This window comes from Pseudomonas sp. LAMO17WK12:I1 (assembly GCF_900177315.1).
Lineage (GTDB): Bacteria > Pseudomonadota > Gammaproteobacteria > Pseudomonadales > Pseudomonadaceae > Aquipseudomonas > Aquipseudomonas marginalis.
On record NZ_FWZV01000016.1, the window covers coordinates 111,255 to 166,819 of the forward strand.

Here is a 55,565-nt window from a genome sequence, read left to right on the forward strand (position 1 = left end):
CGCTGACTTCAATAAGCGCTGCGGTCATTGCAAAACCCTCCGTGGGTTAAAGCGTCATCAGCATTTCATGCCAGGCCATGCCGCCATGATCCGAGGGCGACGGCTGGACATAGGAGTAGCCCATGCGGGTGTACAACGGCACATGCCGTTCCTTGCACATCAGGTGAATCGTGCGCTTGCCCATCGCGCGCATGCGCTGCACGAACTCGCTCATCAGCACCTTGGAATACCCCTTGCCCTGATGCGCCGGGTCGACCACCACCGACATGATCACTACATTCGGCGCCTCGGCCGAATGCCCCACCAGTTCCTTGAAGGCCTCGTCCGACATCATCACTTCGTGGGCGCAGCCGCCGTTGATAAAACCCACCACCTCGCTATCGGCTTCCAGGATCAAAAAGCCTTGCGGGTATAGCGCAATACGCGTGGCGATCTTTTCCAGGGTCGCGGCTTCGTCGCCCTCGTAGGCGGTGATTTCAATCTCGTAGCAACGGGCGGCGTCGGCGGGGAGGGCGTTGCGTAAGGTGAGGGCGGGCATAGGCGTTTCCTGGGGCGTTGAGCGAAAGTCCACATCATAACGGCCTCGCTGGGACTCTGCGCAGAACACCGATCGAAATTGTGGGAGGGGGCAAGCCCCCTCCCACAGTTTTGTCTGCGCCAGGCTTGGTGGTGGGTGCTGTTTTCGATGTATGTTGGTCAGGGGCACGGCATTCAAGAGGCAGTGTGGAGCCCGCCAAAGCGGGAGCAAGCTCCCTCACCTCCGTTATTCATTCACCCGGGCGGGCAACGGAAATCCATGAAGGAAGGACCCCATGCTGGAAATAAAACGCGCCACCCCCACCGACGCCAACGCCGCTTTTGACATCCGCCGCGCAGCCATCCGCAGCCAATGCATCGGCGCCTACACCGCCGAACAAATGGCGCTCTGGACCCGTGGCAAGGCCGAGGACGGCTACAGCGCGCTGATGGACAAACCGTTCTACCTGGGCTGGTTGAACGGTGAACCGGTGGCCACCGGCATGCTCGACCTGGCCAACAACGAAGTCGGCGCGCTGTTCGTGTTGCCCGCATTCACCGGACGCGGGTATGGCAAGGCGATGCTGGATCACCTTGAGCAGGTCGCGCGGGAACTGGCGATTGAAGAGGTGGTGCTGGACGCGACGTTGAATGCCGCGAGTTTTTATCGCGCGTGCGGCTACGTGGGGGATGAACAGGCGATTTATCACTCGCCGTCGGGGTTGCAGTTGGCGTGTATTCCGATGAAAAAACACCTGCATCAGTGACGCAAATGCACGCGCAAGTTGCCGATAACCTGCGCGACTGAAGGCCCGTGGATCACCGGGGGCATCGGGCTTTCACCAAACTCCCGCCACACAAACAGCGTCAGTTCCGCGCCATCGGTTAGGGTTTTTGCCAGGTCCTGGGAACCCAAATCCTGCAACCGCCGATAACGATCATCCCGCCAGAACGCATCTTCCACCCAGTCATACACCGGGATGAAATGAAAGTGCAGCGGGAACCCCGGCAGATGCCCATAGCGGCTGATATACAACCACTTGGGCTTGAGTTGCGCCTCCATGACCCGCTGGGTTTTCGCCAGCAGTCCACCCAGTTCGGCCAGCGCTGCATCCGACATGTCGGCGAGGGAATCAACAGGCGCCTTGGCACCCAGCATCAGGTAACCCGGCAGCTTCGAAGCCAGGTGATGGTTGAGCAGCCAGTGCTCGGTCTCAAACAGGATATAGGCGGGGTCGATCTGCATCAGCGCGCGTCCTTGGGAGCAGGGTGGGCAGGATAACAAGCACGCTCGCCTGTATCCCACAAAACCATGGGATCTGTGTCTATCGCGCACGTTGTCAGGTGGATAGCCTCAGGCCACGTTAACTGACGACCGAGCAAACCATGGAATTCACCGCTGTCCCGTTTGGCATCACCGACTGGTCCACCCTCGAACCCGAGCTTCACCCCGGCGTCAGCGGCAGTGCCTCATGGCGCACCTGCCACTTCGGCACCACCCGCGTGCGCAGGGTGGATTACAGCCCCGGCTACCTGGCCGATCACTGGTGCCGGCGCGGGCATGTGCTGCTGTGCCTGGAAGGCGAGTTGCACACCGAGCTGGAAGACGGCCGCCGGTTCACGCTGACGGCCGGGATGAGTTACCAGGTGGGCAATGACATGGAGGCGCATCGTTCCTCGACGAGTGTCGGGGCGAAGCTATTTATCGTGGATTGAAGGGGGACCTTTGTGGTGAGGGAACAAGCTCCCTCACCACAGGAACAGGCCCCCCCAATCCGCTGCATCAATGCATCTTGCTATGGTCCATGCCATCCAGCCCACGCGCCGTGGCCTGGACCTCAACGGTCTGCTTTTCGCCCTTGGCGTCCTGCACCGTCAGGGTCAGCGGCACCTGGTCGCCTTCCTTGATCTGGCCGGTCAGGCCCATCAGCATCACGTGGTAGCCGTCCGGGTCGAGCTTGACCGCCTTGCCCGCCGGCAGGGCCACCGCGTCCACCGGGCCCATGCGCATCACGTCGTCCTTCATGCTCATTTCATGGATCTGTACGTCCTTGGCCACCGGCGAGGCCACGCTGAGCAGCTTGCTGTCGCTGTCGGCGGTCACGGTCATGAACGCGCCGCTGGACGGTTGGCCCGGCACCGAGGCGCGCACCCAGGCGTCGGTGACTTGCACCTGGGCGCTGGCGTGGGCGGCGAAACCCAGCAGGGCGAGGCTGAGGGTGAAGCGCTTGAGGTGTTGAACGGCAGTCATTAGCAGACCTCCATGACGGTGAGCAGGTCTTCTGCGCACTCTTTAGCGGTAAGGGATGCCTGCAACCCCAGGCGCAGGTTGCCACGGGTGTCGAAGACAAAACTGGTGGCCGTGTGGGACAGGGTGTAGGTGTCGCCGGCGGGGATCTTTTCATAGAAGATCCCGAACTCCTTGGCGGCCACGGCGATTTCTTCCGGGGTGCCGTACAGCGCTTCGAAGCTGGGGTCGAAGGCCTTGACGTACTTGTCGAGGATCTGCGGCGTGTCGCGTTCCGGGTCCAGGGTGATAAAGATCACCTGCATGATCTCGCCGTCACGGCCCATCAGCTTCTTGGCCTGGGCGGCGCGGGCCAGCGTGGTCGGGCACACGGCCGGGCACTGGGTGAAACCGAAGAACACCACCGGCATCAGGCCACGGTAGGAACTGAGGGTGACGGTGTCGCCCTCGGTGTTCTTGAGCTTGAAGGTGCGGCCCATGATCTTGTCGCTCAAGTCCTTGCCGTACTTGAAGTTCAACTTGGGGCTGTTGTCACAACCGGCCAGCAGGCCCAGGCCCAACAGGCCCATGCCGGTCAGGACCTTGCGGCGGGTGAATAACGTACTCATCAACGGTGCATCCTGTGAAACGCCCGCATTGCGCGAAATCAACTCGGCGGGCTTTGAATAGGAGTAAACGAGGAGGGCGCCAAGTCTACCAACCCTGGCCAGCCTGCGTAATCTGCGACGTTCTGCCACAGGGGCACGCTGGATTTCATCCTTTTGCACCGCTGGTGGTAGAGTCGCCGCCATGAAATCGAGCCGCCCCGACCGTTCCCTGATCGTCTGGACCCTGTACTTCTGCGTGCTGATGAACCTGTTCGTGTGCGGTTTGGGCCATGGCCAGATGACCGGCCAGCAGCTCAATGGCATCGGTGGCGCGTTCTGTGGAGTGGGCGGCCAACAGGCGCCACTTTCCGACAAAGGGCTGGGCGCCCCGTCTTCCAGTAACATCTCGAACTACTTTGCCTGCCCGGTGTGCAACGCCGTGACCGTCGCGCTGGTGTTCCTGATCGGCCTGGCCTGGTTGCTGGGCCTGGGGCAGGCCCCACGCCCGGCCCATGAGCAGCGCAACAAGGCGCCGCCGCGTTATTCCTGGCCTTCGGCCAACCCCCGCGCATCCCCCGCATTCTGACGTGTGCCCTGGGCCTCCTGTGAACAGGGGGCGTTCTATCGTCACGACTGTGAGTGCGCTTTATGAACCATCACTTGCCTGCCGGCGCCAGCCGTCTGGTCAGCCAGGCGTCCCGTCGCCTGCGCGCGGAACCGGCACGCCCGGACTACCCGAGCAATGCCCGCTGCTTTGTGCACCTGGATGCACGCCTGTTGCCGTATTGGCACACCCTGTTCGACATCTGCCCGACGCTGCTAAAGCTCGACCCGCCCGAGGGCCTGAACCTGTTTCGCAGCTTCATGACCTGGGCCTATCGCAACCAGCCGGCCCAGGACTGGACCTGGCACCTGAACCTGTGCCGTTGGCTGCTGGCGTCGCCGTATCGCGGGCAGATTGATGAAGAGCCCATCGAAACCTTCATGGCCGCTGCGGCGGCGCGTTGGATCAGTACGGATGACAGCCAGGCCCAGGGGGTGGTCCTGGCCTGGCAGGGCTTGACGGTGTTCGATTGGAAGGACGTGCGCAGTGCCGCCGCCGAACAACAGGCACTGCCCGCCACGCAATGGGATTTTGCCTGGTGTCCGCTCGCCTCCCCAGGGGTCTTCCAGGGCTGGTTGCCGGTGCCTTGAACGAGCGGGATTGTTACGTAAAGCGCAACAGTGATTGACGGTTTTGGCGGCTGTTTCCCCACGGCCCAAGGCTATACCGTGCGCGCACCCGTTGAATGCAGCACCACCCGACCGACAAACAACAGGGTTGGGCTGTAACGGGGTCGCCTCAATCACTTCACGGAGCCTTCATGAAACACACCACGTGCCTGGCGCTCGCCGTCTCCTTCGGCGCCGCGCAGCAGGCGGCTGCATCGGTTTTTATCGATGACAGCAAAGCCACCCTCGACCTGCGCAATTTCTATTACAACCAGGACACCCGCAACACCAGGGCGCCGTCGGACAGGGAGTGGGGCCAGGCCTTCATGTTCAACTACCAGTCCGGTTTCACCGAGGGCCTGGTGGGCTTCGGCCTGGACCTGCAGGCCATGTATGGCCTGCGCCTGGATGCCTCGGGGCGCGCCGGCAAGGCCGGTGAAGACAACACCCCCGGCAGCGTCTTCCCGTTGTCCGATGGCAAGGCCGCCCATGACTTCAGCAAGACCGGCGCCACCGGCAAGGTGCGCATCTCGCAAACCCAGCTCAAGGTCGGCACCCTGATGCCGAAGATGCCGGTGCTGATGTCCGAAGACGGCCGCTTGTTGCCGCAGACCTTCCGTGGCTATCAGGTCGACTCCAGGGACCTCAAGGACTTCAACCTGATCGCCGGCAAAATGGAGCAGGTGCTCGACCGCAACTCCAGCAACGGCCAGGGCCTGTCGATCGCCGGGGCCAACGACCCGGCCAAGGGCCGGTTCAGCAACCAGTTCTACTACGGCGGGGTGGATTACGCCGTCAGCAGGCAACTGCAAGTGCAGTACTACTACGCGACCCTGGAGAATTTCTACCAGCAGCATTTCGTCGGCCTGGTGCACAACTGGCAGTTGCCGGTGGGGCAGCTCAAGACCGATCTGCGTTACTTCTACAGCACCGCCGACGGCAAGAACGGCAGCGCCGCCGGGCGCGATGAAGGCTATGTGAGTTCCGGGTATTACGCGCCGGGCGTCAACTCGGGCAAGGTCGACAACCGCCTGTGGAGCGCGATGTTGACCTATGGCGTGCACGGGCATTCCGTGGGCCTGGGGTATCAGAAAACCACCGGCGCCAGTGACTTTCCCCACATCAACCAGGGCCAGGGCCGTTCGCTGTACCTGATCACCAACGCCCAGTCGTTGAAGTTCGTCAACGCCGGCGAACAGGCGACGGTGGGTAACTACACCTATGACTTTACCGGCCTGGGCGTTCCGGGCCTGAAGTCGAGCGTGACCTATATCCACGGCAGCAACATCCGCGCGGCGCGTCGCGACAACAGCGAGTGGGAGCGCGATGTGCGTGTCGACTACGTGATCCCCACGGGCACGTTCAAGGGCCTGGGCCTGACCTGGCGCAGCGCCGTGCTGCGCGGCAATGACACCGCCGACAAGGATGAGACGCGGCTGATCGTCAGCTACAGCCTGCCGTTGCTGTAAGCTCGGCAGGAGCAACGCTTGACCGGCATCAAGGCCGCCCCGTGCGCCAGCCCGCACACTGGGCTCCCCACGGCCGGTCCCTCTGCGAGGCTTGCATGCTCTACCTCCTGTTGCTATTGGCCCACCTGTTCGCCGCGCTGATCTTTATCGGCACGGTGTTCTTCGAAGTGCTGATCCTCGGGCACCTGCACCAGCACTTGCCGATGCGGGTGACGGTGCTGGTGGAGCAGGGCGTCGCCCGGCGTGCCCGGGTGTTGATGCCGTGGGTGTTGCTGGTGCTGTTCGGCGCCGGGCTCGGCATGGTCTGGCTGCGCTACCTGCCGGCGTTGTCGGCCCCGCTGGCGTCCGCGTTCGGCACGTTGCTGGGCCTCAAGTTGATCCTGGCCGCCAGTGTGCTGCTGCACTTCCTGGTGACCATGGCGCGGATGCGCCGGGGCAAGGTCAGTGCGCGCTATAGCCATTTCATTCACCTGAGCTTGTTTGTGCACATGGTCGCCATTGTGCTGCTGGCCAAGGGCATGTTTTACCTCAGCTGGTAACGACCTTGATGCATATCAAGGTGCGCGCAGCGGTCGCACCGGACAATGGACCACCGCCGCCCGTTCCGGAGTCCGCCATGCGCACCCATCTTCATCCCACCCGCTTTCGTCAGGACCAGGGCGTGCTGGACCTGGCGTGCCAGACGGACACGCGCCGCTTCCATGCCGGCGTCGGCTCCCTCGACCTGCTGCGCGCCCTGCGCGACAGCCGCCAGCGCCAGCGGCCCCTGGCGCTGAACCTGCACTGGCCGGCAAGCGATGCCGGCGCTGAGTACCTGCAGAGCCTCACCCAGGAAATCCAGCTGATCGGCTGCCAGCTCGGCCCGCGCCAACCAGTCGAGCACTTTCACCTGCGCGGCACCACACCGACGATCGAGCAGGTGTGCACGGTGCTGGAACACCTGCACAGCCGCTTCAACTTTCTCGACCACGACCGTGGCGACTACCGAATCGACCTCGACCCCTGGCACATCGACTGGGCCACCATGGGCCTGTTGCGCGACCAGGGTTTCAACCACGCCAGCATCGGCGTGCCCGACGCCAACCGGGACGGGCCGCTGTCCCAGGCACGCTATCAGGACCCGGCGCCCATCGAGTCGCTGGTGGATGCGGCGCGGACCTTCGGGTTTCGCTCAGTGAACATCGACCTCGGCTACGGCCATGCCTGGCAGACGCCGGCCAGTTTCGAGCAGAAACTGGCCAGCCTGATCGCCCTGGAGCCTGACCGCCTGCAACTGTTCGATTACGCCCAGCCACCGGTGCGCTACCAGGGCCGGCAATCCCAGGCGTTTTGCAGCGCGGCGGATAAACGCGCGATGCGCCGCAGCGGTTTTGAACACCTGGCCGCCGCCGGGTACCACTACATCGGCCTGGGCCAGTTCGCCCGCACCGACGATGACCTCAAACAGGCCCAGGAGCGCGGCCGCCTCAGCCGTAATTGCGAAGGCTTCACCCTGCACGGCTACTGCGATCACATCGGCTTTGGCCTGGGGGCCATCAGCCAGATCGACACGCTGTGTGTCCAGAACACCCTGGATGCCCGTGAGTACTGCGCTCAGCTGAGCAACGGCCAGCTCGCCACCTGTTGTGGCGGGTTTCACGAAACCGCCGACCCGGCGCGTTTGTACGTCACCCAGCCCCTGACCACCCCCGTCAGCGCCAACGACGAGGTGATCGACCATGACGGCGTTTGAGTTCGACCGTGCCCTGGTGCACAAATACGACCGCCCGGGGCCGCGCTACACCTCGTACCCGACCGCGCCGCAGTTCAACAGCGCGTTTGCCCTGGACGACTATCACCAGGCCGTGCGCGCCAGTCACCAACTCGCCGCGCCCAAGGCGTTGTCGGTGTACATCCACATTCCGTTCTGCCAGAGCCTTTGCTACTACTGCGGCTGCCACAAGATCATCACCCGCAAGACCCATCGCGCCGTCGAGTATGTGGCGTACCTCAAGCGCGAGATCCAGATGCAGGGCGCGTTGTTCGAGCGCTCGCGGCGCCTGACCCAGTTGCACCTGGGCGGCGGCACCCCGACGTATCTGGACGATGCGCAACTGGCCGAACTGATGGCCTGCCTGGCGGACAACTTCAGCCTGGATGACAGCGACGCCCATGAGTTCTCCATCGAGGTCGACCCGCGCACCATCAGCCTCGAGCGCATCAACACCCTGCGCCGCCTGGGCTTCAATCGCCTGAGTTTCGGCGTGCAGGACTTCGACCCCGACGTACAGGCCGCCGTGAATCGCGTGCAAAGCGAAGCGCAGATCCTGCAACTGGTGGCGGCGGCCCGCGAGGCACGCTTCAAGTCGGTGAGTGTCGACCTGATCTACGGCCTGCCCCTGCAAACCGTGGCCAGCTTCGACGTGACCCTGAGCAAGCTGATCGCCCTGCGGCCCGACCGCGTGGCCGCCTACAGCTACGCACACTTGCCGAGCCAGATCCGCGCCCAGCGCATGATCCGTCCCGAAGACATGCCACCCCCGGCGCGCAAGCTGGAGCTGCTGGAACTGACCATTCGCCGCCTCACCGAGGCCGGTTACATCTACATCGGCATGGACCACTTCGCCCTGCCCGACGATGAGCTGGCACTGGCCCGCGCCAACGGCAGCCTGCAACGCAACTTCCAGGGCTACTCCACCCATGCCGATTGCGACCTGATCGGCCTGGGCGTATCGGCCATCGGCAAGGTCGGCGACAGCTACAGCCAGAGCGTCAAGGAGCTGTCCCAGTACTACGCGCGCATCGATGCGGGCATGTTGCCGGTGCAGCGCGGTTACCGGCTCAACCCCGATGACGTACTGCGCCGCGAGGTGATCAATGGGTTGATGTGCGACGGCCGCGTCGATGTCGCCCAGGTGGAAGCGGCCCATGGCATTCGGTTCAATGAGTATTTTGCCCAAGCGTTGACGCAGCTGGACGAGCAAGTGGCGGACGGCTTATTACTGGTCCAGGACGACGCGCTGCAACTGCTGCCCAAGGGCCAACTGATGGTGCGCAGCGTGGCCATGGCCTTCGACGCCTACCTGGGCGGCGCCCACAAAGGCCAATTCTCCCGTACCGTCTGACACTCCTCGTTAGCAGTGTGTCAGCCAACACCTCTACCAGCTGTGCCGCCGCCATCGAAGCCTCGCTAAAGCTCGACATCTCCCACAGGGGATCAGCGGTGCCCACGAGATCTACAGCCGGGCCACTTTCTACCTGCCAACCGCGATCAAATGTGGGAGGGGGCTTGCTCCCGATGGCGGTGGGTCAGCCAACACCTCTACCAACTGTGCCGCCGCCATCGAAGCCTCGCTGAAGCTCGACATCTCCCACAGGGGACCGGCGGTGCCCATGCGCTCTACGACCTGGCCGCTTCCTGCCTGTCACCCGTGTTCAATGCGATGTCCCTTCCGCAAACTCCACCTTATTGCCCACGTTGTACTTGCCCGACGGCTTATTCATGGGAATGCGCTTCACCTCCTCGAGCGTCTGGCTGTCATACACAATCAGCGCCCCCTCCGTGGCCCAGATGCTCAGCAACACATACCGCCCATCCCGGGTGAATTCCACATGGGCTGCCGTCTTGCCCGGCACTGGCCTCAGGGTGTGGGCGATCTCGAGGGTCTGCTTGTCGATCAGGTGAATCGCATCATTGTCCGGCCCGAAAAACACGTCGCTCCACACATAGCGCGAGTTCACATGGCTGCGCATGAAAAAGCCCGGCCCGAGGGTGGGGGTCTGTTTGATCAGGCTCCAGGTCTTGAGGTCGATCACCGAGATTTGCCCCTTGCTGATATTCGGCGTGGCAAACACCCATTGTCCGTTGCGTTGCCAATACGTCCCCGAGCCCAGGTGCGGCATACCGGACAGCGGGATATCGGTGACCACGCGGCCGCTGCCCAGGTCGATCACCTGGCCGCCGCCGGCCTTGCGTGAGGTGGCGATCAGTTGGCGGTAATCGGGCGAGAACGAGAAGTCATCGAGCACATCCTGGGCCTGGATGCGCCGGGGCTCGAAACTGGGCCGAGCATCGGCATAGGACAATTCCCAGACCTCGTTCACGTCCTTGAGCGCGACGATAAAGCTGTTGCGCGGTGGCGCGGTGTACACCGCACTGACCCGTGAGCCGGTGTCCAGGGTCTTGACCAGCGACAGGTCGCGCGCATCCAGCAGCACCAGGTTGCCCGGCAGGTAATTGCCCGCCAGCACCCAGCGGCCATCCTTGCTCACCGCCAGGTTGCGGGTGTTGAGGCCCACGCGGATCTCGGCGATCAACTTGAGGTTGTGCAGGTCGTACTGGCTGATCCAGCCGTCCCGCGAGGCGAAGTACACAAAGCGTCCGTCCGGGGAGAATTTCGGCCCGCCGTGCACCGCGAAGTGGGTAGGGAAACGGTCCAGCACGGCAAAGGTGTCGCCGTCGAGAATATCCATGTGATGGTCGCCGGACTCCACCACCACAAACAGGTTGAGCGGGTCGGCGTGATGTTGCGGCGTGCTCGGCAATTGGCGCAGGTCCGCCAGCACGCTGTGGCTGGTGCGGATGTCATGCTCGTTCCACGTCGCCGGTGAGTCAGGCGGCTGTTGCAGAAACTGCGCCAGCCCATCCATCTGCGCGGCGCTCAGTTGCGCACTGAACGCGGCCATCTGGCTGGCGGGCCGGCCTTGTTCGATGACCTTGCGCACTTCATCCGGCTTGATTCGCCCCAGGCTCTCCGGCAGCAGCGCCGGGCCGGTGGCGCCGATGCGATTAAGCCCGTGGCAGCTTTCGCAATACTGGCGGTAGTCCTGCGCGGGCGTAGCGTGTGCGGCCGTCGCCCACAGCAGCGGCACCAGCAGCAGGCGTTTCATACCGCCACCGCTTCACGGGCCGGTGCCAGGCTGGCGGGGAAGTGCAGGGCGGCGTCGGCAAACAGGTTGACGACGTGGCCGATCACCGTCAGCGTCGGTACGCCGGGTTCGCAGTCGGCGGCCAGGGTGGGCAACTGGCGCAGGGTGCCACGGGCCACCTGTTGATCGGCGCGTGCACCGTTGCTGATCAGGGCGGCCGGTGTGTCCCCGGGCAAACCGGCCGCCACCAAATGCTCGGCGATCAGTGCCAGGTTCGACAGGCCCATGTAGAACACCAGGGTCTGGCTCGGCTCGGCCAGGCTGGCCCATGGCAGTTTCAACGCACCGTCGCGTTGCAGGTGGCCGGTGACGAAACGGCACGAATTGACCAGCTCGCGGTGGGTCAGCGGGATACCGGCATAGGCGCTGCAGCCGGAGGCGGCGGTGATGCCCGGCACCACCTGGCACGGGATACCGCGCGCGAGCAGGTACTCCAGCTCCTCGGCGCCGCGCCCGAAGATAAACGGGTCGCCGCCCTTGAGGCGCACCACCCGCTGGCCCTGGTCGGCCAACTCGGCGAGCAGTTCATTGAGTTGATCCTGGGGCAGGCTGTGGCAACCGCTGGCCTTGCCCACGTAATGACGGGCGCAGGTCAACGGGATCAGCGCGAGCAGTTCGGCACTGATCAGCCGGTCGAACACCACCGCGTCGGCCTGCATCAACAGGCTCCAGGCGCGCAGGGTCAGCAGGCGCGGGTCACCGGGGCCGGCGCCCACCAACGCGACTTCGCCGGGGTGCAAGGGGCTGTGCAGACTGGCTGGCAGGCCAGTGGAGAAGTGGGCAGTTGAAGTGTGCATGGGACGTCCTTGGTTCATCATCAGGTAGGCGGCCCCCGGTTGTGTCACCGGGTGGTCGAGCAAGGGATCAGGTTGAGGGGCTGGCGCGCGATCTCGGCGTCGCTGAAATAGCAACCGGGGTCCGGGCCCCACAGGTCGCCATCGGCCCAGGCGCGGGTGCGGGTATTGCCGTTGCAGATCGCCAGCCAGCGGCACTCGGCGCAGCGCCCGCCAATGCTGCGCGGGTGTTCGCGCAGGCGCAGCAGCAACGGGTCGGGCTGCTCCAGCCAGAGTTGGCGGAAGGTGGTGTTGCGCACATTGCCCACCGATTGCTGCCACCAGTAGGTGTCCGGGTGCACCTCGCCGGTGTTGTCGATATTGGCGATGCCGCTGCCCGAGGCATTGCCGCCCCAGGCATGCAGCAGGTGTTCAAGCTGCGGGTAGTGTTCGGGCAGGTGCTGGTGCACCCATTGCAGCAACAGCACGGCGTCGGCGTCGTTGTTGCCGCTGACGAAATCGCTGTCCACGCCGTGTTGAATATCGCTCCAGGCCTGCTGGAAAATCAGCGCCATGGCCTCGCGGCTCATCTGCCGGTGCGCATCCAGTTGGCGGCTGCGTTTGCCGCGCCCGCTGTAGTTGAGGTGCGACAGGTAGAACTTCTGCACGTCATAGGTGCGCATCAGCGCCAGCAACTGCGGCAGCTGCCCATGGTTGTCCTGGGTCAGGGTGGTGCGCAGGCCCACGCGAATCCCGGCTTCGCGGCACAGGCGGATGGCGTGCATGGAGCGCTGGAAACTGCCGTGCAGTTGGCGAAACGCGTCGTGGGTCGCTTCCAGGCCGTCGATGCTGATGCCCACGTAGTCGAAACGGGCGTCGGCGATCTGCTGGATGTTGTGCTCATCGATCAGCGTGCCGTTGGTCGACAGTGCGACGAAAAAACCTTTGTCACGGGCATAGGCACTCAGCACGAAGAGGTCTTTGCGCAGCAGCGGCTCGCCCCCGGACAGGATCAACACGCGCACCCCGGCGTCGTGCAAATCGTCGATCACCCGCAATGCTGCCGGGGTGTCGAGCTCATCGCGAAACACGCTGTCGGCGCTGGTGGCGTAGCAGTGCTTGCAGGTGAGATTGCAGCGCCGCAGCAGGTTCCAGATCACCACCGGCGGCCGCTCACTGCCAGGGGGCGAGGTGCGCGGCGGCGGGCATTGACCGGCGAGGGTGCGCAGGTACTGACTGATTCGCAGCATGGGCTATTCCTTTGAGTGCGCCGGCGTCAGGCGCAGGCCGGTTTTTTTCAGGATGCGGCTGCTCACCAGCATCTCGTCGGCGCGGCAGGCCTCCCCCAGCAAGAAACGCAGGTGCTCGCGGTAGCTGTCGATTTCTTCGCGGCTGCGGCCATGCACCATGGCGAACAGGTTGTAGGGCCAGTCCGGGCGCCGGGGGCGACGGTAGCAATGGCTGACAAACGGCTGGGCGCCGAGCAGTTCTCCCAGGCGCGGCAGGTGCACATCGGCCACGTCCCACACCGTCATGCCGTTATGCCGATAGCCCAGGCGGTAGTGGTTGGGCACCGCGGCGATACGCCGGATCGCGCCTTCGGCCTGCAGGCGCTTGAGCAGGTCGAGGGTCGACTCGACGCTGATGCCCAGTTGCTCGGCGAGCCAGGCCCATGGGTCCTCCACCAGCGGCAGGCCGCTTTGGGTGAGGGCGACCAGTTGCAGGGCCAGGGTGTTGTCAGACCGGGAAATACAGACCGACATGGTAGGTGTGCTCCTTCGGCAGGTTGAGCACCGCCAGCCCGGTCAGGGCCTCGATGCACGACAGGGTATCGGCCAGCTCCTGCGCGGTGGCGCAGGCCAGCACGAACCACATGTTCCAGCGGTGTTCGCGGCGGTAGTTGTGGGCCACCTGGGGCAGGGCGTTGAGCTGCTCGGCGACCGCATCAAAGCGCGCCTCGGGTACGGCGAGCGCCGCGAGGGTGAAAGCGCCGCCGAGACGCTCGATATCGAACATCGGGCCGAAGCGCGTGAGCATTCCGTCTTCGAGCAAGTCGTGCAGGCGGTCGAGCAGTTCGCTCGCAGGGCAATGCAGTTCCTCGGCCACCTGCTGCCAGGGCTGGCGCACCAGCGGCAGGCCGTGTTGCAGGCGGTTGATCAGTTGTCGATCCAGCTCATCCATGGGCCCATACCTGTGACGGCGGCGGCGCGAAACGCCCACCGCATTGCTTGAAGGCGCGGGTGCTGAACAGCAGTTGGTGGGGCAAGTCGCTGAGCAGATGCTGCTCCAGCAACGCCTGGATCTGCGCCTCGACCACCGCGCGCTCGCGCCCGTGCACCATGCAGAACAGGTTGTAGCGCCACTGCGGCAGGCGCCGCGGGCGCTGGTAACACAGGTTTACGCCGGGCGCGCGGCCCAGGCGCGCACCGACTTCATCGACCAGCGCATCCGGCACATCCAGCACCAGCATGGCATTGGCCACATAGCCCAGGGCGCGGTGATTGAGCACCAGGCCGACGCGACGGAACAGGCCCTGGTCGTGCCATTGCTGCATCTGTTGCAGCACCTGATCGTGGTGGGCACCGATCTGCTCGGCGAGCTCGTCGTAGGGCCGTGGCACGATGGGCAGGCCGCGCTCCAGGCACTGGCGCAGGTCGAGCATCTGCTCGTGGTTCAGTGGCGCGATCACGGCTGCTCTCCGAGGGAGAATCCAAGGTCGATGCGATAGGCGGTGAGCATCGGCAGGTCCAGGGGCGTGAGGCCGGTGTCTTGCTCCAGCTCGTCGAGGATCTGCTGCAGGTGCTGGCGGTGGGGCCCGGTGAGCACGAACCACAGGTTGTAACGGTGCTCGCGGGCATAGTTGTGATTGACCTCCGGGTACTGGCTGACCCGTGCGGCCACTTGTTCCAGGCGCTCGATCGGCACCGCCAGGGCGGCCAGGGTGCTGGCGCCGGCGCGGGAGTGTTCGAACACCGGGCCGATGCGCGACAAGGCGCCGGCCAGTTCCAGGCGTTGCAGGCAGGCCATCACCTCGGCCGCGCTGCAGCCCAGCACCTGGGCCATTTCGCGGTAGGGCTCGGCGCACAGCGGCATGCCGTGCTGGAAGCGCTCGATCAATTGCTGGCTGAGCGAATCAAGGTCCATTTCAATACCCCATTTTTTGCGCGCGCAGGCTGAAGAAAATCCCGCTGGGACTCCGGGCCGGCAGGCTTTTCAGCAGGGTCAGGCGGTACGGATCCCACACTTGCAACTGTTCGCCATCGCGCACCGACAGCCACAGTTGCTCGCCACGCCCGGTGAATTCCATGTGCAGCACACCGGGGCCGGGGCGCAGGTCGGCGACCACCTGGTGGGTTTCGGTGTCGAGCACCTGCACCCGGTCGTTGTCCGGGTAGGCGAAGTTGACCCACAACTGGCGCCCGTCGGGCCGCGCAGTGACAAAGATCGGCTGCCCGGCCACCGGGATCGCCGCCGTCTGCCGCCAGGTGCGCGCGTCCATCACCAGCACCTGGTGACGTCCCACCGCCGGCACGAACGCCTGGTCATCGGCGACGGCCCAGCCCTCCAGGTGGGGCATCTTGTACACCGGCAGCTTGGCCTGGTCCCGGCCGTAGTCCTTGAGTACGCGCACCACGCCGCGCTCCGGGTGCCACAGGTCGAGCTGGGCCATGCCGTCCTCACCGAACAGCCCGGCCATGTAGTAGCGGCCGTCGGCGGTGATCAGCGCGTCATAGGGTTGCTCGCCGACGTCCTTGAAGCGGGTGATGCGCGGCGGGTTGCCGTGGCTGAAGTCGGCGCTCCAGATCTCGCCGGTGTCGAACAGGCTGAACACGAAGCGCTGCCCGGGCGCATCCACCAGGCCGACTACCCGCGAGCGCTTGCCATCGGCCATTTCCGTCGCGGGGATGTCGGCAATGAGTGCCAGGTTCTCGGCGTCGAACACCTTGACCCCGCCCGGCACGTAGTTGGACACAGCGATCAGGCGCCCATCCTGGCTGATCGCGCCGCCGATGCTGTTGCCGCCCTGGACGATGCGCCGCTCGATGCGTTGGCGCAGCAGGTCGATCTTGGTCAGCCCGCCATCGCGGGCAAACACGTAGGCATAGCGCTGGTCGCGGGAAAACACCGCCGAGGCGTGGGACAGGTCGCCCAGCCCCTCGATACGGGCCAGTTCGGTCATGCCGGTGCTCTCGATAATCTGCACGCTGCCACTGGCGCGTTCGATCACCAGGCCCAGGTCGCCGCTGCCGCGCAATGCAGGTTGGGCGCAGGCACCCAGCAACAGGCACAGGGATAACAGGGTGGGACGCATCATGGTGGGGGGCTTCCTTGCAATAGGCGGTCGACCAGCCAGGCAATATCGCCGGCACTCAGCAGCGGGCCCCACCCGGGCATGGCGCGGGCGGGGCGGCCGTAGGTCACGGTGGCGATCAGGCTGTCGCGGCTGTGGTGGGCCAGGGCTTGCGGTGTGAGGGCCGGGCCCAGGCCGCCGGTGAGGTGCAGGCCATGGCAGGCCCCGCAATCCTGGGTCAACAGGTGTTCAAGGCGGGCAGCGTCCGGGGTGGCCGCTGCCCGCGCGGGAATCAGCAGGAGCAGCGCCATGGCCGTACCGATCATCGATGCTTGCATGGCGTGCTCCTTGTGCTTATTTCAAGGTCAGGACCCAATCGGCCAACACCTTGGCTTCATCATCGGTGACCTGGTTCGGCGGCATCGGCACCGGTCCCCAGTTGCCCTGGCTGCCGTTCTTGATGTGGCTGGCCAGGGTGGTGGCTGCGTCTTTCACGCCGGCATTCTTGGCGGCGACGTCCTTCAAGGCCGGCCCCACCAGTTTGCTGTCAATCGTGTGGCAGCCCACACAGGGTTTGCTGTTGAACAACCCCGGGCCGTCTTGTGCCAACACCGGTTGCAGGCTGAGCGCAGCGGCGGATGCCAGCAGTGCGAGGAGCATATTTTTCATTCGGTGACCTCGTTTTGATGGGGCTCAATAAATGTCGTGTTGGGTGTTGTAGACGTTGAATTTTCCGGTCGGCGTGATCAGGCGCTTGTCGCGGATCACCTGCTTGAGCTTCAAGGTCTTGTCATCGATCACCACCAGCGCCGACTCTTCGGTCTGGCCGTTCCACACCGAGAACCACACCTCGTCACCGGCCTTGTTGTATTCCGGTTGCACCACCCGCAGCGCGCCTTGCTTGATGCCCGAATACTCGGCAATCGGCAGCACGGTGTAGCCCTTGTCCAACTGGTTGATGTCGAACACCGCCACCGACTGGCTGAGCTTGGCGTCGGGGTTGAGGGTGGTGTCGACATACAGGTGATGGGAGTTGGGGTGGGTCTTGATAAACAGCGAACCGCCGCCCTGGCCCTTGAGGGATTCCACCTGTTTCCAGGCGTATTGCGGGTGCTTGACCGGGTCGGTGCCGATCACCGAAATACCGCCGTCGCCCAAGTGGCTGGTGGCCCATACCGGTCCATATTTTGGGTGATTGAAGTTGGCGCCACGGCCGGGATGCGGGGTCTTGCCGACCTCCACCAACGCGGTGAGCTTGCGCTCCCTGGAGTCGATCACCGCGACCTTGTTGGAGTTGTTCGCGGCGGTCATGAAGTAGCGGTGGGTGCTGTCCCAGCCGCCGTCATGCAGGAACGGCGCGGCGTCGATGGTGGTGATGGTGAGGTTCTTGATGTCCTGGTAATTGACCAGCATCACCTTGCCGGTTTCCTTGATATTGACGATGAACTCCGGCCACTCGTGGGAGGCGATGATCGCCGCCACGCGGGGTTCGGGGTGGTATTCCTGCTTATCGACGGTCATGCCCCGAGTGGACACGATCTGCCTGGGCTCCAGGGTTTCGCCATCCATGAGGGTGAACTGCGGCGGCCAGTAGGAACCGGCAATCGCGTACTTGTCTTCGTAGCCCTTGAACTTCGAAGTCTCCACCGAGCGGGCCTCGATGCCCACCTTGATCTCGGCGACTTTGGTCGGCTCCAGGGGCCACAGGTCGATCATGTCGATCTTGGCATCGCGGCCGATCACCAGCAGGTAGCGGCCAGACGCGGAGATACGCGAGATATGCACGGCGTAACCGGTGTCGATCAGCTTGATGATCTGCTTGGTGTCGCCGTCCACCAGGGCGATCTTGCCGTCGTCGCGCAGGGTGACCGAGAACAGGTTTTGCAGGTTGAGGGTGTTCAGTTGTTTTTTCGGCCGGTCTTCGGGCTTGACCAGCACTTTCCAGGTCTTGAGGGTTTCGGCCATGCCCCATTCCGGCGGGGTGGGCGCGGTGTGCTGGATGAAGGTGGCCATGCTGGTGATCTGCGCCTTGGTCAGCGCATTGGACGTGCCCCAGTTGGGCATGCCGGCCGGGGAACCGTAGGTGATCAGCGCTTCCAGATACGCCTGGCCACGGGCCTGGGTGATGTCCGGGGTCAGCGGCTTGCCGGTGGCGCCTTTGCGCAACACACCGTGGCAGCCGGCGCAGCGTTCGAAGTAAATCTGCTTGGAGGCGTCGAACTCAGCCTGGCTCATATCCGGCGCGCCGGGGCTTTTCACCATCCCGGTCGGCGCGTCGCCATGGGCGTTGATGGGCAATGCGAGGGCCAGGGCGCAGCTCAGGCTGGCAAGACTCAGGACCCAGGGTTTTCTGTTGCGAGTCAGCATTCCATATCTCCTCAGGCAAGACCTTTGCGATGCCCGGCGAAGGCGGGGTAGAGCGCAGGTTCTTAGTGCCAGGCAAGACTATGTTGCAGTCGCGCAAGGCTCGCTTGACGGCGATCAAGTTTGCCGTTGTACGTGCTTGCCAGGTTGTCGCAGGGGCCCTTAGCGTGGGGGCCGAACCCGTTGCGAGTACGCGTGATGACCGAGCCCTTCTACCAACCGCTGGATAACGAACAGCAGCTGTTCGAACACGCCTGGCGCCACCACCTGCCGGTGCTGATCAAAGGCCCCACGGGCTGTGGCAAGACGCGCTTCGTGCAGCACATGGCGCACCGCCTGAACCTGCCTCTGTACACCGTGGCCTGCCACGACGACCTCAGCGCCGCCGACCTGCTCGGCCGCCACCTGATCGGCACCGACGGCACCTGGTGGCAGGACGGCCCACTGACCCGCGCCGTGCGCGAAGGCGGGATCTGCTACCTCGACGAAGTGGTGGAAGCGCGCCAGGACACCGCCGTGGTGCTGCACCCGATTGCCGATGAACGCCGCGAACTGTTCCTGGAACGCACCGGCGAAGTGCTCAAGGCGCCGTCGTCGTTCATGCTGGTGGTGTCGTACAACCCCGGCTACCAGAACCTGCTCAAGGGCATGAAACCCAGCACCCGCCAGCGCTTCGTGGCGATGCGGTTTGGTTACCCGCCGGTGGCCGACGAAGAACGCATCGTCGCCCGCGAGGCCGGTGTGGATGTGGCGCTGGCCGCCCAGGTCGTGCGCCTGGGCCAGGCGCTGCGTCGGCTTGACCAGCATGACCTGGAGGAGGTGGCCTCCACCCGGCTGCTGATCTTCACCGCCCGCCTGATCGGCGCCGGCATGAGCCCACGCGAAGCCTGCCTGGCGTGCCTGGCCGAACCGCTGAGCGACGACCCGCAGACCGTCGCCGCGCTGATGGACGTGGTGGATGTGCACTTTGCCTGAACCGCGCCGGCTGCCAGGCGACCTGGCGATGTGGTTTTTTATCCTCGCCGAGCTGTTGGTGTTCGCGATTCTGATCCTCACGTTTGCCGTGACCCAGGCGCTCAAGCCCGAGCTGTTTGCCGCCGGGCGCGCACAGCTGGATACCTCGACCGGGTTGGCGATGACCTTGAGCCTGCTGACCGCAGGCTTGTTGGCCGCGTTGGCGGTGCAGCAGGTGCGATTGCAGTGCCGGCGACGCGGCGCCGGTTTGTTCGTCGCGGCGTTGTTGGTGGCGCTGGTGTATGTGGGGATCAAGCTTGGCGAGTACGCCCACCTGGGCGCTGCCGGACTGGGCCTGGAGCACGGCACGTTTTTTACCTTGTACTGGATACTCACGGGGTTTCATTTCCTGCATGTGCTGCTGGGGATGGTGATTCTCGGGTGGCTGGCGCTGGGCTGCTGGCGCGGCGGGCTGTCGGTCGGCGGGCTGGAGTCGGGGGTGCTGTATTGGCACATGGTGGATCTGGTGTGGGTGGTGTTGTTTCCGCTGGTCTATGTGATTCGCTGAGGTGTGTATGACGGGTTCCCGGACGCTGATCCTGTGTTGGCTGATGTTGGTGGTGCTGAGCGTTGGCACTGTGCTGACGGGGGCGTCCGGGTTGTGGTGGGCGGTGTTGCTGCTGGCGGTGGTCAAGGGGTGGGTGATTGTGGATGGGTTTATGGCGTTGCGGCGTGGGCCAGTGTTGTGGAGATTTTTGATGCTGGGGTGGGGGGTGGTTGTGGTCGCTTTACTGAGTACATATCCGTTATTTGCGTAGCGGCTGCTTACGAGGCTCGGTATGCCCTCACTCCAGATCAAAAGCCAAGCCGCGGCGGCCTTAGAGCCGACCGGTGTTGGGTCTGGTGTACTCGGTTAAAAATGTGGGAGGGGCGGTGCGACGATTCGACTTGCCCCCGATTGCAGTGGGTCAGTACCAAATCCATCAACTGACACTCCCTCATCGGGGGCAAGCCCCCTCCCACATTTGGATCTCCATCCAGCAGGCAGGCCTCAGCCTGCTTTTGCTCTGCTTTTGCTCTGCTTTTGCTCTGCTTTTGCTCTGGCTTTTGATCTTGATCCTGGGCGCCCCGTCAAACACGCTGGCCGAACGCAGGCTTGAATCCGTGGGTAACCCGGCAGGACGCCGGGTTAGCCGTCCTGGGCCAAGGATGGCCCATGACGGCGGCCCACGGATTCAAGCCGGAGTGAGGGCATGCCGAGCCTAGGCGAGGCACCGAGTGTTGGGGCAAGAGCCCTTTGGTTACTTTGGGGCTCTTTTCCAAAGTGACCCGCTGTAAGAGCGGAACCATAGGCCGCCGTTACCTAAATAACGGATATGTACCCAACCCAACCCCAAAAAAATACCCCACCAAAACCATCAACAATTCTTGATCGCCATCAAGCAGTTTCCACCCCCCACCTCCCTATCATTCCCTGGCCAAGCCATGAGGAAGCGACCATGTCAGAGACCTTCACCAAGGGCATGGCCAGGAATATCTATTTCGGAGGAAGCGTGTTCTTCTTCCTGATTTTCCTGGCCCTGACCTACCACACCGAACAAACCTTTCCCGCCCGCAGCAACGTCGACCAACTTACCGAATCTGTCGTGCGCGGCAAAGGCGTCTGGGAGCGCAACAACTGCGTCGGCTGCCACACCTTGCTGGGCGAGGGCGCTTATTTCGCGCCGGAGCTGGGCAATGTGTTCAAGCGCCGGGGCGGCGAAGAAGGGTTCAAGCCGTTCCTGCATGCCTGGATGAAAATGCAGCCCCTGGGTGTACCGGGGCGACGGGCCATGCCGCAATTCAATCTCAGCGACCAGGAGGTGGACGATATGGCCGAGTTCCTCAAATGGAGCTCGAAGATCAATACCAACAACTGGCCACCGAACAAGGAGGGCTGAGCCATGCGCAGTGCCAATCCATACTTGAAATTCCAATCCCAGGCCGTGGCCAAACCCTACTTTGTGTTCGCCCTGATCCTGTTTCTCGGTCAGGTGCTGTTCGGTTTGATCATGGGCCTGCAATACGTGATCGGCGACTTTCTGTTCCCGTTGATCCCCTTCAACGTGGCGCGGATGGTCCATACCAATCTGCTGATCGTGTGGCTGCTGTTCGGCTTTATGGGCGCGGCCTACTACCTGGTGCCCGAGGAGGCCGAACGCGAGCTGCACAGCCCGAAACTGGCGATCGTCCTGTTCTGGGTGTTCGCCGCCGCCGGGGTGTTGACCATCCTCGGCTACCTGCTGGTACCGTATGCGGCGCTGGCCAAGTTGACCCACAACGAGCTGCTGCCGACCATGGGGCGTGAGTTCCTGGAACAACCGACCATCACCAAAATGGGCATCGTGGTGGTGTGTCTGGGCTTTCTGTACAACATCGGCATGACCCTGCTCAAGGGCCGCAAGACCACCGTCAGCATGGTGATGATGACCGGGCTGATCGGCCTCGCGGTGTTCTTCCTGTTCTCCTTCTACAACCCCGGCAACCTGGCGCGGGACAAGTTCTACTGGTGGTGGGTGGTGCATCTGTGGGTCGAAGGCGTGTGGGAGCTGATCATGGGCTCGATGCTGGCCTTCGTGCTGATCAAGGTCACCGGCGTCGACCGTGAAGTGGTGGAGAAATGGCTGTACGTGATCATCGCCATGGCCTTGATCACCGGGATCATCGGCACCGGTCACCACTTCTTCTGGATCGGCGCGCCCGAGGTGTGGCTGTGGGTCGGTTCGATCTTCTCGGCCCTGGAGCCGCTGCCGTTCCTGGCGATGGTGATGTTCGCCTTCACCATGGTGAAGCAACGTCGGCGCCAGCACCCTAACCGCGCGGCCACGTTGTGGGCCAAGGGCACCACGGTCACGGCGTTCTTCGGCGCGGGCGTGTGGGGTTTCCTGCACACCCTGGCACCGGTCAACTTCTACACCCACGGCACCCAACTCACTGCCGCCCACGGGCACCTGGCGTTCTTCGGTGCCTACGCCATGATCGTGATGACCCTGATCAGCTACGCCATGCCCCGCCTGCGCGGTATCGGTGAAGCGCCGGACGCGCGTTCGCAGACCCTCGAAATCCGGGGCTTCTGGATGATGGTGCTGTCGATGGTGATGATCACGCTGTTCCTCACCGCCGCCGGGGCCGTGCAGGTCTGGCTGCAACGCTGGCAGGTGGATGGGGTGGCCTTGCCGTTCATGGCCACGGTGGAGCATTTGCAGGGACTGTTCTGGGCGCGGTTGGTCAGTGGGGTGGTGTTCCTGCTCGGGCTGGCCTGCTACCTGTGCAGCTTCCGGCAACGCGCCCGGATGGCTGGAGCACCGGTACCGATCGTCTACTGAAGGTAACGCGGTCCAAATGTGGGAGGGGCGGTGCGACGATTCGACTTGCCCCCGATGGCGGCCTGTGGGCCGACCGCTTTTTGGGGGGGAGTACATATCCGTTGCTGCGGTAACGGCTGCTTAGGGTTCCGCTCTTACAGCGGGTCACTTTTGGAAGAGCGCCAAAAGTAACCAAAAACGCTTCGCCCCAACACTCGGCACCTCGCCTAGGCTCGGTGTGCCCGAACGAAGGCTTTGGAGCGTGGGCCGCCGCGATGGGCCATCCATGGCCCAGCGCGGCTAACCCGGCGTCCTGCCGGGTTACCCACGCTCCAAAGCCTGCGTTCGGCCAGCGTGTTTGACGGGGCGATTTTAGATCAAGAGCCAAAGCGCGGCGGCCTTAGAGCCGACCGGAGTTGTGCCTGGTGTACTCGGTAAATGTGGGAGGGGGCTTGCCCCCGATGAGGGAGTGTCAGTTGGTGGATTTGGTACTGACCCACTGCAATCGGGGGCAAGTCGAATCGTCGCACCGCCCCTCCCACATTTTGACTGCAGTGTGCCTGTCAAACATCAAACAGTTGGAGCCCATCCCATGGCCTTTACCCTTGAATTGGAAGAATGGGTCGGCAGTGCCTGGCACCGCTTTATCACCCGCCGCGCCAGTGTCGATTTTCCGCACGCGCGGGTCGATCTGGTCGACCGCCAGCGCAGCCTCGCCGTATTGTTTCGCGCCCTGGGCGGTGCCAGCGGGATCGCCCTCGAAGCCGCCAGCGAACGCGACCTGCTGCTGCGCCGCAACCTGTTGATGCGCATCGCCGGCACCTGCAAGCATGCACCCCTGGCCTCCTGCGATGGCAACCGTCTACGCCTGCCGTCGAGCCTGGCGGTGTACCCCACCGTCGCCTTGAACCGGGAGCTGTACCGCTGGCTGGCGCTGCTGGCCGCCCATGCAGGCCCCATGACCCATTGGGCCCGGGACAACCAGCGCTGGACCTGGCTGCTGCTGCAACGCTACCCGGCGCTGCTGCCCAGCTACCAGCGCCTGGTGGACGCCCATATCACGCTGCGCCCCGACCCGGCCAGCCTGAGCCCCGCTGAAGCCGCCCTGGAAAAAGCCCTGCGCAAGGCCCTGCGCGAGCCCGGCAGCGTGCGCCATCTGCCCCGCAGCGAACGCGCTGCCTGGCCGTTGCCCTTATGGCTGTACCCGCCGTTGCACCTGGACACGCCCCAGGCCCTCGATCTTGAAGACGACGGCGACGACCTCGCCACCCCGTCCGGGGAGCAGCAGGGCGCGCCCAAACGTGCCGGCCGTGTGGATGATCACAGCCGTGATGGCGGCCTGCTGGTGGTGCGCCTGGAAAACCTGTTCAGCTGGACCGAGCACGTCGACCTCGATCGCTGGGCCGACGACAGTGAGGACCCGGACGCCGTCCGCGTCGCCGAAGACCTCGACCAGTTGAGCCTGTCGCGCCAGCGCGTGCGCAAGAGTGGCGGCTTGAAGCTGCACCTCGACCTGCCGCCCGCCGATGTGGATGACATCCCCCTCGGCGAGGGCATCAAGCTGCCCGAGTGGGACTACCGCCAACAATGCCTTCGACCCGGTTTCGTCAATCTGCAGCTGATGCAGCCACGTGCCGATGCACCGCAACCGTTACCGGCCCGATTACTCGGCCCGGCCCAGCGCCTGCGCCGTCAATTCCAGCAGCTGCGCACCGACCGCCAATGGCTGCGCCGGCAACCCCAGGGCGCGGAGCTGGACCTGCAAGCCTGGGTGGATTTCCAGGCGCAACGCCAACACGGCGCCTGCACCGAACGCGGCTTGTACCAGGAGCAACGTCACACCCGACGCGACCTGGCATGCCTGCTGCTGGCGGACCTGTCGATGTCCACCGACGCGCATTTGAACGACGAGCAAAAGGTCATCGACGTGATCCGCGACAGCCTGTTGCTGTTCGGCGAAAGCCTGGACGGGCTGGGGGATGCGTTTGCGTTGTATGGCTTCTCGTCCCTGCGCCGCCATCAGGTGCGCCTGCACCAGCTCAAGACCTTCGAGCAAGTCTATGACGACCGCACGCGTGGCTGTATCCAGGCCCTCAAACCGGGGTACTACACGCGCATGGGCGCCGCGATTCGCCAGGCCACCCAGTTGCTGGGCGCGTGCAAACAGCGGCGCAAGTTGTTATTGCTACTGACGGATGGCAAACCCAATGACCTGGATCTGTATGAGGGCCGCTACGGGGTCGAAGACACCCGCCAGGCGGTGGCCGAGGCGCGGCGCCAGGGCCTGATTCCGTTCTGCATCACCATCGACAGACAGGCCGGGGATTACTTGCCCTACATGTTCGGTGCCCATGGCTACACCCTGATCCGTCAGCCGGAGCAGTTGCCGCTGCGGTTGCCCCAGCTGTACCGGCAACTGACCGAAGGTCAGTAGAAGTCGCGGGGCAACCAGAAGAACATCGCGATGCAAAACAGCGTCAGGCTCAGGCAGAACCACTGGAAACGCCGCAAGCGAAGGGCCTGCACGCCGGCGTCCGAGGCGGGCAGGGCCATGCCGCAATCCGTGCACTGCTGGTGCTTGTCGGCATTGCGCTGCTGGCAATACAGGCAGGTTTTCACTCGAATTGCTCCAGGCGCAGCCGGTCCAGAATGGCGATCTGACGTCCGTCCTGGGTGATGATCTTTTCATCGATCAGGCGCCGGATAATCCGCGAAAAGGTCTCCGGCTGGATCGACAGATGCCCGGCAATCAACTGCTTGGCCATGGGCAGTTCGAAGGTGGCGTCGGTGCTGTGCAGGCGCATCAGTTGGGTCAGCAGGTAGCGCACCACGCGGTGGGTGGCGTTTTTCAGCGACAGGGTCTCGATCTCGTTGACCCGCTGGTGCAGGCGCACGCACAACGTGCCGAGCAGGGCGAAGGTCAGGCGGCTGTTGCTGTGCAGCAGGCGCATGTAGGTGGCGTTGGACAAACGGTACAGCTGGGTGGGGCACACCGCTTCGGCGCAGGCGACGTAGTTGGGGGTGTCCATCAGCATCATGGCCTCGGCGAAGGTCTGGCGCTCGCCGATCACTTCGAAGACCTTCTCCTGGCCGTCGGGGGTCAAACGGTAGACCTTCACCGCACCGGCGATCACAAAGTAAAACGCCTCGGCCGATTCGCCCTGGCGGAACAGCGGCTCGCCTTTGTCGATGCTCAGCAACTGGCTGTTGCCCATCAGCTCGTCGAGTTCTTCGTCGTTCAGCGGTTCGAACAGGTGATGGCTGCGCAGGATCTGGTGGTGCACGCGATGCAGCACCATGCCCGGTTCCTTGAACAGCAGCGGGGCGTTCACACCAGCACCAGCGAGAGCCCGCTGGCGGCGGCCAGCATGGAGCCGAGGATCACAAACCAGGCGAGGGGGACATAGGCGTTTTTCATCATGGCTCCGGGGTGCGGTGTGGATATAGGCGCGAGGGTAATCCCTTGGCCCCGATAGCGACTTGATCTACGACAAGGGCAATACGCAGGTATCGGCGCAAGATTGCCGCAGTCCTGAAGGGAGACCGTGTCATGCAAGTGCTCGATCGGCGCAAGGCCATGTCGATTACCCCGTTGTTTCGCCTGGCCTTCCGGCCATTCTTTCTCGGCGCCTGTGTGTTGGCGGCGCTGGCAATTCCCCTGTGGCTGCTGGCCCTGGGCGGGCACCTCGGCAGTTGGCAACCCGCTGGCGGCTGGCTGGCCTGGCATCGCCATGAGCTGCTGTTCGGCTTCGGCGTGGCGATCATCGCCGGGTTCCTGCTCACGGCAGTGCAGACCTGGACCGGCCGCCCGGGCATCAGCGGCAATGCCCTGGCGCTGCTTGCCGGCGTGTGGCTGGCGGCGCGCCTGGGCTGGTTGTTCAACCTGCACTGGCCGCTGCTGGCGGTGCTGGAACTGACCTTTCCCTTGGCCGTCGCCGCGGTGATGGGCTGGACCCTCTGGCAGGTAAGACAGAAGCGTAATTACCCGATTGTGCTGGTGCTGGCGCTGCTGACCGTGGCCGATGCGCTGTCGCTGTATGGCTTGCTGCGCAATGACCCCGGCCTGCAACGCCAGGCGGTGCTCACCGGCCTGTGGCTGGTGGCGGCGATGATGGGCCTGATCGGCGGACGGGTGATTCCGTTTTTCACCCAGCGCGGTTTGGGCCGGGTCGAAGCGGTCAAACCCTGGGTGTGGCTGGACCTTATATTGCTTGGCGGCTCGCTGCTGATCGCCGTGCTGTATGCCGCAGGGCCCGCGTTGGGCGCCAACCTGTGGATCGGCCTGCTGTTCGCCGCCCTCGGGCTGGGGCACCTGGTGCGCCTGGCCCGCTGGCATGATCGTGGCCTGTGGCGCGTGCCGCTGCTGTGGTCATTGCACCTGGCGTATGCCTGGCTGGCCGTGGCCTGCCTGGGCATGGCGCTGTGGCACTGCGGCGCGCCGCTCAATCCCAGCCTGGCCGTGCATGCATTGACCATCGGCGCCATGGCCGGGCTGATCCTGGCCATGATCGCCCGCGTCAGCCTGGGCCACACCGGCCGCCCGTTGCAGCCGCCCGCAGGGATGACCCTGGCCTTTGGGCTGCTGAACCTGGCGTGTGTGTGCCGGGTGGTGCTGGTCCTGCTGTTGCCGATGGCCGCGTTGTGGCTGGCGGGGGTGTGCTGGACCCTCGGGCTCGGCCTGTACCTGTGGCGGTATGGCCCGATGCTGTGGCAGGCACGGGTCGATGGGCATCCGGGCTAGGAGGACGTCATGCTCTATTCCACCTTGTTGATCGTGCATCTGCTGGCGGCGATTGCGTTTATCGGCACGCTGTTTTTCGAAGTGGTGATCTGGCACAGCGCCCGCGAGGAGCTGGCCTGGTCGGCGCAGTTCACCTCCGACCATGCCATTGCACGGCGTTCGCGCCAGGTACTGCACGGCGTGGTGGTGCTGCTGTACGGCGCCGGCATCGGCCTGGCCTGGCACTATCGCGGGCTGTTGGCGGTGCCCTGGGCCAGCCACTTCGCCGCGCTGCTGAGCCTGAAAATCCTGCTGGCCCTGAGCATCATCGGCCATTACCTGTGGCTGGCGTACCTGCTGAGTCACCAGCGCTTGAGCCCCCGGCGTGCGACGTGGATTCGTCGCAGCATCCTGGGGCATATGGTTGTGATCGTGATCGTGGCCAAGCTGATGTTGCGTTGATCAGGCAGGCGGACTGAGCGCCCTGGTAAACAACAGGTCGTTCTCCAGGCGGATGTGGTCGCGCGGGTGTTGCTGCGGTAATGGAGTGAGATCCAGAGCAGACTGATATCTACCTGATGTACAGAGATCACATGTGGGAGGGGCGGTGCGACGATTCGACTTGCCCCCGATGGCGGCCTGACAGCCGACCAGGATGTTGGATCAGGCCGAGTACATATCCGTTGCTACGGTAACGGCCACCTATGGTTCCGCTCTTACAGCGGCTCACTTTTGGAGGGACCCAAAAGTAAGCAAAAGGTCCTCGCCCCAACACTCGGCACCTCGCCTAGGCTCGGTGTGCCCTCACTCCGGCTTGAATCCGTGGGCCGCCGTCATGGGCCATCCCTGGCCCAGGACGGCTAACCCGGCGTCCTGCCGGGTTACCCACGGATTCAAGCCTGCGTTCGGCCAGCGTGTTTGACGGGGCGCCTGAGATCAAGATCAAAAGCAGAGCCAGAGCAACAGCCAGAGCAACAGCCAGAGCAACAGCAACAGCAACAGCAACAGCAACGCGATCCGTTGTGTAGCCCCCCACACCCCAAGCAATCACATGCGGCGTCATGCCACGGGCGAATGTTGATCGCGGTCAAGGGATAACTTCGTGGTAGTTCCCACACTGTGGCGAACTTTCTGGAGGACTGCGCCATGCCCCTGTCTCTTGCGCAATTGCGCCGCAACTACACCCTTTATGGCCTGCGTGATGACTTGGTGCAGGACGATCCCTTGGTGCTGTTCGGCCAGTGGCTGGATCAGGCGCGTAAAACCGAGGTGCCGCCGGCCGAGGCCAATAGCATGGCCTTGGCTACGGTCGATCATGATGGGCATGCCCACTGTCGCATCCTGCTGCTCAAGGGTTTCAGTGCCGAGGGTTTTTTCTTTTTCGGCCATTACCAGAGTGCCAAGGGCCAGGAGTTGGCGAGCAATCCCCATGCGGCCATGACGTTTTTCTGGCCGGGGCTGGAGCGTCAGGTGCGTATCGAAGGCCCGGTGGTTCGAGCGGATGCGCAGCTGTCGGACGATTATTTCGATGCGCGACCGGCCGCCAGCCAGTTGGGCGCCTGGGCGTCGCCGCAAAGCCAGCCCCTTGGCCATCGCAGCGAGTTGGAAAGCCGCCTGCGTGACGTCACCGAGCGTTTCGCCGGGCAGCAACCACCACGGCCCGAGCATTGGGGCGGTTACCGCCTGCAACCGCAGCGCATCGAGTTCTGGCAGGGCCGGCCCGACCGCCTGCATGACCGTCTCGACTACCGCCTGCACGCGGGCATTTGGCAGCGCACGCGCCTGGCCCCCTGAACGAGATACCTCCTTGGAGGAATAGGCCCTGCGCCCGTTGCGGCGCAGGCTGACGGCAACTTTCTTGACGCCTGGAGCCTTGATCATGGCCCATTTGAAACAACGCACGTTCGTGCCCCTGAACATCGCCGTGCTGACCATCAGTGACACCCGTACCCTCGACACCGACACCTCCGGCCAGACCCTGGTGGACCGCCTCGAAAGTGCCGGGCATGTGCTTATCGACCGTGGCCTGGTGATCGACGACATCTACCAGATTCGTGCGCAGGTGTCCCTGTGGATCGCCGACCCCGAGGTGCAAGTGGTGCTGATGACTGGCGGTACCGGTTTCACCGCCCGCGACAACACGCCCCAGGCGGTGCTGCCGTTGCTGGACAAACATGTCGAAGGCTTCGGTGAGCTGTTCCGCCAGGTGTCCCTGGCCGAAATCGGCACTTCCACCTTGCAGTCCCGCGCCCTGGCCGGCATCAGCAACGGCGTGCTGGTGTGCTGCATGCCGGGCTCGCCGGGCGCATGCCGCACCGGCTGGGACAGGATCCTGGCGGAACAGTTGGACAGCCGCACCGGCCCGTGCAACTTCGTGCCGCACCTCAAGCCCCAGCCTGAGCAAATCCTGCAAGCCTGCGAGTCGCGTTCATGAGTGTCTCGGTGTGTGACAGCGGCCACCTGATGCCGGTGGACGAGGCCATCGCCGCGCTGCTGGCCCAGGCGCCGCCGCCGCCGAGCACCCAGGTGATTGGCCTGGAGCAGGCGCTGGGGCGGGTGGTCGCCGAAGAGCTGTTCTCGCCCCTGGATTTGCCCTGTTTCGACAACAGCGCCATGGACGGCTACGCCCTGCGCGCCGAGGACGTGCCGGCCGAAGGCGGCTACCTGATGCTCGCCGGGCGCATTGCGGCGGGGCAGCACAGCAAGGTGAGGGTGCAGGCCGGGCAGGCCGTGCGCATCTTTACCGGTGCGCCGCTACCGCCCGGCGCCGACACGGTGGTGCCCCAGGAGCGTTGTCGCCTGTACGGCCAGCGCATCTGGTGCCCGCCGGTACGTCTCGGCGAGCATGTGCGCAAGCAGGGTGAAGAGTTGCAGCGTGGGCAGACCCTGATCGCCGTCGGCAAGCGCCTGCGCGCCCAGGACATCGGCTTGCTGGCCTCGGCCGGCATCCCTCGGTTGAAAGTCTATCGCCCGTTGCGGGTGTGCCTGCTCAGCAGCGGCAACGAGCTGCGTGACCCGGGCGAAGCGCTGGTGCCGGGGCAGATCTACAACAGCAACCGCTATGCCCTGGCTGCCTTGTTGCGTGGCTGGGGCGTGGACGTGCACGACTACGGCGTGATGGCGGATGAACTGGCCGCCAGCCGTGATGCGCTGGCCCTGGCCTCGTCTGAATGCGACCTGTTGCTGACCTCGGCGGGGGTGTCGGTGGGTGAGGAGGACCATCTCAAGCAGGCCATCGAGGCGCTCGGCCGCGTGGACTTCTGGCGCCTGGCGATCCAGCCCGGCAAACCCCTGGCATTTGGCGACGTGGCGGGCAAGCCGTGGCTGGGCCTGCCCGGTAACCCGTCGGCGGCGTTGATCACCGCGCTGGTGGTGGTGCGTCCGTTCCTGCTGCGCGCCCAAGGAGTGGAGCGGGTGTTGCCGGTGCCGATCCAGGTGCCGGCCGCATTCGAATGGCTCAAGCCCAACAAGCGCCGCCAGTACCTGCGTGCACGCCTGAGCCCTGGCGAGGACGGGCAATTGTGCGCCGTGCTGCACCCCCAGCAAAGCTCGGCGATGCTCACCGCCGCCTGTTGGGCCGATGGCCTGGTGATCGTCGAGCGTGAGCACCAGGTGCTCAAGGATGAACCGGTGCCGTTTGTGTCTTTCGCTGAATTTCTCTGAGGAGCCCCCATGCAACTGGTCTGCCCGGCAGGCAACCTGCCTGCGCTTAAAGCCGCGGTGCGCCAAGGCGCCGATGCGGTGTATGTCGGTTTTCGCGATGACACCAATGCCCGGCACTTTGCCGGGTTGAACATGGACGACAAACAGTTCGACGGTGCCGTCGCCTTTATTCGCCAGCACCAGCGCAAGCTGTACGTGGCGGTCAACACCTACCCGCAACCGAAGATCTGGGCACGCTGGCAACGCGCCGTCGACCGCGCGGCGGACCACGGCGTGGACGCCCTGATCGCCGCCGACCCCGGCGTGCTCGACTACGCCAGCCGCCAGCATCCGCACATGGCCTTGCACCTGTCGGTACAGGGCTCGGCCACCCACGCGGCGGCGCTGAAGTTCTATGCCGAACGCTATGGCATTCGCCGCGCGGTATTGCCCCGTGTGTTGTCCCTGGCCCAGGTCAAGCAGGTGGCTGCGAGCAGCCCGGTGCCCATCGAAGTGTTCGGTTTCGGCAGCCTGTGCATCATGGCCGAGGGGCGTTGCCACCTGTCTTCCTATATCACCGGCGAGTCGCCGAACCTGTGCGGCGTGTGCTCGCCGGCCAAGGCGGTGCGCTGGAGCGAAGATGCCGAGGGCTTGAGTGCGCGCCTGAGCGACGTGCTGATCGACCGCTACACCGCCGACGAACCCGCCGGCTACCCGACGCTGTGCAAGGGCCGCTTCCTGGTCGGCGGCAAACGCTTCCATGCCCTCGAAGAACCCACCAGCCTCGACACCCTCGACCTGCTGCCGGAGCTCAGCGCCATCGGCGTCGAAGCGGTCAAGATCGAAGGCCGCCAACGCAGCCCGGCGTATGTGGAACAAGTCACCCGGGTCTGGCGCGCCGCGCTCGACGCCCACCGCAGCGCACCGGCCAGCTTTGTGGTCAAGGACCAATGGCGCCAGGTGCTGGCCGGGTTATCCGAAGGCAGCCAGACCACACTCGGCGCCTACCATCGTGCATGGCAGTGAGGATACACAGATGAAACTCAGCCTGGGACCGGTGCTGTTTTATTGGGATAAGGAACACCTGGGGCGCTTCTACTCGGACATGGCCGGCTTGCCCCTGGACGTGATTTACCTGGGCGAAACCGTGTGCGCCAAGCGCCGCGCGTTTTCCCTGGACCGTTGGTTGGGGCTGGGCCGGGAGCTGCAAACCTGCAGCTCGGCGCAGATCGTGTTGTCGAGCTTGACCTTGATCGAAGCCGCCTCCGAACTGTCGAGCCTGCGCCGCCTGTGCGACAACGGCGAGTGGCTGGTGGAGGCCAACGACATGGGCGCGGTGCAGATGCTGATCGAGCGAAAATTGCCCTTTGTCGGCGGCCCGGCGCTCAACCTCTACAACGGTCACGCCCTGGTGCAACTGCTTGACGCCGGCATGCAGCGCTGGTTGCCGCCGGTGGAATGCTCCCAGGGCCTGATCGCCGACGTGCTGGAACAGGTGCGCGAATTGGGCCGGCCGTTGCCCGAAGTGGAGATCTTCGCCTACGGCCATTTGCCTCTGGCGTACTCGGCGCGTTGCTTCACCGCCCGCGCGGAAAACCGCCCCAAGGACGATTGCCAGTTCTGCTGCATCAACTACCCCGACGGCATGCCCCTGACCAGCCAGGAAGGGCAGGCGCTGTTCACCTTGAACGGCATCCAGACCATGTCCGCCGACGTTACCAACCTGCTGGCCGATTACCCCGGCCTGGTGTCCAGCGGCGCCGACCTGTTGCGCCTGAGCCCACGGGCCGAGGGCATGGTCGAGGTGGTACGTGCCTACGACCAGGTACGCCAGGGCGCTACGCCGCCGCTGTATGTCGAAGGCTGCAACGGCTACTGGCACGGCCAGGCGGGCATGTTGCGGGTTGAGGAGGTGGGCCTGTGCTGAGTCGTAAACCATGGCTGCTCAAGGGGGCCGACCGGTTGTTGCCATTGATCCGCCGCGTGCCATTTGGCGTACAGCGCCTGGTCTTGCAGCAAGCCCTCAACCGCTGCCTGGCCGAACCCCTGCGCGACGGCGGGTTTGACCTGCTGCGCGGGCGTTGGCTGTGTTTGCGTATTCCTGACCTGGGGTTGTGCTGGTACCTGACCCTGGGGCGGGATGGGTTGCGGATTGCGCAAAAGGCTGAGGCGCAGGTCAGCATCAGTGGTAATTGGCGGGAGTTTCTGTTGCTGGCCAGCCGCCAGGAAGATCCGGATACGCTGTTCTTTCGCCGCCGGTTGGTGATCGAGGGGGATACGGAATTGGGGCTGGGGTTGAAGAATCTGATCGACAGTTTGGACCCGGATGTGTTGCCGCCCTGGTTGTGGCGGAATCTGGAGCGGGCGGGGCGGGCGTCAGCGGTCCACAGCGGGCACTGATCAGCCGGCCTGATAGCCCATCAACTGTTCTTCGCAGAGGATTCGAATGGTGCGCCGCTGCACCTCGATCAACCCGCCTTCCACCAGCCGGTGCAGGATCCTTGAAAAGGTCTCCGGCTGGATCCCCAGCTTCGACGCCACCAGGCGCTTGGGCACTTGCAGCACCACCTCGCCACTCAGTGCATCGCGCTCCTGGAACAGGAAGTTGATCACCCGACGGCTGGCGCTGGCCAGGGTCAGGGTGTCGATGTCCTTGAGGCGCTGATGCAGGTGGATGCTCATGCTGGCCAGGATCGCCAGGCAGATTTTCGGCTGGTCTTCCAGGGCCCGGCGGTAGTGCTGGCCTTCGATGCTGACCAGCACGCTGTCCTTGAGCGCGGTGGCGCTCACCGGATAGGCCTTGGCCTGGGTGAACAGCAGGGCTTCGGCAAAGGTCTGGCCGGGCTGGATGATTTCCACCAGGTGTTCCTGGCCTTCGCCCGTAACCCGATGCAGCTTGATCTGGCCGCTGACCAGCAGGAAGAAACGCTCGGCCGCGTCGCCCTGGTGCATCAACGGCACATGGCCGGGCAGGCGCTTGAGATTGGCCAGGGTGCAGACGTCCTGGAAGGTTTTTTCCGGGAGCTGGCTGAACAGGTGATGGCGACGCAGGGTGAGCACGATGTGGGGATGGGTGAGCATGGTTGGGCCTCCGCAATGGGGTAGCGTAGGGGGCATGGCGCGGGGTTGATATGCCTCTGTGGGGGTACCTCTTGCGGGGTTTGTGTAAACAATGTGGGAGGGGGCTTGCCCCCGATGAGCAAGGGTATCCACACAACTTTTCAGCCCCTGACAAATCTCCCTGTGGTGAGCGGGCTTTTTGTGGTGAGCGGGCTTGTCCCGCGCTGGGCTGCGTAGCAGCCCCAAAACCAGTGTCTACAGAGTGTCTGATACACCGCATTCTTCTGGACTGGGGCTGCTGCGCAGCCCAGCGCGGGACAAGCCCGCTCACCACAACAGCCCTATCTGCCGCGCGTTCAGCCTCAAACAGCCTCACCCCGCCTGCCGCAAATGCTCCATCGCCCAGACCGCCGCCTCGACCCGCGACCGCAATCCCAGCTTATGCAGCAGATTCTTCACATGCACCTTCACCGTGCCCTCGGTAATCCCCAATTTGTGCCCGATCACCTTGTTGCTGTGTCCACTGGCAATCGTCCTCAGCACCTGGCGCTCGCGCTCGGTCAATTCCACTGCCGCATGGGGCTGCGGCGAGCGCAGGGCCTGGGCCAGGACGCGGGTCAGGCCGGGGCTGATGACCAGCGCGCCATGCAACGCATCGCGGATGTACTGGATCAACAACTCCGGCTCCATGTCCTTGAGCAGATAGCCATTGGCATCCAGGCGCAGCGCATCGCGGATGTCGTCCTCGGCGTCGGACACGGTAAACAGCAGCACCTTGCCGGCATAGTTCATGGCCCGCAGGCGGCGCAGGGTTTCCAGGCCGTTCATGTGCGGCATGTTGTTGTCCAGCAGGACCAGGTCCGGTTGCAGCCCGTCGATCTGGTCCAGGGCTTCCTGGCCGTTACCGGCTTCGCCGACCACTTGCAGGTCGTCTTCCAGTTCAAGCATCTGGCGCATGCCGTGGCGCATCATCGGGTGATCGTCGACCAGCAGGATACGGTGGCGGGTGAGGGTGTTCATGAGGCGGTGCCTTGTAGGGAGTGGCCGAGAAATTCCGGTTGGAAACGCAATTGCACGCGGGTGCCTTGGGGCTCGCGGGGGCTGATGTCGAGGTGGCCATGCAGGCTGCGGGCGCGCTCGTCCATGATGGTCAGGCCGTGGTGTTCGCGGGTGTCGACCTCACCGCAGAAGCCCCGGCCGTCGTCCTCGATGCTCAGGCTCACGGTCTCGCCTTCCTGGCGCAGTTGCAGCCAGGCGTTTTGCGCATGGGCATGGCGCAGGCAATTGGACAGGGCCTCGCGGGTGACCTGCAACAAGTGGATCTGTTCGCTGGCCGACAGTTGGAAGGCCAGGGCGTCCACATGCAGGTGCACCTGGAACTCGCCACGCCGCGAGAACTCCTCGGCGGTGTCCTGCAGCTCCTGCACCAGCCCGGCATCGTGGATTTGCAGGCGGAAGGTGGTGAGCAATTCGCGCAGTTGGCGGTAGGCGTTGTTCAGGCCGTCGCGCAGTTCGGCGGTGACGGTGGCCAGGGTTTCCACCGGTTCGCCACGGCGGATCAGGGTTTGCATGCGGCTGACCTGCAGCTTCATGTAGGACAGCGCCTGGGCCAGGGAATCGTGCAGTTCCCGGGCGATGATGGTGCGTTCGTCGAGCAGCAGCAGGCGGTGGTCCTGTTCGCGCTGGCGCTTGAGCGACAGCGAGGTGCCGATCAGGTTGGCCAGGGCCTGGATCAACTGTTTCTCCCAGTCCTGGGGCGCATGGCCGTCGAGGAAGTGCGCCTTGAGTTCGCCCAGTTCCGAGCCCTGGTTGCTGATGCTGAATACCTGGGGGAGCGCCACTTTCTGTTTTTGGCACGTTGCGCAATCACCGATGGCGCAGACGTTGCGGCTATCCCCTCCATTCAGGGAGAGCATCTGCTGGGCCGGCGCCAGGAAGTGCCCTTGCAGGCACAGCGACAGGCGCAGCCCCGGCAGGCGTTTCTGGAAGCGCCGGATCAGTTCATCCAGGCCCTCGGCGTTCGCCAGGCGCGTGGCCAGGCTGCGGCTGCTCTGGTAAAGCAGCTCCAGGGCAGCGTTGGCTTGTTGCAGGTTGAGGGTTTTCTGCCGCACCTGGCTCTCGAGGGTGCGGTGGGATTGTTCAATGGTTTCGGCCATGGTGTTGAAGCTCAGGGCGAGTTGCCCCAACTCGTCTTCGGAGCGGTGATTGACCCGGGTCTTGAAGTCGCCATCACGAAAGCGCCGGGTCGCGTGCACCAGCTCTTCCAGGGGGTTGACCACGCCGTACTGCAATTCATACAGGCCGATCAGCAGGATGATCAGCGTACTGAACAGAGCCAGGCCCTGGATGCTTTGCTGCCAGCCCTGTTTCTGTTCGCTGTGTTGTTGCAGGAGGCTGACGAATTGGTTCAATTGCTCGACGAACCCCGGTGCGCTGGCCTGGAACAGCATCGCGTCGCCACGGGCCAGCGCCGGGCGCAGATCGGTGTCCCAGCGCTGCTGGATCTGTTGGTAGCTCTGCAGCAGGGCACTGCGCGGGCCGTCTTCAAGCACCGCCTTGAGCGATTGGCTGTCGAGGCGCCCTTGCAGGCTGTGGGTGATGGCGTCGATCTCGTCGGCAGGCGCGCCGGCCGCCAGTTTCCAGCTCAGGTGGTAGGTCTCCATGCGCACCGAGCCGGCGGTGTTGATGGCGGCGGCATCGCCCTGGCTGAACCAGGCGATCAGGCCGGCGCTCAAGGAACTGGCAAGGGCGAGGATGGCGATCAGGATCACCGCCAGCCCGGCGCGAGCGGGCAGGGAGCTGCGCAGCCAGTTAAACATGGCGGCGTAAGCGAAGGGGGTTGGAAGCCTGCATGGCGGCACCTGCAAAGGGAAAAGGGCTGAAAAACCGCAATCCCTGGCGCACTACCTCTAAAGAGTTGCCGGCAAACCCTCCCACGGGAAAACGCCGGCACAAGAGACCAATCCATTGATAAATAAAGACTTTCTCTTGTTGTTAGGACTACCTCCTTAGAGGTATGTGGGGCCAGCATAGCCCCATACCCCCCAGGCGGACGTTGACCTGGGTCAAGTTCCACGGGGGTGTCGCCCCTAACCTGCGCCCATGGAATCACTTTCTGGAGCGCATACCGTGACTCAACCCCGTATAAGACAAGGCCTGGTGCTGGGCATGAGCACCCTGGCCTTCACCGTCTGCTTTATGGTGTGGATGATGTTCGCCGTGCTGGGCGTACCCATCAAAGAGCTGCTGCAACTCAACGAAACCCAGTTCGGCCTGCTGGCCGCCACGCCGGTGTTGACCGGCTCCCTGGTACGCCTGCCCCTGGGCCTGCTGACTGACCGCTTCGGCGGGCGCATCGTGTTCTTCCTGTTGATGCTCGCCTGCGTGCTGCCGCTGTACCTGATCACCTACGCCACCGCCTATTGGCAGTTCCTGGTGCTGGGCCTGTTCGTCGGCCTGGCCGGCGGTTCGTTTTCGGTGGGCATCGCCTACGTGGCCAAGTGGTTCGACAAAGACAACCAGGGCTTTGCCATGGGCGTGTTCGGCGCCGGCAACGCGGGCGCCGCCGTCACCAAGTTCCTGGCCCCGGCGCTGATCGCCCTCGGCACCTGGCACCTGGTGCCCAAGGTGTTCGGCGCGATCCTGTTTATCACCGCGCTGCTGTTCTGGTTCCTCACCAGCGAGAACAAGGCCCACCGCAGTGCCGGCGGCGCCAGCCTGCGCCAGCAGTTGCTGTGCCTGAAAGACCCGGCCGTGTGGCGCTACTGCCAGTACTACTCGATTGTGTTCGGCGGCTATGTGGCCCTGGCGCTGTGGATGACCAAGTACTACGTGCAGGAATACGGCTTCAGCCTGCAAAGCGCCGCGTTGCTGGCCGCGTGTTTCTCCCTGCCCGGCGGCGTGCTGCGTGCGGTGGGCGGCTGGATGTCCGACCGCTGGGGCGCCCAGAGCGTGACCTGGTGGGTGCTGTGGGTGAGCTGGATCTGCCTGTTCCTGCTCAGCTACCCGCAGACCCAATTGCAGGTGCAGACCGTCAACGGTCCCCTGGATTTCCACATCGGCCTCAACGCCACCCTGTTCACCGTGCTGCTGTTCGTGATGGGCATCGCCTTCGCGTTCGGCAAGGCCTCGGTGTTCAAGTACATCGCCAATGACTACCCACAGAACATGGGCGCGGTGTCCGGCATCGTCGGGCTGGCCGGTGGCCTGGGCGGCTTTGTGCTGCCGATCCTGTTTGGCGCCCTGGTGGACCTCACCGGCGTGCGCTCGTCCTGCTTCATGTTGATGTACGGCGTGGTCTGGGTGTCCCTGACCTGGATGTACTTCAGCGAAATGCGCAAGCAACCGCTGTTGGGCAAAACCGCCCAACCTCTCCAAGGAGAATGAACATGTCCATCGCGCAAAAGCCCGGCTCGGGGCCGGTGATCCACGACTGGCGCCCTGAAGACCCGGCGTTCTGGGGCGCCAGCGGCAAGAAGACCGCGACCCGCAACCTGTGGATCTCGATTCCTGCACTGTTGCTGGCCTTCGCCGTGTGGATGGTGTGGAGCACGGTGATCGTGCGCCTGAACGCCATCGGCTTCACCTTCAGCACCGACCAGTTGTTCTGGCTGGCGGCGTTGCCGGGCTTGTCCGGTGCCACTTTGCGGGTGTTCTACTCGTTCATGGTGCCGATCTTCGGCGGCCGCCGCTGGACCGCCCTGAGCACCGCGTCGCTGCTGCTGCCGTCGCTGTGGATGGGCTTTGCGGTGCAAGACCCCAGCACCCCCTACAGCGTGTTTGTACTGATCGCACTGCTGTGCGGTTTCGGCGGCGGCAACTTCGCCTCGAGCATGTCCAACATCAGCTTCTTCTACCCCAAGTCGCAGCAAGGCACGGCCCTGGGCCTGAACGCCGGCCTCGGCAACCTGGGGGTGTCGGTGATGCAGTTCTGCGTGCCGCTGGTGATCACGTTCGGCGTGTTCGGCCTGGTGGGCGGCCAACCGCAGACCTTGGCGGATGGCAGTCAACTCTGGCTGCAGAACGCCGGTTTCATCTGGGTGCCGTTTATCCTCACCGTCACCGTGGCGGCCTGGTTCGGCATGAATGACCTGTCCAGCGCCCGCGCTTCGTTCAGCGAGCAGGCGGTGATCTTCAAGCGCAAGCACAACTGGCTGATGTGCTGGTTGTACCTGGCGACTTTCGGCTCATTCATCGGCTTTTCGGCGGCGTTCCCGCTGCTGATCAAGACCTCGTTCCCCGATGTGGTGGCGCTGAAATTCGCCTTCCTCGGCCCGCTGGTCGGTGCCCTGGTGCGCCCACTCGGCGGCTGGCTGGCGGACAAGCTGGGCGGCGCACGGGTGACCTTGTGGAACTTCGTGCTGATGATCGTGATGGTGTTCGGCGTGCTGCACTTTTTGCCGCAGAACGGGCAGGGCGGCAGCTTCTACGGCTTCCTCGGTATGTTCATGCTGCTGTTCATCACCACCGGCGTCGGCAACGGCTCCACCTTCCGCATGATCCCGGTGATCTTCCGCACCCAGCACGAGAAGGCCAGTGCCGGTAAGTCCGCCGCCGAGCGCGAGCAGGCGATCAAGGATGCCGGTAAGGAATCCGCCGCGGTGCTGGGCTTCAGTTCGGCCATGGGCGCCTTCGGTGCGTTCTTCATTCCCAAGTCCTTCGGCACGTCCATGGCCGCCACTGGCAGCCCGGCGATGGCCTTCTACATGTTTGTCGGTTTCTACCTGAGCTGCATCGTCGTGACCTGGTGGTGGTACGCCCGCAAAGGCTGCGCCACACCCTGCTGATCGACCACGAATTCGCGGGGCAACGCACCCCACGGCACGCCTGATGAGGAAAGCATCATGAGTCACTTACTGGATCAACTGCGGTTCTTCAACCGCAAGCAAAACGAATTCTCCGACGGTCACGGCGAGACCCGCAAGGAGTCCCGCGACTGGGAAAACGTCTACCGTTCGCGCTGGCAGTACGACAAGATCGTGCGCTCCACCCACGGCGTGAACTGCACCGGCTCGTGCTCGTGGAAGATCTACGTGAAGAACGGCCTGATCACCTGGGAAACCCAGCAGACCGACTACCCGCGCACCCGCAACGACCTGCCCAACCATGAGCCGCGCGGCTGCCCACGGGGTGCCAGCTACAGCTGGTACATCTACAGCGCCAACCGCCTCAAGTACCCGAAGATCCGCAAGCCGCTGCTCAAGCTGTGGCGTGAGGCGCGCCATACCCTGTCGCCGGTGGAGGCGTGGGCGAGCATCGTCGAGGACAAGGTCAAGGCCGACTCGTACAAGAGCAAACGCGGCATGGGCGGTTTCATTCGCTCGAACTGGGAGGAGGTCAACGAGATCATCGCCGCCTCCAACGTCTACACCATCAAGCAATACGGCCCGGACCGCATCGTCGGCTTCTCGCCGATCCCGGCCATGTCGATGGTCAGCTACGCGGCGGGTTCGCGTTACCTGTCGCTGCTCGGCGGCGTGTGCCTGAGCTTCTACGATTGGTACTGCGACCTGCCACCGGCCTCGCCGATGGTGTGGGGCGAGCAGACCGACGTGCCGGAATCGGCCGACTGGTACAACTCCAACTACATCATCGCCTGGGGTTCCAACGTCCCGCAGACCCGTACCCCGGACGCGCACTTCTTCACCGAGGTGCGCTACAAGGGCACCAAGACCGTGGCCATCACCCCGGACTATTCGGAAGTGGCCAAGCTCACCGACCTGTGGCTCAACCCCAAGCAGGGCACCGACGCCGCGTTGGCCCAGGCCTTCAACCATGTGATCTTCAAGGAATTTCACCTGGATAAACCGAGCGCCTACTTCACCGACTACGCCAAGCGCTTTACCGACTTGCCGCTGCTGGTGATGCTCAAGCCGATGACCGGGTTCGCGCCCGGCGCCGGCTTCCAGCCCGATCGCTTCCTGCGTGCCTCGGACCTCACCGGCAACCTCGGCCAGGACAACAACCCGGAATGGAAAACCATCGCCCTCGACGAAAGCGGTGAACTGGTGTCGCCACAAGGCTCCATCGGCTACCGCTGGGGCGAGAAGGGCAAGTGGAACATCCTCGCCAAGGAGGGCGGTGAAGGCCGTGCCATCGACCTGAAACTCAGCTTGATCGGCGACGACATCGCCGAAGTGGCCTTCCCGTATTTTGCCGGCGAAGCCCACGAGCACTTCCAGCACGTGGCCGGCGATGCCGTGCAGTTCCGCCGCGTGCCGGTGCACAGCGTGACCCTGGCTGACGGCAGCGTGGCCAAAGTGGCGACGGTGTTCGACCTGTCCGCCGCCAACCTGGCCATCGACCGTGGCCTGGGCGGCCAGAACGTGGCCAGGGACTACGACGACGCCAGCGTGCCGGGCACCCCGGCGTGGCAGGAAGCGATCACCGGTGTCAGCCGCGAGAAAGCCATCCAGATCGCCCGTGAGTTCGCCGACAACGCCGACAAGACCAAGGGCCGTTCGATGATCATCGTCGGCGCGGCGATGAACCACTGGTACCACATGGACATGAACTATCGCGGGCTGATCAATATGCTCATGCTCTGCGGTTGTGTCGGCCAGACCGGCGGCGGCTGGGCCCACTACGTCGGCCAGGAAAAACTGCGCCCGCAATGCGGCTGGCTGCCCCTGGCCTTCGGCCTCGACTGGAACCGCCCGCCACGCCAGATGAACGGCACCAGCTTCTTCTACGGCCACAGCTCGCAATGGCGCCACGAGAAGATGAGCATGCACGACGTGCTCTCGCCGCTGGCCGACAAGTCGCAATTCCCGGAACACGCCCTGGACTACAACATCCGCGCCGAACGCGCCGGCTGGTTGCCCAGTGCCCCACAGCTCAACACCAACCCGCTGCACATTTGCCGTGACGCCGCTGCAGCCGGCATGACGCCGAAGGACTACGTGGTCAAATCCTGGCAGGACGGCAGCCTGCGCTTCGCCTGCGAACAGCCGGACAGCCCGGTGAACTTCCCGCGCAACATGTTTATCTGGCGCTCCAACCTGCTCGGTTCCTCGGGCAAGGGCCATGAGTACATGCTCAAGTACCTGTTGGGCACCAAGAACGGCGTGATGAACGAAGACATCGGCCACAGCACCGAATGCAAGCCCACTGAGGCCGAATGGGTCGAAGACGGCGCCATCGGCAAGCTCGACCTGGTGACCACCCTCGACTTCCGCATGTCCTCCACCTGCGTGTATTCCGACATCGTCTTGCCGACTGCCACCTGGTACGAAAAAGACGACATGAACACCTCGGACATGCACCCGTTCATTCACCCGTTGTCGGCGGCCATCGACCCGGCGTGGGAGTCGCGTTCCGACTGGGAAATCTACAAGGGCATCGCCAAGGCGTTCTCGGCCATGTCGGTCGGCCACCTGGGCGTGGAGCAAGACCTGGTCACCGTCCCGTTGATGCACGACAGCGTCGGCGAACTGGCCCAGCCGTTTGGCGGCACCGACTGGAAAAGCGCCGGTGTGGCGCCGGTGCCGGGCAAGAACGCGCCGAACATGGCGGTGGTGGAGCGCGACTACCCGAACATCTACAAGCAGTTCTCGTCCCTGGGCCCCATGCTGGAAAAACTCGGCAACGGCGGCAAGGGCATCAACTGGAACACCGACGAAGAAGTCGAGTTCCTCGGCGAGCTGAACCATCACGAAAGCGCTGCGGGCATCAGCCACGGCCGGCCGAAAATCGACACGGCCATCGACGCCGCCGAAGTGATCCTGTCCCTGGCCCCGGAAACCAACGGCAAGGTCGCCTTGAAAGCCTGGGCCGCGCTGTCGGAATTCACCGGTATCGACCATAGCCACCTGGCGATCTCCAAGGCCCACGAAGCGATTCGCTTCCGCGACATCCAGGCGCAGCCGCGCAAGATCATCTCCAGCCCGACCTGGTCAGGCCTGGAAGACGAGCATGTGAGCTACAACGCCGGCTACACCAACGTCCATGAAAACATCCCATGGCGCACCATCACCGGCCGCCAGCAGTTCTACCAGGATCACCCGTGGATGCAGGCGTTCGGCGAGCAGCTGATGAGCTACCGGCCACCGGTCAACACCCGCACCATCGAAGGGGTGAAGGGCAAGCGCAGCAATGGCGAGACCGAGATCGTGCTGAACTGGATCACCCCGCACCAGAAGTGGGGCATCCACAGCACCTACAGCGACAACCTGCTGATGCTCACCCTGAGCCGTGGCGGACCGATCGTGTGGCTCTCGGAAATCGACGCCAAGCGCGCGGGCATCGAAGACAACGACTGGATCGAATGCTTCAACGTCAACGGCGCATTGACCGCCCGTGCGGTGGTCAGCCAGCGCGTCAAGGAAGGCATGGTGATGATGTACCACGCCCAGGAACGCATCGTGAACGTGCCGGGTTCGGAAACCACCAAGACCCGCGGCGGCCACCACAACTCGGTGACCCGCGTGGTGCTCAAGCCGACCCACATGATCGGCGGCTATGCCCAGCAGGCCTACGGTTTCAACTACTACGGCACGGTCGGTTGCAACCGCGATGAGTTTGTCGTGGTGCGCAAGATGGCCAAGGTCGACTGGCTCGATGGCTCCAGCGGTGATGATTTGCCGCGCCCATTGCCGACTGACATCGAGGAGAACTGAGATGAAAATTCGCTCACAGATCGGCATGGTCCTCAACCTGGACAAATGCATCGGCTGCCACACCTGTTCCATCACCTGCAAAAACGTGTGGACCAGCCGTGAAGGCATGGAATACGCCTGGTTCAACAACGTCGAGTCCAAGCCCGGTATCGGCTACCCCAAGGAGTGGGAGAACCAGGACAAGTGGAAGGGCGGCTGGGTGCGCAACGCCAATGGCTCGATCAACCCCCGCATCGGCGGCAAGTTCCGCGTGTTGGCGAACATCTTCGCCAACCCCGACCTGCCGAGCCTGGACGACTACTACGAGCCGTTCGACTTCGACTATCAGCACTTGCACACCGCACCATTGGGCGAGCACCAGCCGACCGCACGCCCGCGTTCGCTGGTGTCCGGCAAGCGCATGGAAAAGATCGAGTGGGGCCCGAACTGGGAGGAAATCCTCGGTACCGAATTCGCCAAGCGTCGCAAGGACAAGAACTTCGACCAGATCCAGGCCGACATTTATGGCGAGTACGAAAACACCTTCATGATGTACCTGCCGCGCCTGTGCGAGCACTGCCTCAACCCGGCGTGTGCGGCATCCTGCCCAAGCGGTGCGATCTACAAGCGTGAAGAAGACGGCATCGTGCTGATCGACCAGGAGAAGTGCCGGGGCTGGCGCATGTGCATCAGCGGTTGCCCGTACAAGAAAATCTACTTCAACTGGAAGAGCGGCAAGTCCGAGAAGTGCATCTTCTGCTACCCGCGTATCGAAGCCGGTATGCCGACCGTGTGCGCCGAAACCTGCGTGGGTCGGATTCGCTACCTCGGTGTGCTGCTGTACGACGCCGACCGCATCAGCGAAGTGGCCAGCACCGCCAACGAGCAGGACCTGTACGAGAAGCAACTGGAAATCTTCCTCGACCCGAATGACCCGGCGGTGATTCGCCAGGCCCTGGCCGACGGCGTGCCGCAGTCGGTGATCGACTCGGCCCAGCGTTCGCCGGTGTACAAAATGGCCGTCGACTGGAAGCTGGCGCTGCCGCTGCACCCGGAATACCGCACCTTGCCGATGGTCTGGTACGTGCCGCCGCTGTCACCGATCCAGAACGCCGCCGCGGCCGGCACCGTGGGCATGAACGGGGTGATCCCGGATGTGGACAGCCTGCGTATTCCGCTGCGTTACCTGGCGAACATGCTCACCGCCGGCGATGAAAAACCGGTCAAGCGTGCACTCAAGCGCCTGTTGGCGATGCGCGCCTACAAACGCTCCCAGCAAGTCGATGGCGTACAGGACCTGCAAGTGCTCGAAGACGTCGGCCTGAGCGTTGAACAGGTGGAAGAGATGTACCGCTACCTGGCCATCGCCAACTACGAAGACCGCTTCGTGGTACCGAGCGCCCACCGTGAAGACGCCATGAGCGACGCGTTCGCCGAACGCTCCGGCTGTGGTTTCAGCTTCGGCAGCGGTTGCAGCGGCAGCTCCGACACCAACATGTTCGGCGCCAAGAAAGCCAACCGCCGTGACGTGCTGAAAACCGTCCAGATCTGGGAGGACTGAGCCATGCGCATTCTTAAAGTGATTTCGTTGCTGCTGGACTACCCCACTGAAACCTTGGTGAACGGCCGCGACGAACTGGAACAGGCGATTCTCGAATCCCGGGAAATCAGCCCCAAGCAGCGCGGTGCGTTGTTCGAGCTGCTGGAACTGATCTGCGCCAATGACCTGATGGACGGCCAGGAACACTACGGCGCGCTGTTTGGCCGGGGCCGTTCGCTGTCGCTGTTGTTGTTCGAACACGTGCACGGCGAGTCCCGCGACCGTGGCCAGGCCATGGTCGACATGATGGCCCAGTACGAAGAAGCCGGCTTTGCCATCGGCGTCAAGGAGCTGCCGGACTACATCCCGTTGTACCTGGAGTTCCTGTCCACCCGCGAAGACATCGAGGCCCGGGAGGGCCTGGCGGATGTGGCGCACCTGTTGGCCTTGCTCGCTGCGCGTCTCGACGAGCGTGAGAGCGGCTATGCCAGTTGCTTCCGTGCGCTGTTGCAGATTGCCGGCGCCGAGCCGCACCAGGCCGTGGCCGAACTGCGTGCCCAGGTCGCCGCCGAACCGCGCGACGACTCCCTCGAAGCCCTGGACAAAATCTGGGAAGAGGAAGCGGTGGACTTTATGCAGGCTGAGCAACAGGACCGCTGCAGCTCGATGCCGAGCAGTCCGGGCAAGGCCCGCGAAGAAAGCGCGGTGCCGTTGCACTGGGTGGATTTTCAGCAAGAAGGCCGGGCCGCAGCGCCCGCCGGGGAGGTGGGTAATGTCTAAGTGGAATTTGCTGGTATTCGGGGTGTACCCCTATGTGGCCCTGGCGATCTGCCTGTTGGGCAGTTGGGCACGGTTCGACCTGTCGCAGTACACCTGGAAGGCCGGTTCCAGCCAGATGCTCAACAACCGTGGCATGCGCGTGGCGAGCAACTTTTTCCACATCGGCGTGCTGTTCGTGCTGGCCGGGCATTTTGTCGGCCTGCTGACCCCGGCGTCGGTCTACCACCATGTGATCAGCACTGAGCACAAGCAGTTGCTGGCGATGGTCTCGGGCGGCTTCTTCGGCCTGCTGTGCCTGGTGGGCCTGCTGATGCTGGTCAAGCGTCGCCTGGGCGATCCGCGCGTGCGGGCGACCTCGAGCCCGTCGGACATCCTGATCCTGCTGGTGTTGCTCGCGCAGTTGCTGCTGGGCCTGCTGACCATCGTCGCCTCCACCGGGCATATGGACGGCTCGGTGATGGTGATGCTCGCCGACTGGGCGCAGAACGTGGTGCTGTTGCGGCCGGTGGAAGCGGCCGAGTCGATTGCGCCGGTGTCGCTGATCTACAAGGCCCACGTGGCGCTGGGCTTGACCCTGTTTGTGCTGTTCCCGTTTACCCGCCTGGTGCACATGGTCAGCGCGCCGATCTGGTACCTGGGGCGTCGTTATCAAATCGTGCGGCAGAAGTATTGAGGAGAACGTCATGACTACAGGATGCGGATGTGGTGGCGGTAACGGCGGCAGCGGTGGTTGCGGCTCGTCGGCCAAGGAACCGGTGATGGCCGAGGCTGTGGCCCAGGCCTCTTTCGAGGAGATCAAGGCGCCGGAATTGATCGCCAGCAGTGAACAGGAATGGCCGATCATCAGCGTCAACGGCGTGGCGGTCACGCCCGAGGCCATGGCCCTGGAGTTGCAATACCACCCGGCCGCCAGCCGCGAGGAAGCGGTGTACCTGGCCGCCCGCGCGCTGGTGATCCGCGAGCTGTTGCAACAGCGGATCGCCGAGCTGGGCCTGGCGGTGGAAATCGCCGCCGGCGAGAACGAAGAAGAAGCCGCCACGCGCCTGCTGCTGGAGCGTGAGGTGACGGTGCCCGACTGCGACGAAGCCACCTGCGTGCGCTACTTCGAGAACAACCGTGGGCGCTTTCACAGCGCGCCGTTGCTGGCGGTGCGGCATATCCTGCTCGAGTGCGCGCCGGACGACGCCGAGGCGCGCCACCTGGCGCACACCCAGGCCGAAGTCCTGCTGCTGACGCTGGAAGAACATCCGGGCCAGTTTGCCGAACTGGCGCTCAAGTACTCGGCCTGCCCGTCCAAGGCACAGGGTGGTTCGCTGGGCCAGGTGAGCAAAGGCCAGACCGTGCCGGAGTTGGAGCGCCAGTTGTTCACCCTGGCCCCAGGTTTGGCCGCCAAACCGCTGGAGAGCCGCTACGGCTGGCATGTGATCAGTGTCGACCAGCGTATCGAAGGCCAGCCGTTGCCGTATGAAGCGGTAGCCGTCGCGATTCGCACCCAGTTGCAGCAAGGGGTGTGGCAGAAGGCATTGGTGCAGTACCTGCAAACCCTGATCGGCGCGGCGGACATCCGCGGCATCGCGCTGCAGGGCGCCGACTCACCGTTGGTGCAGTGACATGAGCCTGGTGGATGGGGTGGGCCGTTCGATCGATTACCTGCGTTTGTCGGTGACCGACCGTTGCGATTTTCGCTGTGTGTACTGCATGGCGAAAAACATGACATTCCTGCCGCGCCAGCAGGTGTTGACCCTGGAAGAACTGCAACGCCTGGCCGCGCTGTTCGTGGGGCAGGGCGTGCGCAAGATCCGCCTCACCGGGGGCGAACCGCTGATTCGCCCGGGCATTGTCGGGCTGTGCCGCAACATCGCGGCACTGCCGGGCTTGCGTGAACTGGTGATGACCAGCAATGGCTCGCAGTTGGCGCGACTGGCGCGGCCATTGGTGGAGGCGGGGGTCAAGCGCATGAACATCAGCCTCGACAGCCTGGATGCGCAACGCTTTCGCGCGATTACCCGTAACGGAGACCTGCGCCAGGTGCTGGACGGTATCGAGGCCGCGCGGGATGCGGGGTTCGAGCGGGTCAAGCTCAACTGCGTGGTGATGAAAGGGCGCAACTTCGACGAGGTGCCGGCGTTGGTGCGGTACGCCATCGACCAGGGTGTCGACATCAGTTTTATCGAGGAAATGCCCCTGGGGGACGTGGGGCGATCGCGGGGCGAGACGTTCTGCTCCAGCGATGAAGTACGCGCGGTGATTGCCCGTGAGCATGGGCTGATCGATAGCACCGAGAACAGCGGCGGGCCGGCGCGGTATGTGCGGTTGGCCGGGCATCCTGGGACGCGGGTGGGGTTTATTTCGCCAAATTCCCATAATTTCTGTGGCGGTTGTAATCGGGTACGGATGACGGTGGAAGGGCAGTTGCTGTTATGCCTGGGGCAGGAGGATGCGCTGGATTTTCGCGCGTTGTTACGGCGCTATCCGCTGGAGGATGGGCCGTTGGTCGAGGCGTTGCACAGGGGGTTGAAGGGCAAGCCGTTGCGGCATGATTTCAGTGGGGAGGGGGAGGTGCAGGTGGTGCGGTTTATGAATATGAGTGGGGGGTGAGGGGGGTGAGGGGTGTGTGGGGTGTGTGGGGTGGTGTGGTATTGAGTACATATCCGTTTCTTCGGTAACGGCGGCTTAGGGTTCCGCTCTTACAGCGGCTCACTTTTGGAGGGACCCAAAAGTAACCAAAAGGTCCTCGCCCCAACACTCGGCACCTCGCCTAGGCTCGGTGTGCCCGAACGAAGGCTTTGGAGCGTGGGCCGCCGCGATGGGCCATCCATGGCCCAGCGCGGCTAACCCGGCGTCCTGCCGGGTTACCCACGCTCCAAAGCCTGCGTTCGGCCAGCGTGTTTGACGGGGCGATTTTAGATCAAGAGCCAAAGCGCGGCGGCCTTAGAGCCGACCGGAGTTGGGTCTGGTGTACTCGGTAAATGTGGGAGGGGGCTTGCCCCCGATTGCAGTGGGTCAGTACCAAATCCATCAACTGACACTCCCTCATCGGGGGCTAGCCCCCTCCCACATTTGGATCTCCACATATCAGCTAGAACTCGGTCTGCTTTTGCTCTGCTTTTGCTCTGGCTTTTGATCTTGATCCTAGGCGCCCCGTCAAACACGCTGGCCGAACGCAGGCTTGAATCCGTGGGTAACCCGGCAGGACGCCGGTTAGCCGTCCTGGGCCAGGGATGGCCCATGACGGCGGCCCACGGATTCAAGCCTTCGTTCGGGCACACCGAGCCTAGGCGAGGTGCCGAGTGTTGGGGCAAGAGCCCTTTTGGTTACTTTTGGGGCTCTTTTCCAAAAGTGACCCGCCGTAAGGGCGGAACCCTAAGCCGCCGTTACCTAAATAACGGATATGTACCCAATCAAAAAACCTTGACCCCGATCAAGGGACCCCCACCCCATTCTCCGTAACCTCACTGCATATTGTGTCTGTAAACCTAAAAATATCTACATGTAGTGCCTGGAGCCCGGAAAATGCAAAACACGCTCACCCCGCTGGTCAGCACCCGCCTACACAAACGCGACGGCAGCCTGGTCCCCTTCAACGCCGAAAAAATCCACCACGCCCTGACCGCCGCCGGTACCGCCACCGGCGAGTACCAGGAGGCCGACGTCGACCTGTTACTGGGCGCTGTCCTGGCCCGCCTGAGGGGCATCGAACACCTGGACGTCGAACAAATCCAGGACAGCGTCGAACGCGTGCTGATGGACGCCGGCTACTTCCTCTCCATGCGCGCCTATATCGTCTACCGCGAACAACACGGCCGCCTGCGCCGCGACCGCAAGACCCTGGTGGAAGTCGCCACCTCGATGAACGAATACCTCGACCGCGAAGACTGGCGTGTGCAAGCCAATGCCAACCAGGGCTATTCCCTGGGCGGGCTGGTGTTGAACGTGTCGGGCAAGGTCACCGCCAACTATTGGCTCGACGAGGTCTACAGCCAGCAGATCGGCCGTGCGCACCGTGAGGCGGATCTGCATATCCATGACCTGGACATGCTCGCCGGGTATTGCGCCGGCTGGTCGCTGCGGTCGCTGTTGCACGAAGGCCTCAATGGCGTGCCGGGCCGTGTCGAAGCCGGGCCGCCCAAGCACTTGAGCAGCGCCCTGGGGCAGATGGTCAATTTCCTCGGCACCCTGCAAAACGAATGGGCCGGCGCCCAGGCGTTCAGCTCGTTCGATACCTACCTGGCGCCCTATGTGCGCAAGGATCAACTGAGTTACGCCGAGGTGCGCCAGGCGGTGCAGGAGTTCATCTACAACCTCAACGTGCCGTCGCGCTGGGGCACCCAGACGCCGTTTACCAACCTGACCTTCGACTGGGTGTGCCCGGAAGATCTGCGCGAGCAGGTACCGGTGATCGGCGGTGAGGAAATGCCGTTTGCCTATGGCGACCTGCAAGCGGAAATGGAGCTGATCAACCGCGCCTATATCGAAGTGATGCAGGCCGGCGATGCCAAGGGCCGGGTCTTCACCTTCCCGATTCCCACCTACAACATCACCCACGATTTCCCCTGGGACAGCGAGAACGCCGACCGTCTGTTCGAGATGACCGCGCGCTACGGCCTGCCGTATTTCCAGAACTTCCTCAATTCCGATATGCAACCCAACCAGGTGCGCTCGATGTGCTGCCGCCTGCAACTGGACGTGCGCGAGCTGCTCAAGCGCGGCGGTGGGTTGTTCGGTTCGGCGGAGCAGACCGGCAGCCTCGGCGTGGTGACGATCAACTGCGCACGCCTCGGCTACCTGTTCAAGGGCGACACCTCGGGCCTGTTGCAACGCCTGGACAGCCTGATGGACATGGCCATGGAAAGCCTGGAGGTCAAGCGCAAGGTGATCCAGCACCATATGGACGCCGGCTTGTACCCCTACACCAAGCGTTACCTCGGCACCTTGCGCAATCACTTCTCCACCATCGGCCTCAACGGCATGCACGAGATGCTGCGCAATTTCACCGGCGACGAGCAGGGCATGCACACCGAGGAAGGCCGCGCATTTGCCCTCAAGTTGCTCGACCATGTGCGTGCCACTTTGCTGCGCTTCCAGGAAGACACCGGCCACCTCTACAACCTCGAAGCCACCCCGGCGGAAGGCACCACCTACCGCTTCGCCAAGGAAGACCGCAAGCGCTACCCGGACATCCTGCAGGCCGGCAGCGACGTCGCGCCGTACTACACCAACTCCTCGCAACTGCCGGTGGGCTTTACCCAGGACCCCTTCGAAGCCCTGGAGCTGCAAGACGAACTGCAATGCAAATACACAGGCGGCACCGTGTTGCACCTGTACATGGCCGAGCAGATTTCCTCGGCCCAGGCCTGCAAGCAGCTGGTGCGCAAGGCGTTGGGACGTTTCCGCCTGCCGTACCTGACGATCACCCCGACGTTCTCGATCTGCCCGGTGCACGGTTACCTCGCCGGTGAGCACGAGTTCTGTCCCAAGTGCGATGAAGTGCTGGCACTGGCCGCTGCGCACTGAACCGATCTTCCAACCCGCAAGGAGATTCACCATGCAAACATCCCAGCCACAACGTCAGCGCTGCGAAGTCTGGACCCGGGTGATGGGCTATCACCGGCCCGTGTCGGCGTTCAATCCCGGTAAACAATCCGAGCACAAGGAACGCGTGCATTTCACTGAAACGGCCGCCGTGGCCGGGCGCCAATGAGTCGAGCGCTACGGGTCGGGGGCCTGGTGCCCCTGACCACCCTCGACTACCCCGGCATGCTCGCCTGTGTGCTGTTTTGCCAGGGCTGTGCCTGGCGCTGTCGTTACTGCCACAACCCGGACCTGATCCCGCCGCGCGGTAGCACGGAGGTGGATTGGCGCCGGGTGTTGCTGTTCTTGCAGCGGCGCAAGGACTTGCTCGACGCCGTGGTGTTCAGCGGCGGCGAGCCGACCTTGCAGGAAGGCTTGCCGGCGGCCATGGATGAAGTGCGGGCGATGGGCTTTCGTGTCGGCCTGCACAGCGCCGGGATCAAGCCGGCAGGGTTTGCCAATGCGTTGCGGCATGCCGATTGGGTCGGCTTTGACGTCAAGGCGCTGGCCGAGGATTGCCAGTCGATTACCCAGGTCAGGAACAGCGGTGCCGCCAACTGGCGCAGCCTCGACACCCTGTTGGCCAGCGGCGTCGAGTACGAGTGCCGCACCACGGTGCATTGGCATTTGATCGACCCGCCTCGGTTGCTGTTGCTGGCCCAGCGTTTGCAAGCGAATGGCGTGCAACGCTTTGCGGTGCAAATGGTGCGCACGGCCAGCATGCTCGATGCGCAATTGTCGAGTTCTCCGCCACAGGCTGCCTTGCCGGAGTTATGGAGCCGATTGCGCGAGTTGTTTCCTGCCTTTGTATTGCGAGGGTGATCGGCGCCCTCAAGCGGATTTTTATAGATGCTGCCCATGACGGGCAGGTGTTCATCAGGGACTATCACAATGAAGCAATTAACCACGGCACAACGCATTGTCATCGGCTTCGCGATTGCGCCGCTGGCGCTGGTCGGCTTGGTGTTTTACGCCCTTCACGACCTGGCGACCCTCAAGCAGCAGTCCGAGCAGATCGTGCAGCAGGACTGGCCCAGAATTGCGCCGATCATGGTGATCGCCACCGGGGTGCGCGATAACGGGCGCAACACCCGCGACCTGCTGATCGACCAGGACAACCAACAGGCCCAGGCCTCCATCGGCACCACGCGCGAGCGCATCACCCAGGCGTTCGCCACCCTCGAACCGCTGCTCGACACCGCCGAAGGCAAGGCCGCCTATGCCACCTTGAAAACCCACCGCGAAGCCTACGTGGCGGCCTTCACCCAGGTGCAGGCGCTGATCCGGCAAGGCGCGCGCGAGCAGGGCCTGGCCCAGCTCAAACAGCAGGTGATCCCGGCCGAGCTTGAGGTGTTCAAGAGCCTGGATGCGCTGATGGCCATGCAGGGGCGGTTGTTCGCCGAGCGTCAGCAGGCGGCGCAAACCCTGTATGACGAGGCACGACGCACCATGCTCGGGTTGTTCCTGCTGTGCCTGGCCCTGGTGGTGGTGGCGGCGGTGATCGTCACGCGCAGCGTTACCCGCCCGCTGGGCGGCGAGCCGGATGAAGTGGCGCGGGTGTTGAGTCATATCGCCGAGGGTGACCTGACCCTCGAGGTGCCGTTGGGCAACAGTATCGACGGCAGTGTGATGCGCAATCTGCACCAGATGCAGCAGAGCCTCAACCAGATGGTCCGCCATATCGCCGCGTCGGTGGACGGCGTTGCCAGCTCGTCGGAAGAGTTGAGCGCGGTCAGCGGCCAGACCAGCAGCAGCCTGCAGTTGCAGGGCCAGGAAATCGAACAGGCCGCCACGGCGGTGAATGAAATGACCGCCGCCGTCGACGAGGTGGCACGCAATGCCGTGAGCACCAGCGAAGCCTCGCGCCTGTCGGAGCAGACCGCCCAGCGTGGACAGGCGCAGGTGCAGGAAACCGTGGCGTCGATCAATACCTTGGCCACCGGTGTGGTGGAAACCTCGGAGCGTATCCAGCAGTTGGCCGGCCGTGTGCAAGACATCAGCAGCGTGCTCGAAGTGATCCGCAGCATTGCCGACCAGACCAACCTGCTGGCGTTGAACGCGGCCATCGAAGCGGCCCGCGCCGGGGAAGCCGGACGCGGGTTTGCGGTGGTCGCCGATGAAGTGCGCGCGTTGGCCCATCGCACCCAGGTCTCGACCCAGGAGATCGAGCAGATGATCGGCAATATCCGCCAGGACACCGAACACGCCGTGGCCGCCATGCACAGCAGCAGCGAGCGGGTACAGGCGACCTTGAGCGTGGCGCAACGTTCGGGAGAAGCGCTGGACGAGATCACCCGGTCGATCTCGCAGATCAACGAACGCAATATGATGATTGCCAGCGCCACCGAAGAGCAGGCGCTGGTGGCGCGGGAAGTGGATCGCAACCTGGTGGGCATTCGCAACTTGTCCCAGCAGGTGTTACAGGGCGCGATACACACCGAGACGGCCGGGCACGACCTGGCCGGGATGGCGGGGACGCTGCATCAGACGGTGGCGCGGTTCAAGGTGTAACTTCGGCTGGTGCGGTCAGGGGGCTTGTTTCCGTGGCGGCCTTCGGGCCGACCATGTCGTTGGATTTGATTGAGTACATATCCGTTGCTGCGGTCACGGCCACTTAGGGTTCCGCTCTTACAGCGGGTCACTTTTGGAAGAGCGCCAAAAGTAACCAAAAAACGCTTCGCCCCAACACTCGGCACCTCGCCTAGGCTCGGTGTGCCCTCACTCCGGCTTTGGCCAGCGTGTTTGACGGGGCGATTTGAGATCAAAAGCCAAAGCGCGGCGGCCTTAGAGCCGACCGGAGTTGTGTCTGGTGTACTGGGTTAAAAATGTGGGAGGGGGCTTGCCCCCGATAGCGGTGAGTCAGTCAACCCAAGTATCACTGACCCACCCTCATCGGGGGCAAGCCCCCTCCCACATTTGGATCGGTGTGCATCAGCCAGCCCATCCCCAGAACTGCAACCACCAGCCATAGCCCACCAGGCCGTTGCTCAGCAGTACGCACAACCACCCGAGGCAACGGCGCCGGATTCCAAGCCCCTGGAGCTGTCGCCACCCCAACCACAAGCACCAGCCAATCGCCGCGCTCAACACCAGTGCACGAGCCGGTTGCACCCACGCCAATGCCAACCCTTCATAGCGCAACAACTTCACCGTCGTCGCCGACAGCCCCAGGAACAGCCCTGCACCACCCAGGGGCGTGAGTGTCAGCGCCAGGGGCCGAAACAGTGCGCGATCGCCGGCCACAGACGCGGCCAGGCGCAGCAGCAGCCAGCAGCCACCGCCGAGCAGCAGTGCGCTGCCAGCCAGGTACAGCAGGATGCACAGGCCATCGAGCCAGCTGAAGCTGTCGTTGAGTGGCGGGTAGTGGGTGAGCAGCCACCACGGCGCGTTGTCTTGCAACGGCCACAGCCAGTCGCGGCTCACCAGCCATTCGGCGAGTGTCTGTTTCAGCGCGATAAACCACGGGCTCAAGGTCCATTGGAACGCGCCCATGGCCAGGCCGATCACGCCAAACAGCAGCAGGCGCGCATCCCACGGCGAGCCGGGTTGACGCGGCGCCTGGAGAATCTCCTGGTTGCAGGAGCGGGCGATCAGTTGCACCGCGCCGCGTTGCCCGCTGCAACGGCCACAGGCGTGGCAGTCGCTGGCGCCCTGCAGGCGGCGGATGTCCAGGAGTGGCGCGCAGTTGGGCAGCGGCAGGCGCGGGGCGTGGTTGGCTTTCCAGCGTTGTTCATCCACGGCGAAATGCACCGGCGCCAGGCGGGCGAGCAGGGCGAACACGCCGCTGACCGGACACAGGTAGCGGCACCACACGCGCTTGCCGCGCACGAACAACAGGCCGACCGCCACCGCCGCCAACGTCGAGCCGCCGAGGATCAGCAATGCTGCCTGGGCGTAGTCGTACACGCTGATCAATTGGCCGTAGAGCGTGGTGAGGCAAAAGCCCAGGGTCGGCCAGCCGCCCCAACGCAGCCAGCGCGGTATGCCCAG

Annotated in this window: 56 protein-coding genes (2 of these 56 cut by a window edge); 34 read left to right on the forward strand and 22 right to left on the reverse strand. The window is 63.9% G+C overall.

Annotated elements, in window-relative coordinates; translation table 11 throughout:
* Together B9N88_RS26960 and B9N88_RS26965 are read right to left on the reverse strand one after the other, a co-directional pair.
* Positions 1-28, reverse strand: partial view of a GNAT family N-acetyltransferase gene (locus tag B9N88_RS26960; RefSeq protein WP_027607219.1) — the start only. Its footprint begins 398 nt before the window's first position; the window shows 28 of its 426 coding nt (coding positions 1-28); the start codon lies at positions 26-28; the stop codon falls past the left edge of the window.
* Positions 29-46: 18 nt separating this feature from the next.
* The gene (locus B9N88_RS26965) at positions 47-538 is read right to left on the reverse strand and encodes a GNAT family N-acetyltransferase (RefSeq protein WP_027607218.1); all 492 of its coding nucleotides are present in this window, start codon (positions 536-538) and stop codon (positions 47-49) included.
* A gap of 274 nt (positions 539-812) precedes the next feature.
* On the opposite strand from B9N88_RS26965, the gene B9N88_RS26970 reads away from it, so the two are divergent.
* Positions 813-1,283: a GNAT family N-acetyltransferase gene (locus B9N88_RS26970; RefSeq protein WP_027607217.1), complete on the forward strand. Its 471-nt coding sequence runs from the start codon at positions 813-815 to the stop codon at positions 1,281-1,283.
* Here B9N88_RS26970 and B9N88_RS26975 read toward each other — a convergent pair.
* Entirely contained in the window at positions 1,277-1,762 is a 486-nt protein-coding gene (locus B9N88_RS26975; protein WP_027607216.1) for an HIT family protein, read from the reverse strand. The two genes, B9N88_RS26970 and B9N88_RS26975, sit on opposite strands and share 7 nt — an antisense overlap.
* 140 nt (positions 1,763-1,902) lie before the next feature.
* Here B9N88_RS26975 and B9N88_RS26980 point away from each other — a divergent pair, with 140 nt between their 5' ends.
* Positions 1,903-2,232 carry a DHCW motif cupin fold protein gene (locus tag B9N88_RS26980; protein WP_027607215.1) on the forward strand — a complete coding sequence of 110 codons (330 nt, stop codon included), beginning with the start codon at positions 1,903-1,905 and terminating at the stop codon, positions 2,230-2,232.
* A 67-nt stretch (positions 2,233-2,299) separates the two neighbouring features.
* Here the strand turns inward: B9N88_RS26980 and B9N88_RS26985 are convergent, their stop codons facing one another.
* Complete coding sequence (locus tag B9N88_RS26985; RefSeq protein ID WP_027607214.1) at positions 2,300-2,767, reverse strand: copper chaperone PCu(A)C; 468 nt, start codon at positions 2,765-2,767, stop codon at positions 2,300-2,302.
* Positions 2,767-3,372, reverse strand: a complete 606-nt coding sequence (locus tag B9N88_RS26990; protein WP_027607213.1) for an SCO family protein — start codon at positions 3,370-3,372, stop codon at positions 2,767-2,769. Before B9N88_RS26990 ends, B9N88_RS26985 begins: the two co-directional genes overlap by 1 nt.
* A 181-nt stretch (positions 3,373-3,553) precedes the next feature.
* On the opposite strand from B9N88_RS26990, the gene B9N88_RS26995 reads away from it, so the two are divergent.
* The 6 genes from B9N88_RS26995 to hemN all read left to right on the forward strand — a co-directional run bounded on the left by B9N88_RS26995 (position 3,554) and on the right by hemN (position 9,136).
* Positions 3,554-3,937 carry a DUF2946 domain-containing protein gene (locus tag B9N88_RS26995; protein WP_027607212.1) on the forward strand — a complete coding sequence of 128 codons (384 nt, stop codon included), beginning with the start codon at positions 3,554-3,556 and terminating at the stop codon, positions 3,935-3,937.
* A 62-nt stretch (positions 3,938-3,999) separates the two neighbouring features.
* Positions 4,000-4,545, forward strand: a complete 546-nt coding sequence (locus tag B9N88_RS27000) for a putative natural product biosynthesis protein (RefSeq protein WP_027607211.1) — start codon at positions 4,000-4,002, stop codon at positions 4,543-4,545.
* A 170-nt stretch (positions 4,546-4,715) separates the two neighbouring features.
* Complete coding sequence (locus B9N88_RS27005) at positions 4,716-6,032, forward strand: OprD family outer membrane porin (protein WP_027607210.1); 1,317 nt, start codon at positions 4,716-4,718, stop codon at positions 6,030-6,032.
* 95 nt (positions 6,033-6,127) lie between these two features.
* Positions 6,128-6,571 carry a membrane protein gene (locus B9N88_RS27010; protein ID WP_027607209.1) on the forward strand — a complete coding sequence of 148 codons (444 nt, stop codon included), beginning with the start codon at positions 6,128-6,130 and terminating at the stop codon, positions 6,569-6,571.
* A gap of 77 nt (positions 6,572-6,648) precedes the next feature.
* Complete coding sequence (locus tag B9N88_RS27015) at positions 6,649-7,764, forward strand: oxygen-independent coproporphyrinogen III oxidase (RefSeq protein ID WP_081744468.1); 1,116 nt, start codon at positions 6,649-6,651, stop codon at positions 7,762-7,764.
* A complete protein-coding gene (gene hemN / locus B9N88_RS27020) occupies positions 7,751-9,136 on the forward strand; it encodes an oxygen-independent coproporphyrinogen III oxidase (RefSeq protein ID WP_027607208.1) in 1,386 nt (461 codons plus the stop codon). The genes B9N88_RS27015 and hemN overlap by 14 nt, the downstream gene beginning before the upstream one ends.
* Before the next feature lie 310 nt (positions 9,137-9,446).
* On the opposite strand, the gene B9N88_RS27025 is transcribed toward hemN, so the two are convergent.
* Genes B9N88_RS27025 through B9N88_RS27075 form a run of 11 tightly spaced genes read right to left on the reverse strand, consistent with a single transcriptional unit; the run spans position 9,447 to position 18,266 of the window.
* Entirely contained in the window at positions 9,447-10,901 is a 1,455-nt protein-coding gene (locus B9N88_RS27025; RefSeq protein ID WP_027607207.1) for a nitrite reductase, read from the reverse strand.
* Complete coding sequence (gene cobA / locus B9N88_RS27030; RefSeq protein WP_027607206.1) at positions 10,898-11,737, reverse strand: uroporphyrinogen-III C-methyltransferase; 840 nt, start codon at positions 11,735-11,737, stop codon at positions 10,898-10,900. Before cobA ends, B9N88_RS27025 begins: the two co-directional genes overlap by 4 nt.
* Positions 11,738-11,781: 44 nt before the next feature.
* Positions 11,782-12,963: a heme d1 biosynthesis radical SAM protein NirJ gene (gene nirJ / locus B9N88_RS27035; RefSeq protein ID WP_027607205.1), complete on the reverse strand. Its 1,182-nt coding sequence runs from the start codon at positions 12,961-12,963 to the stop codon at positions 11,782-11,784.
* Positions 12,964-12,966: 3 nt separating this feature from the next.
* A complete protein-coding gene (locus B9N88_RS27040; protein WP_027607204.1) occupies positions 12,967-13,476 on the reverse strand; it encodes a siroheme decarboxylase subunit beta in 510 nt (169 codons plus the stop codon).
* The gene (locus B9N88_RS27045; RefSeq protein WP_027607203.1) at positions 13,451-13,894 is read right to left on the reverse strand and encodes an Lrp/AsnC family transcriptional regulator; all 444 of its coding nucleotides are present in this window, start codon (positions 13,892-13,894) and stop codon (positions 13,451-13,453) included. The genes B9N88_RS27040 and B9N88_RS27045 overlap by 26 nt, the downstream gene beginning before the upstream one ends.
* Positions 13,887-14,402: a siroheme decarboxylase subunit beta gene (locus B9N88_RS27050; RefSeq protein WP_027607202.1), complete on the reverse strand. Its 516-nt coding sequence runs from the start codon at positions 14,400-14,402 to the stop codon at positions 13,887-13,889. The genes B9N88_RS27045 and B9N88_RS27050 overlap by 8 nt, the downstream gene beginning before the upstream one ends.
* Positions 14,399-14,857 (reverse strand): Lrp/AsnC family transcriptional regulator, encoded by a 459-nt coding sequence (locus tag B9N88_RS27055; RefSeq protein ID WP_027607201.1) that lies wholly within the window; start codon positions 14,855-14,857, stop codon positions 14,399-14,401. The genes B9N88_RS27050 and B9N88_RS27055 overlap by 4 nt, the downstream gene beginning before the upstream one ends.
* A gap of 1 nt (position 14,858) precedes the next feature.
* On the reverse strand, positions 14,859-16,028 hold the full coding sequence (locus B9N88_RS27060; protein WP_027607200.1) for a cytochrome D1 domain-containing protein: 1,170 nt from the start codon (positions 16,026-16,028) through the stop codon (positions 14,859-14,861).
* Complete coding sequence (locus B9N88_RS27065) at positions 16,025-16,342, reverse strand: c-type cytochrome (RefSeq protein WP_027607199.1); 318 nt, start codon at positions 16,340-16,342, stop codon at positions 16,025-16,027. The genes B9N88_RS27060 and B9N88_RS27065 overlap by 4 nt, the downstream gene beginning before the upstream one ends.
* 16 nt (positions 16,343-16,358) lie before the next feature.
* Positions 16,359-16,673: a c-type cytochrome gene (locus B9N88_RS27070; protein WP_027607198.1), complete on the reverse strand. Its 315-nt coding sequence runs from the start codon at positions 16,671-16,673 to the stop codon at positions 16,359-16,361.
* Between the two features lie 24 nt (positions 16,674-16,697).
* Positions 16,698-18,266, reverse strand: coding sequence for a cytochrome D1 domain-containing protein (locus tag B9N88_RS27075; RefSeq protein ID WP_223841643.1), 1,569 nt, complete (start codon positions 18,264-18,266; stop codon positions 16,698-16,700).
* Between the two features lie 300 nt (positions 18,267-18,566).
* Here B9N88_RS27075 and B9N88_RS27080 point away from each other — a divergent pair, with 300 nt between their 5' ends.
* The 6 genes from B9N88_RS27080 to B9N88_RS27115 all read left to right on the forward strand — a co-directional run bounded on the left by B9N88_RS27080 (position 18,567) and on the right by B9N88_RS27115 (position 25,100).
* A complete protein-coding gene (locus tag B9N88_RS27080; RefSeq protein ID WP_027607196.1) occupies positions 18,567-19,343 on the forward strand; it encodes a CbbQ/NirQ/NorQ/GpvN family protein in 777 nt (258 codons plus the stop codon).
* Positions 19,327-19,890 carry a cytochrome c oxidase subunit 3 gene (locus tag B9N88_RS27085; protein WP_027607195.1) on the forward strand — a complete coding sequence of 188 codons (564 nt, stop codon included), beginning with the start codon at positions 19,327-19,329 and terminating at the stop codon, positions 19,888-19,890. Before B9N88_RS27080 ends, B9N88_RS27085 begins: the two co-directional genes overlap by 17 nt.
* A gap of 43 nt (positions 19,891-19,933) precedes the next feature.
* Entirely contained in the window at positions 19,934-20,140 is a 207-nt protein-coding gene (locus B9N88_RS27090; protein WP_315899049.1) for a cytochrome C oxidase subunit IV family protein, read from the forward strand.
* A gap of 681 nt (positions 20,141-20,821) precedes the next feature.
* The gene (locus B9N88_RS27100) at positions 20,822-21,262 is read left to right on the forward strand and encodes a c-type cytochrome (RefSeq protein ID WP_027607193.1); all 441 of its coding nucleotides are present in this window, start codon (positions 20,822-20,824) and stop codon (positions 21,260-21,262) included.
* A 3-nt stretch (positions 21,263-21,265) separates the two neighbouring features.
* Positions 21,266-22,687, forward strand: a complete 1,422-nt coding sequence (locus tag B9N88_RS27105; protein WP_027607192.1) for a cbb3-type cytochrome c oxidase subunit I — start codon at positions 21,266-21,268, stop codon at positions 22,685-22,687.
* 571 nt (positions 22,688-23,258) lie between these two features.
* Positions 23,259-25,100 carry a nitric oxide reductase activation protein NorD gene (locus tag B9N88_RS27115; RefSeq protein WP_027607191.1) on the forward strand — a complete coding sequence of 614 codons (1,842 nt, stop codon included), beginning with the start codon at positions 23,259-23,261 and terminating at the stop codon, positions 25,098-25,100.
* Here the strand turns inward: B9N88_RS27115 and B9N88_RS27120 are convergent.
* Both B9N88_RS27120 and B9N88_RS27125 read right to left on the reverse strand, forming a co-directional pair.
* Positions 25,094-25,285, reverse strand: a complete 192-nt coding sequence (locus tag B9N88_RS27120; RefSeq protein ID WP_027607190.1) for a hypothetical protein — start codon at positions 25,283-25,285, stop codon at positions 25,094-25,096. The two genes, B9N88_RS27115 and B9N88_RS27120, sit on opposite strands and share 7 nt — an antisense overlap.
* Positions 25,282-25,965, reverse strand: a complete 684-nt coding sequence (locus B9N88_RS27125; protein ID WP_027607189.1) for a Crp/Fnr family transcriptional regulator — start codon at positions 25,963-25,965, stop codon at positions 25,282-25,284. Before B9N88_RS27125 ends, B9N88_RS27120 begins: the two co-directional genes overlap by 4 nt.
* Positions 25,966-26,216: 251 nt before the next feature.
* On the opposite strand from B9N88_RS27125, the gene B9N88_RS27130 reads away from it, so the two are divergent.
* The 8 genes from B9N88_RS27130 to B9N88_RS27170 all read left to right on the forward strand — a co-directional run bounded on the left by B9N88_RS27130 (position 26,217) and on the right by B9N88_RS27170 (position 33,428).
* On the forward strand, positions 26,217-27,407 hold the full coding sequence (locus B9N88_RS27130; protein ID WP_027607188.1) for an NnrS family protein: 1,191 nt from the start codon (positions 26,217-26,219) through the stop codon (positions 27,405-27,407).
* Between the two features lie 9 nt (positions 27,408-27,416).
* Positions 27,417-27,848: a membrane protein gene (locus tag B9N88_RS27135; protein WP_027607187.1), complete on the forward strand. Its 432-nt coding sequence runs from the start codon at positions 27,417-27,419 to the stop codon at positions 27,846-27,848.
* Between the two features lie 684 nt (positions 27,849-28,532).
* Entirely contained in the window at positions 28,533-29,180 is a 648-nt protein-coding gene (pdxH, locus tag B9N88_RS27145) for a pyridoxamine 5'-phosphate oxidase (protein WP_043293719.1), read from the forward strand.
* 85 nt (positions 29,181-29,265) lie between these two features.
* Positions 29,266-29,820: a molybdenum cofactor biosynthesis protein B gene (moaB, locus tag B9N88_RS27150; protein WP_027607185.1), complete on the forward strand. Its 555-nt coding sequence runs from the start codon at positions 29,266-29,268 to the stop codon at positions 29,818-29,820.
* Entirely contained in the window at positions 29,817-31,049 is a 1,233-nt protein-coding gene (gene glp / locus B9N88_RS27155; protein WP_027607184.1) for a molybdopterin molybdotransferase MoeA, read from the forward strand. The genes moaB and glp overlap by 4 nt, the downstream gene beginning before the upstream one ends.
* 9 nt (positions 31,050-31,058) lie before the next feature.
* Positions 31,059-32,054, forward strand: coding sequence for a ubiquinone anaerobic biosynthesis protein UbiU (locus B9N88_RS27160; RefSeq protein WP_027607183.1), 996 nt, complete (start codon positions 31,059-31,061; stop codon positions 32,052-32,054).
* A 10-nt stretch (positions 32,055-32,064) separates the two neighbouring features.
* Positions 32,065-32,955 (forward strand): U32 family peptidase, encoded by an 891-nt coding sequence (locus B9N88_RS27165; RefSeq protein ID WP_027607182.1) that lies wholly within the window; start codon positions 32,065-32,067, stop codon positions 32,953-32,955.
* Entirely contained in the window at positions 32,949-33,428 is a 480-nt protein-coding gene (locus B9N88_RS27170) for a ubiquinone anaerobic biosynthesis accessory factor UbiT (RefSeq protein ID WP_027607181.1), read from the forward strand. Before B9N88_RS27165 ends, B9N88_RS27170 begins: the two co-directional genes overlap by 7 nt.
* On the opposite strand, the gene B9N88_RS27175 is transcribed toward B9N88_RS27170, so the two are convergent.
* The 3 genes from B9N88_RS27175 to B9N88_RS27185 all read right to left on the reverse strand — a co-directional run bounded on the left by B9N88_RS27175 (position 33,429) and on the right by B9N88_RS27185 (position 36,907).
* Complete coding sequence (locus tag B9N88_RS27175; RefSeq protein WP_027607180.1) at positions 33,429-34,109, reverse strand: Crp/Fnr family transcriptional regulator; 681 nt, start codon at positions 34,107-34,109, stop codon at positions 33,429-33,431.
* 351 nt (positions 34,110-34,460) lie between these two features.
* Positions 34,461-35,108 (reverse strand): two-component system response regulator NarL, encoded by a 648-nt coding sequence (gene narL, locus B9N88_RS27180; RefSeq protein WP_027607179.1) that lies wholly within the window; start codon positions 35,106-35,108, stop codon positions 34,461-34,463.
* The gene (locus B9N88_RS27185; RefSeq protein ID WP_027607178.1) at positions 35,105-36,907 is read right to left on the reverse strand and encodes a HAMP domain-containing protein; all 1,803 of its coding nucleotides are present in this window, start codon (positions 36,905-36,907) and stop codon (positions 35,105-35,107) included. Before B9N88_RS27185 ends, narL begins: the two co-directional genes overlap by 4 nt.
* A 310-nt stretch (positions 36,908-37,217) precedes the next feature.
* Between B9N88_RS27185 and B9N88_RS27190 the strand changes: the two genes are divergently transcribed.
* From B9N88_RS27190 to B9N88_RS27255, 12 genes are all read left to right on the forward strand, one after another.
* Positions 37,218-38,474, forward strand: coding sequence for an MFS transporter (locus tag B9N88_RS27190; RefSeq protein ID WP_043293718.1), 1,257 nt, complete (start codon positions 37,218-37,220; stop codon positions 38,472-38,474).
* 2 nt (positions 38,475-38,476) lie between these two features.
* Positions 38,477-39,874, forward strand: coding sequence for a NarK family nitrate/nitrite MFS transporter (locus B9N88_RS27195; protein WP_043293717.1), 1,398 nt, complete (start codon positions 38,477-38,479; stop codon positions 39,872-39,874).
* A 57-nt stretch (positions 39,875-39,931) separates the two neighbouring features.
* Positions 39,932-43,705 carry a nitrate reductase subunit alpha gene (locus B9N88_RS27200; protein WP_027607175.1) on the forward strand — a complete coding sequence of 1,258 codons (3,774 nt, stop codon included), beginning with the start codon at positions 39,932-39,934 and terminating at the stop codon, positions 43,703-43,705.
* A 1-nt stretch (position 43,706) separates the two neighbouring features.
* Positions 43,707-45,245: a nitrate reductase subunit beta gene (gene narH, locus B9N88_RS27205; protein ID WP_027607174.1), complete on the forward strand. Its 1,539-nt coding sequence runs from the start codon at positions 43,707-43,709 to the stop codon at positions 45,243-45,245.
* Positions 45,246-45,248: 3 nt separating this feature from the next.
* The gene (gene narJ / locus B9N88_RS27210) at positions 45,249-46,004 is read left to right on the forward strand and encodes a nitrate reductase molybdenum cofactor assembly chaperone (RefSeq protein ID WP_027607173.1); all 756 of its coding nucleotides are present in this window, start codon (positions 45,249-45,251) and stop codon (positions 46,002-46,004) included.
* Positions 45,997-46,677, forward strand: a complete 681-nt coding sequence (gene narI, locus B9N88_RS27215; RefSeq protein ID WP_027607172.1) for a respiratory nitrate reductase subunit gamma — start codon at positions 45,997-45,999, stop codon at positions 46,675-46,677. The genes narJ and narI overlap by 8 nt, the downstream gene beginning before the upstream one ends.
* A 10-nt stretch (positions 46,678-46,687) precedes the next feature.
* Positions 46,688-47,614, forward strand: a complete 927-nt coding sequence (locus B9N88_RS27220) for a peptidylprolyl isomerase (protein ID WP_027607171.1) — start codon at positions 46,688-46,690, stop codon at positions 47,612-47,614.
* Between the two features lies 1 nt (position 47,615).
* Entirely contained in the window at positions 47,616-48,602 is a 987-nt protein-coding gene (gene moaA, locus B9N88_RS27225; RefSeq protein ID WP_027607170.1) for a GTP 3',8-cyclase MoaA, read from the forward strand.
* Between the two features lie 915 nt (positions 48,603-49,517).
* A complete protein-coding gene (locus B9N88_RS27240; RefSeq protein ID WP_027607169.1) occupies positions 49,518-51,518 on the forward strand; it encodes a ribonucleoside triphosphate reductase in 2,001 nt (666 codons plus the stop codon).
* 31 nt (positions 51,519-51,549) lie between these two features.
* Complete coding sequence (gene nrdD / locus B9N88_RS27245; protein ID WP_027607168.1) at positions 51,550-51,705, forward strand: anaerobic ribonucleoside-triphosphate reductase; 156 nt, start codon at positions 51,550-51,552, stop codon at positions 51,703-51,705.
* Positions 51,702-52,397 carry an anaerobic ribonucleoside-triphosphate reductase activating protein gene (locus B9N88_RS27250; RefSeq protein WP_043293716.1) on the forward strand — a complete coding sequence of 232 codons (696 nt, stop codon included), beginning with the start codon at positions 51,702-51,704 and terminating at the stop codon, positions 52,395-52,397. Before nrdD ends, B9N88_RS27250 begins: the two co-directional genes overlap by 4 nt.
* Before the next feature lie 69 nt (positions 52,398-52,466).
* Positions 52,467-54,086, forward strand: a complete 1,620-nt coding sequence (locus B9N88_RS27255) for a methyl-accepting chemotaxis protein (RefSeq protein WP_027607166.1) — start codon at positions 52,467-52,469, stop codon at positions 54,084-54,086.
* A gap of 420 nt (positions 54,087-54,506) precedes the next feature.
* On the opposite strand, the gene B9N88_RS27260 is transcribed toward B9N88_RS27255, so the two are convergent.
* Positions 54,507-55,565 carry the 3' portion of a 4Fe-4S binding protein gene (locus B9N88_RS27260; protein WP_027607165.1) on the reverse strand. The gene runs 297 nt beyond the window's last position, so only the last 1,059 of its 1,356 coding nucleotides appear in the window; its start codon lies off the right edge, out of view — the gene reads right to left on this strand; its stop codon occupies positions 54,507-54,509.

Bases quoted from the DNA above. Each gene is read 5' to 3' on its own strand.
- B9N88_RS26965 (WP_027607218.1), bottom strand. From the start codon at position 538: ATGCCCGCCCTCACCTTACGCAACGCCCTCCCCGCCGACGCCGCCCGT.
- B9N88_RS26970 (WP_027607217.1), top strand. From the start codon at position 813: ATGCTGGAAATAAAACGCGCCACCCCCACCGACGCCAACGCCGCTTTT.
- B9N88_RS26975 (WP_027607216.1), bottom strand. From the start codon at position 1,762: ATGCAGATCGACCCCGCCTATATCCTGTTTGAGACCGAGCACTGGCTG.
- B9N88_RS26980 (WP_027607215.1), top strand. From the start codon at position 1,903: ATGGAATTCACCGCTGTCCCGTTTGGCATCACCGACTGGTCCACCCTC.
- B9N88_RS26985 (WP_027607214.1), bottom strand. From the start codon at position 2,767: ATGACTGCCGTTCAACACCTCAAGCGCTTCACCCTCAGCCTCGCCCTG.
- B9N88_RS26990 (WP_027607213.1), bottom strand. From the start codon at position 3,372: ATGAGTACGTTATTCACCCGCCGCAAGGTCCTGACCGGCATGGGCCTG.
- B9N88_RS26995 (WP_027607212.1), top strand. From the start codon at position 3,554: ATGAAATCGAGCCGCCCCGACCGTTCCCTGATCGTCTGGACCCTGTAC.
- B9N88_RS27000 (WP_027607211.1), top strand. From the start codon at position 4,000: ATGAACCATCACTTGCCTGCCGGCGCCAGCCGTCTGGTCAGCCAGGCG.
- B9N88_RS27005 (WP_027607210.1), top strand. From the start codon at position 4,716: ATGAAACACACCACGTGCCTGGCGCTCGCCGTCTCCTTCGGCGCCGCG.
- B9N88_RS27010 (WP_027607209.1), top strand. From the start codon at position 6,128: ATGCTCTACCTCCTGTTGCTATTGGCCCACCTGTTCGCCGCGCTGATC.
- B9N88_RS27015 (WP_081744468.1), top strand. From the start codon at position 6,649: ATGCGCACCCATCTTCATCCCACCCGCTTTCGTCAGGACCAGGGCGTG.
- hemN (WP_027607208.1), top strand. From the start codon at position 7,751: ATGACGGCGTTTGAGTTCGACCGTGCCCTGGTGCACAAATACGACCGC.
- B9N88_RS27025 (WP_027607207.1), bottom strand. From the start codon at position 10,901: ATGAAACGCCTGCTGCTGGTGCCGCTGCTGTGGGCGACGGCCGCACAC.
- cobA (WP_027607206.1), bottom strand. From the start codon at position 11,737: ATGCACACTTCAACTGCCCACTTCTCCACTGGCCTGCCAGCCAGTCTG.
- nirJ (WP_027607205.1), bottom strand. From the start codon at position 12,963: ATGCTGCGAATCAGTCAGTACCTGCGCACCCTCGCCGGTCAATGCCCG.
- B9N88_RS27040 (WP_027607204.1), bottom strand. From the start codon at position 13,476: ATGTCGGTCTGTATTTCCCGGTCTGACAACACCCTGGCCCTGCAACTG.
- B9N88_RS27045 (WP_027607203.1), bottom strand. From the start codon at position 13,894: ATGGATGAGCTGGATCGACAACTGATCAACCGCCTGCAACACGGCCTG.
- B9N88_RS27055 (WP_027607201.1), bottom strand. From the start codon at position 14,857: ATGGACCTTGATTCGCTCAGCCAGCAATTGATCGAGCGCTTCCAGCAC.
- B9N88_RS27060 (WP_027607200.1), bottom strand. From the start codon at position 16,028: ATGATGCGTCCCACCCTGTTATCCCTGTGCCTGTTGCTGGGTGCCTGC.
- B9N88_RS27065 (WP_027607199.1), bottom strand. From the start codon at position 16,342: ATGCAAGCATCGATGATCGGTACGGCCATGGCGCTGCTCCTGCTGATT.
- B9N88_RS27070 (WP_027607198.1), bottom strand. From the start codon at position 16,673: ATGAAAAATATGCTCCTCGCACTGCTGGCATCCGCCGCTGCGCTCAGC.
- B9N88_RS27075 (WP_223841643.1), bottom strand. From the start codon at position 18,266: ATGGTGAAAAGCCCCGGCGCGCCGGATATGAGCCAGGCTGAGTTCGAC.
- B9N88_RS27080 (WP_027607196.1), top strand. From the start codon at position 18,567: ATGACCGAGCCCTTCTACCAACCGCTGGATAACGAACAGCAGCTGTTC.
- B9N88_RS27085 (WP_027607195.1), top strand. From the start codon at position 19,327: ATGTGCACTTTGCCTGAACCGCGCCGGCTGCCAGGCGACCTGGCGATG.
- B9N88_RS27090 (WP_315899049.1), top strand. From the start codon at position 19,934: ATGTTGGTGGTGCTGAGCGTTGGCACTGTGCTGACGGGGGCGTCCGGG.
- B9N88_RS27100 (WP_027607193.1), top strand. From the start codon at position 20,822: ATGTCAGAGACCTTCACCAAGGGCATGGCCAGGAATATCTATTTCGGA.
- B9N88_RS27105 (WP_027607192.1), top strand. From the start codon at position 21,266: ATGCGCAGTGCCAATCCATACTTGAAATTCCAATCCCAGGCCGTGGCC.
- B9N88_RS27115 (WP_027607191.1), top strand. From the start codon at position 23,259: ATGGCCTTTACCCTTGAATTGGAAGAATGGGTCGGCAGTGCCTGGCAC.
- B9N88_RS27125 (WP_027607189.1), bottom strand. From the start codon at position 25,965: ATGGTGCTGCATCGCGTGCACCACCAGATCCTGCGCAGCCATCACCTG.
- B9N88_RS27130 (WP_027607188.1), top strand. From the start codon at position 26,217: ATGCAAGTGCTCGATCGGCGCAAGGCCATGTCGATTACCCCGTTGTTT.
- B9N88_RS27135 (WP_027607187.1), top strand. From the start codon at position 27,417: ATGCTCTATTCCACCTTGTTGATCGTGCATCTGCTGGCGGCGATTGCG.
- pdxH (WP_043293719.1), top strand. From the start codon at position 28,533: ATGCCCCTGTCTCTTGCGCAATTGCGCCGCAACTACACCCTTTATGGC.
- moaB (WP_027607185.1), top strand. From the start codon at position 29,266: ATGGCCCATTTGAAACAACGCACGTTCGTGCCCCTGAACATCGCCGTG.
- glp (WP_027607184.1), top strand. From the start codon at position 29,817: ATGAGTGTCTCGGTGTGTGACAGCGGCCACCTGATGCCGGTGGACGAG.
- B9N88_RS27160 (WP_027607183.1), top strand. From the start codon at position 31,059: ATGCAACTGGTCTGCCCGGCAGGCAACCTGCCTGCGCTTAAAGCCGCG.
- B9N88_RS27165 (WP_027607182.1), top strand. From the start codon at position 32,065: ATGAAACTCAGCCTGGGACCGGTGCTGTTTTATTGGGATAAGGAACAC.
- B9N88_RS27175 (WP_027607180.1), bottom strand. From the start codon at position 34,109: ATGCTCACCCATCCCCACATCGTGCTCACCCTGCGTCGCCATCACCTG.
- narL (WP_027607179.1), bottom strand. From the start codon at position 35,108: ATGAACACCCTCACCCGCCACCGTATCCTGCTGGTCGACGATCACCCG.
- B9N88_RS27185 (WP_027607178.1), bottom strand. From the start codon at position 36,907: ATGTTTAACTGGCTGCGCAGCTCCCTGCCCGCTCGCGCCGGGCTGGCG.
- B9N88_RS27195 (WP_043293717.1), top strand. From the start codon at position 38,477: ATGTCCATCGCGCAAAAGCCCGGCTCGGGGCCGGTGATCCACGACTGG.
- B9N88_RS27200 (WP_027607175.1), top strand. From the start codon at position 39,932: ATGAGTCACTTACTGGATCAACTGCGGTTCTTCAACCGCAAGCAAAAC.
- narH (WP_027607174.1), top strand. From the start codon at position 43,707: ATGAAAATTCGCTCACAGATCGGCATGGTCCTCAACCTGGACAAATGC.
- narJ (WP_027607173.1), top strand. From the start codon at position 45,249: ATGCGCATTCTTAAAGTGATTTCGTTGCTGCTGGACTACCCCACTGAA.
- narI (WP_027607172.1), top strand. From the start codon at position 45,997: ATGTCTAAGTGGAATTTGCTGGTATTCGGGGTGTACCCCTATGTGGCC.
- B9N88_RS27220 (WP_027607171.1), top strand. From the start codon at position 46,688: ATGACTACAGGATGCGGATGTGGTGGCGGTAACGGCGGCAGCGGTGGT.
- moaA (WP_027607170.1), top strand. From the start codon at position 47,616: ATGAGCCTGGTGGATGGGGTGGGCCGTTCGATCGATTACCTGCGTTTG.
- B9N88_RS27240 (WP_027607169.1), top strand. From the start codon at position 49,518: ATGCAAAACACGCTCACCCCGCTGGTCAGCACCCGCCTACACAAACGC.
- nrdD (WP_027607168.1), top strand. From the start codon at position 51,550: ATGCAAACATCCCAGCCACAACGTCAGCGCTGCGAAGTCTGGACCCGG.
- B9N88_RS27250 (WP_043293716.1), top strand. From the start codon at position 51,702: ATGAGTCGAGCGCTACGGGTCGGGGGCCTGGTGCCCCTGACCACCCTC.
- B9N88_RS27255 (WP_027607166.1), top strand. From the start codon at position 52,467: ATGAAGCAATTAACCACGGCACAACGCATTGTCATCGGCTTCGCGATT.